Origin of the sequence: Bacteroides sp. BFG-606, from assembly GCF_024788145.1 — a bacterium.
GTDB lineage: Bacteria > Bacteroidota > Bacteroidia > Bacteroidales > Bacteroidaceae > Bacteroides > Bacteroides vicugnae.
Genome location: NZ_JANUIL010000001.1, coordinates 1846443 through 1904113, shown reverse-complemented (window position 1 = coordinate 1904113; position 57671 = coordinate 1846443). Strand labels below are relative to the sequence as shown.

Below are 57671 nucleotides of genomic sequence, written 5' to 3'. Positions count from 1 at the left end.
GCCAATACAGACTGGCAAGACGAGATTTTCCAAACTGCCTTCATTACCAACAACAACATCAGTATTACAGGAGCTTCCCCCAAACATAGTTTCTATCTGGGCGTAGGCTACTCTTACGAACAAGGAAACATCGAGCATGAGAAATTCAGCAAGGTGACCATCAATGCCAGTAATGATTATAAGATTACAGACTTTTTGAAAGTCGGATTCCAGTTTAACGGAGCACGTATGCTTCCTGCAGATTCCAAACAGGTATTGAACGCTCTTCGTTCGGCTCCTATCGCTCCGGTATATAACGAAGAATATGGATTATATACGGCTCTGCCCGAATTCCAGAAAGCGCAGATCAACAATCCGATGGTAGACGTCGAATTGAAAGCGAATACTACCAAAGCAGAGAACTACCGGGCATCCGGTAACATTTACGGTGAGGTAGACTTCCTGAAACATTTCACTTTCAAGGCTATGTTCTCCATGGACTATGCATCGAACAACGGGCGTACGTATACGCCGATTGTGAAAGTATATGATGCCACTGTCAACGGAGGTGTTTCTACTTTGGGAACAGGAAAGACCGAGGTCAGCCAGTTCAAAGAGAATGAAACGAAAGTGCAGAGTGACTACCTGCTGACATACACCAACAGCTTCGACAACGGCAACCATAACCTGACAGCGACCGCCGGTTTTACTACTTACTACAATTCGTTGAGCCGATTGGACGGAGCACGCAAACAGGGAGTAGGCTTGGTCATTCCGGGCGATCCGGACAAATGGTTTGTCAGCATCGGTGATGCGGCTACCGCAACCAATGGAAGTACCCAATGGGAACGCAGCACAGTATCTATGCTTGCACGTGTCATCTACAACTATAAAGGTAAATATCTATTCAACGGTTCTTTCCGCCGGGATGGTTCTTCCGCTTTCTCCTATACAGGCAATGAATGGCAGAACTTCTTCTCACTGGGTGGAGGTTGGCTGATGTCTGAAGAAGAATTCATGAAAGATATCAAATGGCTGGATATGTTGAAAATCAAAGCATCTTACGGTACATTAGGAAACCAGAATCTGGACAAGGCCTATCCTGCCGAACCGTTATTGACCAATGCTTATTCCGCCGTATTCGGCAAACCGTCCATCATTTATCCCGGATACCAGCTTGCTTATCTGCCTAATCCTAACCTCCGTTGGGAAAAAGTAGAAGCATGGGAAGCTGGATTTGAAACGAACTTGCTCCGCAACCGCTTACATTTCGAGGGTGTTTACTACAAGAAGAACACCAAAGATTTGTTAGCCGAGGTTCCCGGAATTTCCGGAACAATCCCCGGCATCGGCAACTTGGGAGAGATTCAGAATAAAGGAGTGGAGATGGCAGTAACCTGGCGCGATCAGATCGGTGATTGGGGATATTCCGTCAGTGCCAACCTGACTACCATCAAGAATGAGGTCAAAAGCCTTGTTCAGGAAGGATATTCCATCATTGCCGGAGATAAACAGCAAAGTTACACAATGGCAGGTTATCCTATCGGATATTTCTATGGTTATAAGGTGGCGGGCGTTTATCAGTCGCAAGCAGATATTGACGCATCACCTAAAAACACGTTGGCTACCGTGACACCCGGTGACTTAAAATTCGCTGATGTGAACGGTGACGGAGAAATCACCCCGGAGGACCGTACCATGATAGGTAACCCTACCCCAAAGGTGACTTATGGTTTTTCCCTCGGAGTAAACTACAAGAATTGGTCGTTAGGCATCGACATGATGGGACAAGGCGGGAACCAGATTTTCCGTACATGGGACAACTACAACTTCGCCCAATTCAACTATCTGGAACAACGCATGGATCGTTGGCACGGAGAAGGTACCTCCAACTCCCAACCGTTACTGAACACCAAACATTCCATCAACAACCTGAACTCTGAATATTACATTGAGGACGGCAAGTTCTTCCGTATCCGCAACGTACAGTTAGCATATGCATTTGACAAAAGCTTACTTGCCAAAATACGCCTGCAAGCTCTGAAAGTCTATGTCAACATACAGAACCTGAAGACGTGGAAACATAACACCGGATATACTCCCGAACTTGGAGGAACCGCCACCGCATTTGGAGTAGATGACGGCAGCTATCCCGTACCGGCAGTCTACACCTTCGGTATCAACCTGACTTTTTAACGGCAGAGTGTCACGGGCAAGTTTTCTCATGCGGAATATAACTTTAATCTTTAAAACTATAATTGTATGAAACTAGATAAATATATATACTCAATTTTTATCGCTGCAGCCACACTATCGCTAGGCAGTTGTAGCGACTTTCTGGATCGCAGTCCACAAGGACAGTTCACGGAAGATGATAATCCGAACGCACTGGTCAACGGTAAGATTTATAATGTCTATACGATGATGCGTAACTATAATGTCACTGCCGGACCTCCCGCTTTTGCCATCCACTGTTTCCGTTCGGAAGATTCGGAAAAGGGAAGTATCGCCAGCGATGGTTCTGATGTAGCCGAGATGTATGACGATTTCGTGTATACGCCGACCAACGGTCTGCTAGGAGCTTATTGGGGGCAGAATTATGCCATCATCTACCAATGTAATGACATTCTTGACGCCATTGCAGAAAAAGAAACAGCCGGACAGACAGAAGCTGAAGATATTATCAATAAGGGAGAGGCTTCTTTCTTCCGTGCTTATTGCTACTTCAACTTGGTAAGAGCTTTCGGTGAAGTCCCCTTGGTGACTTATAAAATCAACGATGCATCGGAAGCCAATATCCCGAAGACAACCACTGATAAAATCTATGAGCTGATTGACAAGGACCTGAAAACAGCAGAAGAATCATTGCCGGAAACTTGGAGTACCGAATACACCGGACGACTGACTTGGGGAGCTGCCCGTTCCTTACACGCACGTACTTATATGATGCGCAACGATTGGGACAATATGTACACAGCCTCCACCGATGTCATCAGCAAGGGACTCTATAACCTGAAAACTCCGTATAACGAGATTTTCACGGATGACGGTGAAAACAACGGCGGTTCTATATTCGAACTTCAATGTACAGCCACTGCCGCCCTTCCTCAAAGTACCGTTATCGGTAGCCAGTTTTGTGAAGTGCAGGGTGTGCGCGGAGCAGGTCAATGGGACTTGGGCTGGGGATGGCACATGGCAACAGAAAATATGGCACAAGCTTACGAGCAGGGTGACCCACGTAAAAACGCGACCCTACTCTACTTCCGCCACTCGGACAGCGATCCTATCACTCCGGAAAACACCAATGAGCCTTATGGCGAATCTCCGGTTTCCCCGGCAATAGGGGCTTACTTCAATAAGAAAGCATATACCGATCCGGCTTTGCGTAAAGAATATACCAACAAGGGATTCTGGGTAAACATTCGTTTGATCCGCTACGCAGATGTATTATTGATGGGAGCTGAAGCGGCCAACGAAAAAGGAATCCCGGGTGAAGCAATCGACTATTTGGAACAGGTCCGCGCACGTGCCAGAGGTTCCAATACCAATATATTGCCTAAAGTGACGACCACCGACCAGGGAGAATTGCGTGATGCCATCCGCCACGAACGCCGCGTGGAACTGGGAATGGAATTCGACCGTTTCTACGATCTTGTTCGCTGGGGTATTGCAAAGGAAGTGTTGCACGCAGCCGGTAAAACAAATTATCAGGACAAAAACGCATTACTGCCATTGCCTCAAACAGAGATTGACAAGTCTAAAGGAGTACTGGTACAGAACCCCGACTATCAATAAAAAAGTTTCTCGGTGCCGAACGGTTGTTTCCTCGGTGCCGAAACTATAGTTTCCCGGTGCCGAACGATGTCCTCCTCGGTGCCGGACATTCAACATATAGGGAGGACTTTATATGAATGGATATAAAAGTAGAAATAATAGCATGATATACAAAAAGTTAAGTCTATCCGTCCTGTTGTTTGCCGCAGGTTTTCTGACCGCATCGGCACAGAAGTCGCCACAGGATATGGATCGCTTCATCGACGTATTGATGAACAAAATGACTTTGGAAGAAAAGATCGGACAGTTGAACCTCCCCGTCACCGGAGAGATTACTACGGGACAAGCCAAAAGCAGCGATATTGCCGCTAAAATCAAGAAAGGCGAAGTGGGAGGGTTGTTCAACCTGAAAGGAGTGGAGAAAATACGTGAAGTACAGAAGCAGGCTGTGGAACAATCCCGTTTAGGAATTCCATTGCTGTTCGGTATGGACGTCATTCACGGATACGAAACGATGTTCCCTATCCCACTCGGCCTGTCTTGCACTTGGGACATGACAGCCATTGAGGAATCGGCCCGCATTGCAGCCGTAGAAGCCAGTGCCGACGGCATTTCATGGACTTTCAGCCCGATGGTGGATATTTCACGCGACCCTCGTTGGGGACGTGTGTCCGAAGGCAGCGGCGAAGACCCGTTTCTCGGAGCTATGATTGCCGAAGCGATGGTGCGCGGCTATCAGGGGAAGAACATGGAACGGAATGATGAAATCATGGCCTGTGTAAAGCATTTTGCACTATATGGTGCGGGAGAAGCAGGACGTGACTATAACACCGTAGATATGAGCCGGCAGCGGATGTTCAATGATTATATGCTGCCGTATGAAGCAGCCGTTGAAGCAGGTGTAGGTAGCGTGATGGCTTCTTTTAATGAAGTGGATGGTATTCCGGCCACTGCCAACAAATGGCTGATGACAGACATTCTCCGCGGACAGTGGGGATTCAACGGTTTTGTGGTAACCGATTATACGGGTATTTCAGAAATGATCGACCATGGTATCGGTGATCTTCAAACGGTATCTGCCCGTGCCATCAATGCCGGAGTGGATATGGATATGGTAAGCGAAGGCTTTGTGGGGACATTGAAGAAATCCGTTCAGGAAGGAAAAGTCTCTATGGAAACGCTGAATACGGCTTGCCGCCGTATTCTGGAAGCCAAATATAAACTGGGATTGTTTGATAATCCTTATAAATATTGCGATCCGAAACGTCCGGCACGCGATATCTTTACCAAAGCGCATCGCGATGCAGCCCGCAGTATTGCAGCAGAAAGTTTCGTTCTTCTGAAAAACGACAGTCCCGACGGCAATCCGAACGGAAATCCGTTACTGCCTTTCAATCCGAAAGGAAATATTGCAGTGATCGGTCCGTTGGCAAACAGCCGGAGTAATATGCCGGGTACATGGAGCGTAGCAGCCGTGCTCGACCGCTGCCCTTCTCTCGTGGAAGGACTGAAAGAGATGACTGCCGGAAAAGCGAATATCATGTACGCCAAAGGAAGTAATTTGATTAGTGATGCTAGTTACGAAGAACGGGCAACGATGTTCGGCCGTTCCCTGAACCGCGATAACCGCACCGACCAACAATTGTTGGATGAAGCGTTGAACGTAGCCCGCCGGTCGGACATTATCATCGCTGCCTTAGGCGAATCTTCCGAAATGAGCGGTGAAAGTAGCAGCCGCACGGATTTAAACATTCCCGATGTACAGCAAAATCTGTTGAAAGAGCTTTTAAAGACAGGCAAACCGGTAGTACTGGTATTATTTACAGGTCGTCCGCTTACGCTGACTTGGGAACAGGAACACGTGCCCGCCATTCTGAATGTATGGTTTGGAGGTAGTGAAGCAGCTTACGCCATTGGCGACGCCCTCTTCGGTTATGTCAATCCGGGTGGTAAACTGACTATGACTTTCCCGAAGAACGTAGGCCAGATACCTCTTTATTATGCGCACAAGAATACCGGACGTCCTTTGAAAGAAGGTAAATGGTTTGAGAAATTCCGCAGTAACTATCTCGACGTGGATAATGATCCGCTTTATCCGTTCGGTTACGGTCTTTCTTATACCACTTTCTCTTACAGTGATATCGACTTGAGCCATTCCAGCATGGACATGACCGGATCATTGACCGCAGCAGTGGAAGTTACCAATACCGGCACATGGCCCGGCACGGAAGTGGTGCAGCTTTATATCCGTGACGTTGTAGGCAGCAGCACCCGTCCCGTCAAAGAACTGAAAGGCTTCCAGAAAATATTCCTGGAACCGGGAGAGATGAAGATTGTCCGTTTCAAGATTGCACCGGAAATGCTACGGTATTATAATTATGACCTGCAACTGGTTGCCGAACCGGGCGACTTTGAAGTGATGATCGGCACGAACAGCCGGGATGTGAAAACTGCGAAATTTACATTGAACTAAACTTTTAGGCACGGATTACACGGATTACGCTGTTGTTTTATGTAACCACAATTCCTAAAACCGTGAAATCCGTGTAATCCGTGCCTAATCCTATAAATTATGACCTTGATTATGAACGATAAATATAAAAGAATCGCAGTGATGAGCGCACTTCCGCTCATGTTACTGTTTCTATCCGCCATCGCCCTGACTTTCCAAAGCTGTAAAGGGAAAAGCAAGAATGACAACCTTACTGCCGCCACCGACTCCCTGTCGGACGACGCCCTGATGGACACCGTTCAGCGACGGACTTTCCTCTATTTCTGGGAAGGTGCCGAACCGAATAGCGGTCTGGCTCCCGAACGGTATCATGTGGACGGCGTATATCCTGAAAACGATGCCAATGTAGTCACTTCCGGCGGCAGCGGTTTCGGCATCATGGCTATCCTTGCGGGAATCGACCGCGGCTACGTCACCCGCGAAGAGGGACGGGCACGGATGGAACGCATCGTTTCTTTCCTCGAAAAAGCAGACCGTTTCCACGGAGCCTACCCCCACTGGTGGTATGGTGATACCGGAAAGGTGAAACCGTTCGGTCAGAAAGACAATGGAGGCGATCTGGTAGAGACAGCTTTCCTCATACAAGGTCTGCTTGCCGTGCACCAATATTACGTCAACGGAAATGAGAAAGAGAAAGCACTCGCTCAACGTATCGACCGGATTTGGCGGGATGTCGACTGGAACTGGTATCGGAAAGGCGGGCAAAATGTCCTCTACTGGCATTGGAGTCCGACGTATGGCTGGGAAATGGATTTCCCCGTACACGGTTACAACGAATGTATGATTATGTATATTCTTGCTGCCGCTTCTCCCACACATGGAGTACCTGCAGCCGTTTATCATGACGGTTGGGCACAGAACGGAGCCATCGTCTCTCCACACAAAGTAGAAGGAATCGAATTGCATCTCCGCTATCAGGGCACGGAAGCCGGACCGCTTTTCTGGGCTCAATATTCTTTCCTCGGACTTGATCCGGTGGGATTGAAAGATGAATACTGCCCCAGCTACTTCCACGAGATGCGCAACCTGACATTAGTCAACCGTGCTTACTGCATCCGCAACCCCAAACATTACAAAGGTTTCGGACCGGATTGCTGGGGACTGACCGCCAGTTACTCCGTCGATGGATATGCAGCTCATTCACCCAACGAGCAGGACGACAAAGGAGTCATCTCCCCTACCGCCGCACTTTCATCGATTGTCTATACACCGGAGTATTCCATGCAGGTAATGCGCCATTTGTATGGTATGGGAGATAAAGTGTTCGGTCCTTTCGGATTCTATGATGCTTTCAGCGAAACGGATAATTGGTATCCGCAACGGTATCTGGCTATCGACCAAGGACCTATCGCTGTAATGATCGAAAATTACCGGACAGGGTTGTTATGGAACCTTTTCATGAGCCATCCTGACGTACAAGCCGGATTGACCAAACTTGGTTTTAACACCAACAAGCAAGACGTGAGACAGAAATAAATGGGAACTACGGTGCGTGGAAGTGGTCTACTGACCACCTCCGCCACCCGTGTTTCCACCTTCTCCGCCACCTTTCACATCATCATTGTCGATGCTGCGCGCAGCTTTCTTCACACTGGCTTTCAACTCTCCAAGCCGATAGCTGACACTAAAGCCGAAATACCGGCTCGGATATTTACTCGAACTTTTCGAGATAAAGTTAACTCCTTCCGTGTGATTATTGTAAGTTCTGTATTTCTCTACGATATTGCTACAATAAATATTCAAAGAAAGACGTTCTTCTTTCAGGAAAGAACGGCTCAATCCCAAGCTATAATAATTATATCCCGAACCTCTTCCCTGCAAACTGATACGCGGTGTACTTCCCCCTCCGTTCAAGCTCAAACGGACTTTTCCCGGTAAGGTTTGCTGAATACCTCCATACGCAGAGGCATTCCATCCATAATTATGCAACTCTTGGGCAGGACTCCGCAAATCACTATAATTTCCACGCCCATTGATGTAAATCCTCGTTTTGGGAGAAGCATTCCAGTTCAGATAAAAGTTCAATCCAGTTTCCCGGCTTTTGCCAATATTATCATACGTGCTATACAAAGCCCCATAAGGAGCTTTATGACCACCTTCAAATATTTCTCCGTCTTTATCGGTAATCAGGCGGCTGACTCTTTCGATTCCATTGTTATTGAAAGAATGGCGCAAAGAGAGATTGATGTTGAACTTGGCGGTGAAACTGCTGTAAGACAAATCAAACGAATGGCTCTTTTCACTCTTCAGGTTCGGATTTCCCTGATTGATAAACATCGGATTCTGATTATCAAAATAAGGATTCAAGTTCCAAATGCCCGGTCGCCAGATACGCATATTATATCCGCCGCGAAGGTTCTGCGTCTTACCTAGTTTTATTCCCAAGGAGACGGAAGGAACCAGATCGCTAAAGTTCGAGTTAAAGTTTTCCCCTGCACCGACCAGATACTTCACTTCCTGTATGGTTTGCTCATAACGAAGTCCCGGTTTGAAAGTAAAATCCTTGTATTTCAGCGTATATCCGGCATAAGCGGAAAGGATATGATTCAGATGGCGGTACTCGCTGCTACGTTTCTCATTATATGCATAGTTTTCACTTTCCCCTTCGGTGTCATAAAACCGATTATCACTGGAGTTGCGCCGGAAAATATATTTAGCACCGGTTTCAAGCGTATGCAACTTTCCAATCGGAGTGGTATAGTCCACCTGGAAAGTTTGTTCCATTGTGTTCGTCTTTCCGTCCGAATGGAAATTCTTCAATGACAGTTCTTTGATGATCTCCAGTTTATTCTCATCAGGCTCGATGTCCAGATAAGTATTATAGGAATCATTCGTTTGAGGTTGGGAGTTGATTTTATAAGAAAGGGTAATCATCCGTTCTTTGTTCTTCCGGGAAGTACGTTGATAGTCTATATTACCGTTGATGGAATACCATGATCCTTTTCCATGATTGTCCGTTCTATAACGATATGCAAAATCCTGACGATCAGCTCCGTGCATAATCGTAGTTCCGCCACTGTTGCTTTTGTCATTGCTACCATACATTCCGAAAGCCACAGTCAGCAGCCTCAACGTATCAATCTCGTAACTGGCTTCTAAATTGCCATACTGGAAATTACCTTTCGATTTGGAACTGCTTTCCGATTCCAGGAACTTCTCATTCTCCTTATCAGGTTCATAATTCTCCCGGTAACTGTCGGAATAGCTGCGCGGACTATTATTATAATTATAGTTGTAGTTGGCAGAAACCGTCAGTTTGCCCTGCTTCACCATTGCATAAGTGCCGGCGCCTACTCCGTTGTTGCTGGCATTTCCTCTGAAAGTAGCCGTATATCCTTCAAATCCGGTACCCACTGTGACGATATTCAAAATACCTCCGATACCTTCCGCATCATATTTGGCTCCCGGTGAAGTAATCACCTCAATATATTTAATTGTATTTGCCGGCATACTTTTCAGTACTTCCTTCGGATTATTACTCATCATATTATTGGGCTTTCCATTCACATGGATCTTGAAGCTGCTACTGCCGTTCACTTGCACATTGTCTTCTCCATCCACCGTGACCAGAGGGACTTTCCGAAGCATCTCCAATATACTGTTCGATTTTGAATCCGGATCATCTTCAATATTATATTCGATCTTATCCACATCTACCTTCACCAAAGGTTTCTGTGCAACAACCTCCACTCCTTTCAGCACATTATTGGCTTCTGAAGAAATCATCGTTCCCAAATCAATCTCCCTGACCGAAGGTTTTAAAGTGAACTCTTTTACTATAGGCGACTTGCCAATGGAAGAAATCGTGATTATATAACTGCCAGCAGCGACATTCAGTTTCTCCTGAAATTTACCATTCGCCCCTGTGACCGCCATCTTTACAGCTTTATCCGGAGCATTTTTGGGAGTAATCTTAATCGTGGCATACGGTTCTCCTTCTTGTGTTAAAGAATCAAGAAGCACTCCTTTGATAGTATAAGAAGGAGCCGTGGATTTTTGTGCCCACCCAGCCACAGACGTGGCGAACACGAATAGCAATAGTAGTAACAGTCTGTGTTTCATGACTAGAAATATTTAGTTTATGTTTATTAGACGCAGAATATTCAAAAATGCTGCGAAATCAGGAGCCAAAAGTAATTGGTTTATCAACGCTTACGAATTTTTCGGAGTTAAGAATATAAAACGAATGGATAAAAAATCTTATGACAGTATATTTCTAGTATTTTTAAACATTTCTGTTCAGGGGTGTCTTTAAATAAATGAGATGGATAATATTTACCGTCGTATCAACCGTATCAGCCGCCTTAAGTTAGCGCAGATTCTTCCAATCCAACAGAAACTAAAGTTTTCTTCATATTCCGTGAACACTTTTTCGCAGTCCCGGAGTCGGCTGTTTTGCCTTTTTATAACAGTTTGTATTTCTTTCATCCGGGCGATTTGCTCCCTTTGATTCAGAAGTTCCTTGTCTTGATAACCGATGATTTCAGCATATAAAAGACAAATCTTTGTCTTTCCAATACACAGCTCTTCCAATGTGTCGATATACTCGGCTGTAATTCGATCCTTATTCTGATGCAGGAATCCTTCAAGACTTTCTTCATCAACAGCAGTGATAGCTCCCTCATATGACATAGGGAATCTTTTCATCTCCGCCCAAAGCCAGATTACCTCTTTGTTAATTCCATACTTGACCGCCGCTTCTTCTACGCTAATCCATTTCGACATAATACATTTGTTTTAATGTGTTCCACAATAAAGATTGAATATTATTTTGTTTATGTGGAGCAACGGGCATTCACGTTTTCTGTATTTCGGGCGGACGGGGAATTGTTTAGGTTAGACTTTTTGGGGTAATCATAACCGACCGGACACAAGAAAGACGTGAATGCTGTTGCACCATTATCTACCTCTAAGGCTAGCAATACCCTCGTAAAAGACAATGATAACAACAGACACCCACGTCAATCGTTTATATATAACACATCTTTTACGGATATGTTGATATACAGCCGTTCACGTGGAGTATCTGTCGAATCATCTCTCTTTACTTAAACTTGCTATTTTTAGAGGTGAGAGATAATACACATATACTCAATTTAGTAATATATACTGCTTCCCGCTAGTTTCATCACGCTGATGAGCAGAAAGCACATGACAAAGATATACATATTTTTTTAAATGTGGTGGAAATAGGGAAATAAATGCTGGAAGTTATGTATATCCATCAAACTCTCTCATACATAAAAATGAAAATCCTCTTTCAACCTATCACCGGCATCACCAAACCCTTTATTCATCGTACTTTCAGAACGGTGACAGGTTGTCATTAACCTATCACCACATCTATCACCTATCACCGCTTGATTTTTGAAAAAAGCCTATAGCAAACAGTCATTTTAATAAGGAGTAATCTTTGTTTCATACTTAGATACTCTTGTTTCCAAGGCTTGAAACACTTAGTTCCAAAGGCTAGAAACTTTAGTTTCAAAGCCTAGAAACTTTAGTTTCCTGCTGATGGAACCAAAGTTTCCCCATGGTGAAACTTTAGTTTCAAGCCGGGAAAACAAGAGTTTCAAGCCTTGAAACCAAGTGTTTTGAGGCATGAAACATTTTTTATCCCGTAATGAACTACATTCTTCATTTTAGTATATTCATGCGATAAGCTCTCTTCACAATAGAATTTTGCGACCACATAAAAGAACAGAATCCACCTCATAAAATAAACAATAAATAAGTACGATATAGCTTGGCAAACCGGATAATAAAGCCTATCTTTATGAGCCTTTAATAAAGAGGCATAACAATAAACACTTTTAACATGAAACTTACTTTGATGCGGGACAACAACGGAACATCAACCATGCGGACGTTGGACATAAACCTACAAATAGAAGCGATGAAGCATGAAACGAAAGCCCGCCCGATAAGTAATCTACGGACAAGCATACGTTATGCCTCACCGGACAGCAAACTGGAAGCTGCTCAAAAACTACCCAAAGTCATCCCTGCGGCTAACTTCCGCAAAACAACAAATGGCGCACAAATGACCGGATATAACGGCATTGTGCAAATAGAAGTAAACCATCTGGCAAACCGGACGGAAGTAAACCGTATCAAACAGGAAGCAGCAGAACTTACACAGACTTTTGCCGCCTTTATGGGTTCCAGCGGTCATTCCGTAAAAATATGGCTACGCTTCACCCGCCCGGACAAATCACTTCCTAAAGACCGGGAAGAAGCAGAAATATTCCAAGCCCACGCCTACAGAAAAGCCGTCAGCCTTTATCAACCGGCACTCTCCTACTCCATCGAACTGAAAAATCCGACATTGGAGCAATTCTGCCGGCAAACGTGTGATCCGGAACTTTACTATAATCCCGACTCCACCGTCATTTATATGCGTCAGCCATTGGAAATGCCATCGGACACAACCTACAAAGAATCCGTACAAGCAGAAACATCTCCTTTCAAACGGCTGATTCCCGGTTATGACAGCTTTGACACTTTGTCCGCACTCTTCGAAGCAGCCCTGAACAAGGCTTACCATTCATTAAGCGAACTTCACCCCAACATACACCTACATTCCGACGAAGATCTCAAGCCATTATTGGTCCACTTGGGGGAAAACTGTTTTCAGGCAGGCATACCGGAAGAAGAAACAGCCCGTTGGGCAATCGCTCATTTCTACACCAAAAAGAAAGAATTTCTCATCCGGCAAACCATACAGAACGTATATACAGGAGCTAAAGGATTCGGACAAAAATCACCTTTATCAACCGAACAGGAACTGGAATTTCGAACGGAAGAGTTTATGCAACGCCGATACGAATTTCGTTACAACACAATGACGACTGTTACGGAATTTCGCGAACGGAACACCTTTTGTTTTTGTTTCCGCCCCATCACCAACCGTATACGCAACAGTATCGCCATGAACGCACGTCTGGAGGGCCTCAACCTATGGGACCGGGACGTGATCCGTTACCTCGATTCCGACCGCATCCCGATATTCAGCCCTATTGAGGATTTTCTTTTCGGAGTGGATGTCCGTTGGGACGGACGCGATCGGATTCGTGAACTGGCTTCCCGTGTTCCCTGCAACAACGCTCACTGGCCGGATCTGTTTTACCGCTGGTTTCTAAATATGGTGGAACACTGGCGTCACACCGATCGAAAGTATGCCAATTGTACAGTACCGCTACTTGTCGGACCGCAAGCTTATCGAAAATCGACTTTCTGCCGGAGTTTGTTGCCACCGGAATTACAGATATATTACACCGACCGCATTGATTTCAGTAATAAAAGGGATGCCGAGCTGGCTCTAAACCGTTTTGCGCTCATCAACATGGACGAGTTCGATCAGAATAGAGTGAATCAACAGGCTTTCCTGAAACATATCCTGCAAAAGCCCGTGGTTAATATCCGTCGTCCTCACGGCACAGCCACACAAGAGATGCGCCGTTACGCTTCATTTATAGGAACAAGCAACCACAAGGATTTACTGACTGACACTTCCGGAAGCCGACGCTACATTGTTATCAATGTGACCGGTCCGATTGACTGTTCTCCAATTGATTACGAACAACTTTATGCGCAAGCAATGCACGATATTTACAGGGGAGAACGTTACTGGTTCGACACTGAAGATGAAAAGGTGATGACCGAAGCCAATCAGGAATTTCAAGTAATTCCCATTGCGGAGCAGTTGTTCCACCAATTTTTCCGGGCTGCTAAAGAAGAGGACAAAGAATATGAGTTACTTCTTGCTATTGAGATACTGGAACAGGTGCAACACGACAGTAGAATTCATATATCCGATTGCAATATTATTCAATTCGGGAGAATATTGCAAAAGAATCAAGTGCCTTCTATACACACCAAGCGCGGGAATGTTTATAAAGTGGTTCGAATCAAGCCAAAAAGAGCATAAATATACACCTCTTCGTTCAGGTGATAGGTGAAAGATACGGTGATAGGTTAGGGATGACCTATCACCGCTCTGTAAACACGATGAATAAAGTGTTTCAGGATGATGGTGATAGGTTGAAAGAGGAATTGACGAAATCAACAGGGAGAGAAAGAATCATACTTCCTCTACGATTTTCCAATCACCAATGCTTCTTGTCGCAGTATCGAAGTTAACTCCTATTTTTACCACTTTCCGATGATCGGACTGATAAGGAATAGCATATCCTTTATTGTTTATCTGTTCCAGAGCTTCCTCCGGAGTTCCATCTACCTTAAATTCAAAGACATAAATGGTATCTTGCATCTTTACTACTACGTCCGCCCGTCCGATTGCGCTCTTTACCTCTGCATCTACATACTGCCCCATCAAACGGAACAGCAAATAGAAGATTGTCTGATAATGTTTTTCCTGCTTATTTTCCAAATCATTGGGAATCGAAGCAAAGAAAGATCTTATTCGTTCCAGACATTCGGTCAGTTTTCCGGCACGCAAATCCTTGATAAAAGAGACTACATAGAATGTATTTTCACGGGCAGGTAAATGCACATAAGCGGGCATCAGAGATTCTATAAACCCTTTCCGCACTTCTTTGTTAGGATAAGCTAATGTGTAGAGTTGAAACTCCGGATCATACCCCTTGATGGTAAGATAACCACTTTGATAAAGTACAGGAAGAGGATCGGTAATAACACTCGTTGGTGCATCAAACTGCTCTGCAGTAGCCGTTGCGCCATCCAACTCGCGAATGTCGAAATTACTCTGCTGCAATATATTTATCAGGAAAGTAGGCGTCCCGGTAGAAAACCAGAAATTCTCATAGCTCTTTTGAGCAAATGCATTGAACAGACTGAATGGATTGTAAATATCTTCACAGTTTTTACTAAAATGATATCCGTCATATTGTTGTTTTAGATGCGTACAAGCCTCCTCGTAGGTTTCATTATTAGCCTGCGCCATCATTTCAATATCAGTTTTCAATTGTGTACGTAACTCCCGTTCGGTTATACCACAGATAGCACTATAATCGTCTCTCATACTGATATTCTGCAAATTATTCAATTCACTGAAAATACTCATTTGACTGAATTTACTGATACCTGTCAGGAAAAGGAAACGAAGATATTCTCCTTGCGCTTTCAAGGGACTGAAGAATTTCCGCATTTCTTCACGAAGTTCATTTTGCAGTTCCGGCAAATGGTTACTGTCTAATAAGGGAGCATCGTATTCGTCGATAAGCACTACTACCTGTAAACCAGTCTGCTGATATGCCCTTTTTATTATTCCGGAAAAACGAGCCGCATAACCTTCTTCTTCCGGATCATTACCATAAATTCGTTCCCATTCACGAAGTTGAAGATTTAAACGTTCTTCCAAATCAGACATAGCTGTGTACTTCGTCATGCTGAAATCAAGATGCAACACCGGATAGACATTCCACTCTTTCTCCAAACGCTCCATTGCCAGACCTTGAAACAACTCCTTCTTCCCCCGAAAATAAGCATCAAGAGTGGACACCAGCAAACTTTTTCCGAAACGACGGGGACGACTCAAGAAATAAACCTTATTGGTATTAGCCAAACGATAAATCAACTCCGTCTTATCGACATAGACGTTGTTATTATTGCGTAAGTCTTCAAAATTCTGTATCCCTATCGGGTATATTCTGAAAGTAGTATCCATAATGCCTATCCTTATAAAATTGAAATGTAGACAAATATAGGGATTAAAATATAGACTTCAAACAGTACGTACTGTTTTCTACACTTCATTCAGTTAAAAGCGACTATACTCATACTTTCCTTTTTCTAAAAGCAATGAAGTACCCGGAAATTTATTACCTTTGTGTAATTGATTTATAAAACCGGAGTATATGAGCACTAAAATTTATCCCATTGGCATACAGAATTTCGAAAAGATTCGTAATGACGGTTATTTCTATATTGATAAAACGGCATTGATGTATCAAATGGTAAAAACCGGTAGTTACTATTTCTTAAGTCGCCCACGCCGCTTCGGGAAGAGTCTGCTTATTTCTACTCTGGAAGCCTATTTTCAAGGTAAAAAGGAACTGTTTGCAGGATTGGCAGTAGAAAAGCTGGAAAAGGAATGGACCAAATATCCGATATTGCATCTGGATCTTAATATCGAAAAATACGACACACCGGAAAGTCTGGGTAATATACTCGATAAATCGTTGACTGCGTGGGAAAAGCTCTATGGTTCCGAACCGTCCGAGCGCTCATTTTCCCTGCGTTTTGCCGGCATCATAGAACGCGCCTGCAAACAGGCAGGGCAGCGTGTAGTTATTTTGGTAGATGAATACGACAAACCCATGTTGCAAGCCATCGGCAACGAAGAATTGCAAAAGCAATTCCGGGATACCTTAAAACCTTTCTACGGGGCACTCAAAACAATGGATGGGTGCATAAAGTTCGCGTTCTTGACCGGTGTTACTAAATTCGGCAAAGTTAGTGTATTTAGCGACTTAAATAACTTGGACGACATATCGATGCGGAAAGATTATGTTGAAATCTGCGGTATCAGCGACCAGGAGCTTCATGAAAATTTGGATATCGAACTTCATGAATTTGCAGAGACGCAAGGTTTGTCATATGACAAACTCTGTTCCAAACTAAAGGAATTTTATGACGGCTATCATTTTACACACAATTCTATCGGCATATACAATCCGTTTAGTCTGCTTAATGCTTTCAAATATAAAGAATTCGGTAGTTATTGGTTTGAAACAGGCACACCTACCTATCTGGTGAAATTACTGAAAAAGCATCATTATGATCTGGAACGGATGGCACACGAAGAAACCGATGCACAAGTATTAAACAGCATCGACTCCGAATCAACCAACCCGATTCCGGTGATTTACCAAAGCGGATATCTCACGATCAAAGGATATGACGAACGTTTTGGTATATACCGTTTAGGTTTCCCCAACCGTGAAGTAGAAGAAGGGTTCATTCGTTTTCTGCTTCCTTTTTATGCAAATGTAAATAAGGTAGAATCCCCGTTTGAAATTCAGAAATTTGTCAATGAAGTAGAAACAGGTGATTATAATTCGTTCTTCCGCCGCCTGCAAAGCTTCTTCGCCGATACGACTTACGAAATAATCAGGGAACAGGAATTACATTATGAGAACGTGCTTTTCATTGTTTTCAAACTGGTTGGTTTCTATACTAAGGTAGAATACCACACCAATGAAGGGCGTATAGATCTTGTCCTGCAGACAGACAAATTCATTTATATTATGGAATTTAAGCTGAATGGCACGGCAGAAGAGGCTTTACAGCAGATTAACGACAAACGCTATGCGCTACCTTTCGAAGCGGATGGGCGGAAACTATTCAAGATAGGGATTAACTTCAGTGAGAAGACCCGTAATATTGAAAAATGGGTGGTAGAAGTCTGAAGTATACCCTGCCTTGAAAAGAAAGTGTTACTATTAACGTGGCAATCTTATTCCAATCCCGGCCATGCTTTTGTTGAATATGTAGCCTCAAGCGCATTTTCCAAATTGTCATTCAAGTTCGGGAAAAAATCGATTCCTGTCTTTTCTTCCAGTTCATCTATGGATAATGCATAGTCAACAAGTTTTGTTGATTTCGGAGTGTCAGTATGCTCCATCCAAAAAGCGATCGCTTTGAATGAATCTCCTTTTTTAAACAACAAAGCCATATAATAATATTTAGGAATAGGTTTGCTAAGGTCGTTACTAATATATCCTCTGATCTGATCTTCCTTATCAATCGTTCCTCCTTTTACCACATATAAGGTATCTGAAGATGTGCAGCTACGTCCCCATGATTGCACCTGTCCCTCCAAAGTCAACCATATACCTGTATTAAATTTATTTCGTTGAGGACTCATATTCGTATAATAGAAGGTCTGTTCATTCACCTCACGCGAATAAAGTCTGTCGGCAGAAGCACAAAGATGCCCTCTATCATAACCTTGTTTTCCAAAATCGGCTTGCACACGTTGGTATTGTGAGCCGATAGCAGGATCTGCATCAAAAGGCTCATCACTACGTGACACATTTTGTTGCTTTGTTTGATTATCAAACCGAAAGGCAATCCAACGGGAATGTTTCTTACTCTTATCGTATTCCATACTGAAAGAGGTTACTTTCTGCCCGTTGAAAGTAGTAGAGTGGGTTATGAATACATCGTTTGCACCATTGCGGAGAGCAGGGAGTTCTACAATGCCGGTGGCAAAATTATTGGAGTCGTTATTTTCATCCTTGCTACAAGAATAAAAACTTATACACAACAGACTCAATAAAAGACATTTTTCTAAATATTTCATATTTCAATTCTTATGATAACCTACGATGCATATTCCTATTTCCTGCGAATAAGAGGAAAAAAAAAAAATATCTCAAAGAGAAGAAGAGAACCCCTCATTCTCCCTTTGAGATATTTCTGCTATATTAACCTTATACTATTATTTCACTTTAACCCCGAAGACAGCTCCACGCTCTTTGTCTGTCGAAAACTTAATCTTAGAATTTGCCGTAGTACCAGTTAAAGTATATTCATGATAGTCTGTATCAACAACGGGAACAATTGAATAAGAACTTCCTGAGCCTGAGAAACCTGTATTTGCAGTCAAACTTATTGTCTTTGAAACTTCGCCACCTTCAAAAGTCCCTCCACCTACAATTTCTACAGTTAAACTTGTATCATTCTTGCCTGTCCAAGCAACAGAATAGAAAGACAATTTTGTCTTTGCAGCTCCAAGAACTTCAGATGTCCATGTTCCAGCAAAACCACTTTTGCCCAATTTTAAACTAGCGAAATTATTTATGGTACAATTATAATAGAAATCTACTTTAGAGTCAGCAGTAGTAGGCATGGTTATATTACTTTCATATGGATCTAACTCCGGATCTGGTTCCGGATCTACTCCTCCACCACCTACAATTCCACCATCTGTTGTTTTTAAACTAGCATCATCAACCAACAAATTACCTCCCGGTTTCTTCGAATTCATTACAAGTAAGCACACCTTTTGTTGTTCTGATAAAGTAAATGTATAACTTTTAAATACCCAATCAGTATTAGCCAAATCATTAACATAATCATCATATTTGTAATCACTCCCACCAATCGTTCCATCTTCACCAATTGGCACATAGCCTAAAGCTGCACTTGCTTTACTATCCGCTGTAGCTGCTTTAAAATAAGCAGAGAACACATAAGTTCCAGCTTTCAATGTCATTTCTGTACTACCAAGACGCTTATTACCTGACGGATCCCCCTTTACTAAAACAGAATATGTACCACTTCGTTTATCAGTAGACTGTTCAAGAGTTGCACTACTTGCCGTAGACACAGACTTCCAACCTGTTGGGTACCCGTCTGCCCAAATTTCAAATCCTCCATTAGTCAATAGTTCTGTTCCTTCTCCCGGAGTTTCTCCACCACCCTCACCAGCAGCAACCTTCAAATTATAAATATACCATGTATTATTAGTTCCTCCTGCAAGATTTTTATACACAAAAGCAATTTGTGCTTTCTTTGCAGCAAAAGCTGTAAGATCCACAGTAGTAGTTACATGATTATCACGACCATTAGAGTAGTTAGAAATAACTAAATCAGTCCAAGAGGTCGCATTTTCCTCTCTAACTTTTAGCATTAACTCTTCAGGTTTACCTTCACTATAAGAAGAGTGTTCAAATGTCAATGTTGCTTTACTAATAGCTGTCATATCTAAAACCGGAGAAAGGAACCATCCTTCTGCTGGAACATTTGTAGATCCATTGTATGAACTGGCAGTAGCAGCAGTATATTTCTTACTGTAATACCAAACATCCCCAGTCAAGCCCTCACTTACTTTATTTTCAACTGCAAATCCTGCAAGGTCTGAAGCAAACGATACAGAATAAGGTTGATTTTCTGTAATCGTGGTACTACCACCCGGAGTTTCTCCACCTTGTTCTTCACCAATCTCTTTATTATTAAATACTGCAGCTGTCGTATTAATCAATGCTGCCTTACCGAAACCAGCACTCAACTCCCCTTGAATCAATAAGACTCCTCCCTTATTTTCAGGATGGTCTTTCAAATTTAAAGCATTGGCTAGATCACTACCATTTTTTATTTTAACCGGTAAGCATTTACTTTCATTGGTTTCATCTGGACTTTCAGCAATCAGTACATTAGATGTTATATTAAAAGGAGCTGTAAAGCTAGCCTTATTGCCTGCAAATTCCCCTTTATCATCATATACATTTTCTATAGCACCCACAATATATCCTTGCACCCAAGCTATGGAACCGTCTTGTTTCTGTTGTGCGGCTTCTATATTATATGGATTCTCTTTCGTACCATCACCCGTCAACCCTGGAACATCACCTTCTCCCAATATATCATAAGGAGCCGGTACATCACTACATGAACTAAATGTGAACACCGCAAGCAGTGTCATGAATAAAGCATTTAGAATCTTTTTCATAATTATATGTGTTAATTGAATTAATTATTTCGTTTGATATCGCTTAAAGTACGGACAACAACCTCCCATTGGTTATTGTAACGCAATAAAATACCTGTAATATTTACACTGCCCTGTGGCATTACTTCCATTGAGAAATTTGCATAAGCACTGGTATAAAGGAATAGATTACTTCCACTCTGCGTACCGTCAGCATAAGTAAAATAACGCTTTACCGAACCTTCATCTCCTGGAGCGTAAGTAGCTGTTCCATCTGCTTCAGAAAGTTTTACATCTTTGAAAGTAACCAGTACAGGAGCTTCCTTCAAATCTATAGCAGCAAGATCAGCAGGAGTAGTAATTTCAATCGGCGTCAATTCCGAATAGTACAACTTAGGTTCGTTTATCAAACGTACATGTTGTTTCCAAACATACTCTGGCATACGTCCTACAGAATTATTATAAACAGTTCCGATCTGTGCCTGTTTACGATAGCTACCTATCTGCAAACCCTTACAGTCAATCACTACTTTCTGACCTACCGGGCAGAATGCATACAATCCGGTTGCATTAACACCAATAACGATCGCTCCTGTTTCATCTGCCACCACGAGCTTCTTATACAAGTTTCCACTTTCATCATCACAGGTTATTACTCCTTCAATACGTGTCTCACCTTCGATAGTCGTATAAGTGTCTTTGCTTGTATCGATGAAATCATTATATTTCTCTTTCAATGCCGCTATTGAAATCGTACGTCCTTCCGGGATCGAATTATTGCCATAAGCATTTCCCGTCACCGGATCATCATAGTTCTCACAGGAAGTGAGACCTGCGCCACATAGCAGCAATCCGGTACATAATATAGATAGTAATTTCTTCATAATTGTTTCTTCCTTTCTTTTTGTTTTGGATTGATAACTACACATTCTTAAAATCTATAACCAATGTTCAAGAAAGCATTGAACGGGAATGCGTAGAAATACTTAGAATTCTTGGAAAACTTGTAAACACGTGCATCACCGTCTTTGTAATTATCATCACGGTTTTGCTCGAAACCACCTGTACGCAAATCTGTATTATTCAAGATATTAGTCAAACTCAAATTAAGACTAATGCTCTTTCCATTGCGCAAACGGATATATTTTCCAATAGAAGCATCCAACATAAATCCGCCATCCAGTTTCTCCTGACCCGGTACATTGAGAACCGGATTTCCGTTAGCATCTACACCGGCACCATTCTTATCCAATACACTGCCAAGACGACGATAACTTGAGAAATCGATATATACACGGTCATAATAATTTCCTGTCAAATTGAAGAACCAACCTTTTACGTTATAATCCAAAGCTAGACTATAAGCAGAAAGCGGAGTGCCATTAGCACGCATACCTTTAGCATAAACACGGTCGAGGTTTGACTCATTCTCACTTTCATACGTCAACACAGCATCCGGATTATTGGTATACTTAGCTTCGCTCCAAGTACCGATAGCAGTTAATGACAGTTCACTTGTCAATTTAAAAGTAGCTGCTGCTTCTATTCCCCAATGTTCCTTTTCAATACCGTTCATAGAAAGATAAGTGAAACGTGCTTCGCTATCATTATAGAAAGCATCCATCTCTACTTGATTCTGGAAACGAGTGTAATAACCCGTCAAACGTCCCATCACCCAAGGAGTATTGAAGTTGTAAGTCAAATCACCACCAATGATACGCTCTGTTTTCAAATCTCTCACAAAGTCGTTCTTGATACGCGGAGCGATGAAAGAGTTGTAAGCCAGCGGTGCACGTTCTTCATATCCGGCATTCAACGTGAAGGAATGATTACCATTGATAGCCCAATTCAGACCAGCTTTTATACCGCCTTCCAGAAATTTCGCCGTACCGCTACTACCAAGTGATTTCAATGGCGCACGTCCGTTTCTCATCAATCCGTCACGGAACATTTGTGTAGATCCTATTTTACCGGAAGCAAAATAATTTAATGATCCGCCATTATTACCCTGATAACGTACCCATGCGCTCTGCTTATTCACATAGATGTTATAGTCATAACCAAATTTATCACCTTCACCAATACGACGGTTAGGATTATCGAGGTCATTCTGCACCATGCTGGAACTAGCGCCATGGTCACGTACTGCGAACTTGTCGACATCCGTATAAAGCTGTCCGCCCAGCAAGTCTTTCATTTTCTTATAATGCATACCTTTGGTTGTATTCACTGCAATTCCAGCAACGTAGCTATTGTGCTCATTCCATTGATGATTGAATACAGAACTCAAGTTGAAAGCCAACTGGTCGTCGTGACGTTCTTCCACATAATAAAGCGCCTCTTTACCTAATGCATTCGCTTGTTTATTGGCAAAATAAAGAGCATCCCAATCCAACTGACGATAAGCTTTATTATTCTTCCAATTATCAGTAACCTCATTAAACTGCTGCAGTTCATCAGCAGTAGGAACGGATTCCCACACGTCGAAGATAGAGCTAGGCAATTTTTTATAATAATCCGGGCGTGGATCGGCTGCATTACCATTCCAGCCCAAAGCACTTTTGCCATAATTGGAATATTTGAATCCGGCACTCGTCACCAGTTTCTTATTATCATCAATGGTGAAATTCCATGAAGCGATAGCTGATGGCTCGAACTGGCGTACAATACGCGCATTTCGTTTTTCTCCATTCTGATATCCCCAGTTCGGATTATAATAATGACTGTTTGCTAAATAATAGGCTTCTTCAGTTGCCGCCATTTGCTGTCCTCTCTCCGTAGGTGTTCCCCAAGTTGCCAAAGAGAGACTATGGCGATCATTGAACACTTTCTCAGCACCGAGGAAGTAAGAAAAAGAGTTGTACTTGATTCCTTCAATATTTCCCTCGTTACCCCAACGATATCCCAATGAACCGGTAAAGGCCCATCCATTATTCATCAGACCTGTAGAATAAGTATACATTCCACGCAAGATATAGTTGCGGTTACTACCTGATAAGGTTAGTTTTGAACCGGCCGCATATTGGCTGGCACGTAAATTAATATTGGAAGCTCCCCCTATGGCTCCGAAAGTAAAGTTGTTAATTTCAAAAGGACCGATCCCCTCCTTATTACGGGTAGCATCGTTTAATCCTCCTATTAGTCCGTAACTGAAACGTCCTGTTTCTGCATCATTAAACTGTACCCCATTGATATACATGTCACTATACTGGGAATCATATCCCCTCACACGAAATCTCATTGGGCTAAACAGATAACCTACATTTGACAGATAAACATCATTGTTAGAAGTGACCAATGCAGATGTGCTCTGTGCTGCATCATCATCCTCATTCAATTGTGATTCTGTAAACATGAAAGAAGCATTGTCCTCACGGGCGTTTTGCTTTGCCTTTTGCTGTGCAAAAAGTGCTGGCATTAAGCAAAATAGCACGATCGCTAACCCTAGTCGTTGTTTCATAATTTAATTTATATTAATGTTAATTGGTCTTTCGTTTTGCAATACAAATGAAATAAGTTGTTACGCAAAATAACAAAGAATTTTATGAATAACAATGTTTTTTACAAAAAAAGTAACTAGTAAGGGTGGTTTTTCCGTTTTCTTTTTAGATATTTGTCATACGAATGACAAATTACCCACTTTTAAAATCAATTTTAAAGATGAAAAAAAGCTTAATTACTTTAGGTGTACTCACTCTTTTCGTCCTCATGGCCTACGGACAGGAAAAGAAATTTGCCCTCTACAGTGTAGCGTTCTACAATATGGAGAATTTGTTTGATACCATTCACGATGAAGGTAAGAATGACTACGAGTATCTTCCTAACGGTACTAATCAGTGGAATACGATGAAGTATAAGGCTAAGCTGAAAAACATGTCGGAAATATTAAGTCTGTTAAGTACTGACAAGTTACCAATGGGCCCCGCCATTATCGGCGTTTCTGAAATCGAAAACTACAGAGTATTGGAAGACATACTGAAACAACCTGCTTTAGCGGACAGAGGTTACCAGTATGTTCACTACGAAGGAGAAGACCAACGTGGTGTAGACTGTGCTTTTTTCTATAATCCCAAACTGTTTGAGCTAACGAATAGCAAGCTCGTACCTTATGTATATATCAATGACACAATACATAAGACGCGCGGTTTCCTGATTGCCAGCGGTAATATTGCAGGAGAAAAGATGCACTTTATCGTCAATCACTGGCCTTCAAGAGCAGCGGCTTCTCCAGCGCGTGAACGTGCAGGAGAACAGGTAAGAGCTATCAAAGACTCACTGTTAAGGGAAGACTCCGCAGCCAAAATTGTTATCATGGGGGATATGAACGATGACCCGATGGATAAAAGTATGGCTGTAGCACTTGGAGCTAAGCGGAAACCTGCTGATGTAGGTCCTACAGACTTGTACAATCCGTGGTGGGATACTTTGAAGAAAGGATACGGAACTCTGATGTACAAAGGTAAATGGAATTTGTTCGATCAAATCGTATTTACCGGAAATCTATTAGGTACTGACCGCAGTACACTGAAATTCTATAAACATGAAATTTTCCGCCGTGATTTTATGTTCCAAAAAGAAGGGAAATACAAAGGATATCCTAAACGGACACAAGCAGGTGGTGTATGGCTAAACGGATATAGCGATCACTTGCCTACTATTATTTATTTAATCAAAGAGATAAAATGACAAAAGCATTATTTAAACTATTCATCCTGTTCATAACCTGTAGCACAGCAATCTCATGTAGTGAACAGGATTCTCCCGAACTCCCTGATAATCCGGGCAACACGAATCAAGGAATCGCCTCTATTGACCAAACGCAAATCAATGGAAACGGAGGCGGATTTATCATTCGTGTAAAAGTTGACGGCACATGGCAGGCTTCAAGTAGTGAGACTTGGTGCACATTGAGTAGAACATCCGGCAACGGAAACGGCTCAATCAGCGGATATATGAAAGCAAATACCGGAGCTGAACGAAGTGTCGTTATTACAATCATAGCAGGGAAAGAGGCGGCTAAATTCACACTCAAACAATTAGCAGGCGATGGTTCAAATCCGGATCCAGATCCGGACCCTAATCCATCAGGGTATGCAGGAAGAATCGAAATTCCTAAACTGAAAGGTGGAAGCATGAACATTTTTCATACCTGGACAACTACAGAGAATGGAAAAAAGACTGTCACTTACAGTTATGAATACGATTGTACGAAAAAACATGTACGTTGGGTAGCATTGACTTTTGACAATGTGACTTCTCAAAAGAATGTGGATCGTAAAGACGATTATAAACCAGATACTAATATTCCGGCACAATACAGGACTGACAAACAAGACTACTATTCACCGTATAATAGAGGACACATGGTAGCTTCAAGTGACAGATTATATAGCCGTGAAGCAAATAGTCAGACATTCTATTATTCTAATATCAGTCCGCAACTAATAACCGGATTCAACCAAGGTGGAAGTACTTGGGATGCGATAGAGAACAAAGTACAGGAGTGGGCAAAGGTGTCAAATCCTCAAGATACAACTTACATTGTGAAAGGAACATCCATAGATTATGCAATACTGGAAACAGGTACGTATGGTGTCAAGATACCTAAATATTACTTCAGTACAATCTTATCTTATAAGAATGGACAGTACAAAGCTATTGGATTTTATATAGAGCACAAAAGCGACAAATCAAAAAATATTAAAGCATGTGCAAAATCTATCGATGAGTTAGAATCCATAACCGGACTTGATTTCTATCATAATCTACCTGATGAGATCGAGACAGCAGTAGAGGCAAATTACAAAGAGAGCGACTGGTCTTGGTAAAGGCTCTTTCTACAAATATCCCTATCTATTAATATCAAGTAAAAATAGATAGGGATATTTTTATGGAATTATATACATGAGCATTTTATTCTAAAATAAATCTAAGAATCTATCTCGTCCATACAAATAACAGTTGTTTTATACCTAAAAGCCCCTTTAAATATAAAAGAACAGCAACAACACAAGATTACAAGCAATCACCACACCGAACCCTCCCAGAATCCAAGGACGAAGTTTACTTCCTTTCCCGGCAAAGAATAAAGCATAGAACATATTTACCATTATATTACTGATGATAGCCTGCATACTACAAGCAGTAATTATCAATGCAGCAACACTACCCGTATTTTGCAACAAGTTTAATATGAAAGGAGTGATATCACTAAAACCAGATACAAAAGACAGGAGATTCAATCCGCCTGTACCTGCATAAACGAGTGTATAATGAGTTAAGAAAGTAAATACGACAAAGAGTACGGCAAAAATCAAAGCAACTTTAAATTCCAACGGATTGCTGCTATCATCCTCTTCCGCTTCGACAGGCTGGTCGTTGGAACGCTTTTGACGGGAATGAATAAACCAGGCCACAATAGCTGCCACCACTGCCATAGTCAACAGATACGGATAAATAGACAAGAAGATTTCCCGACTGAAAATAAGTATCAATATCATAAAGCGCAGAAACATCATACTGATAGCCAATAACATGGCAGCAACATAATCAGTAGCTTCCTGCTCCGAAGCTTTCCGGCTTTTACGGGCAAGTACCGAGATAGTAGCCGTACTGCTATATAATCCGCCGATAATACCGGAGACTAATGTTCCGGATTCATGAAATACATATCGCTTTAATAAATAAGAGAGATAAGAAATGCCGGATACCACTACCGTTGCCAGCCAAATAGAGTAAGGAGTGAGATTTACATCCGGAAGCAGATTTTTATGAGGAAGCATCGGCAATATAATACCACTGATAGCCAGGAACTTTGCCAACGTAATCATTTCATCATTCTTCATTCGTTGCGCAAATTCCGTAAAAGTATGTTTGAGTTCGGTCAGCAGAAGCACTGTCACAACCACCATGACATAAAACCAGGAAGGTTGGGTAGCTACGATAGGAGCCATACAATAAGTAATCAGGGCTATAATAATGGTAGTCACGCCAAAGACATGAAATTGTGATTGCTTTACATAATAGTTTAATCCCAATAGCAATCCCAGCACCGCTCCGCCCCCCATAAATAAGCGCATATCCGTAGGATCAAGTATATAAAGCAGGTAGCCCAGTATACCGATAAAGGTAAAAGTTCGGTCGGTTCCGAAAAGAGTAGTCTCACCTTCACGCTTCAAACTGATCCGACGCTGCGAAAGTCCGATTAGCAATGAAAACAAAGTAACTAAAACAAAAGTAACCAATTCACGCGGCACATAACCGTACAACTGTTCCATATCCATACACTGCTCTCTTTTTTTATATAAGAACAAATATACGGTTTATTTGTTAACGTTCACCACGTTTTATACGGTTTTTTCATTAACTGTGAGTTATAGTAGCGTATATCTCCGGTAACCTCTTGACCAATAAAACCGGGTTTCACAAAGGCCTCATCTTCTGATTCCAGTTCTACTTCCGCCACAATAAGTCCTTCATTCTCACCATAAAATTCATCGACTTCAAATGTATGTTTGCCACTGCGCACCAAATAACGGGTCTTGTCAATGATCCCCGGTTCGCAAAGTTTCATCAATTCTTCCGCTTCTGATAAAGGCAATTCCTTTTCCCACTCATAACGGCTGGTACCGGAAGCATTAGAAGCCCCCTTTATCGTCAAATACCCCTTATCATCCCGAATACGAACCCGGACAGTACGCCCACGAGCACTACTGATATACCCTTGTACAATGCGACTCTGCGCAAAAGCCAAAGATTTGAATTCACCGGTAACCAAAAATTTACGTTCTATTTCTTGTGCCATGACACAAAGATAAATTAAAAATTGAAAATTGAGAATCAAAACGCTGTAGTTTTCTGATACACGATGCAAGGTATCAAACTATCATTTCTTAATTCTCAATTTTCAATTCTCAATTTACATCAGAATCTCGTCATGAATTCAATCACGATCTTATCCCGTTCCGATTCTTTGGGGATGCCGGAGTTCTTATAGAAATATTTTTCGAAATTCAGCCGGAGGTCGGCAATGAAGGCTTTGGAAAGACTTAATGTGATTCCACCTGTCACACGGTGGCGGGCATAATCATTTATAATCAGGGCTTTTGTCGTTTCGTCCATTTTGCCATCACTATGGTCGGTCATCATATCATAGCGGGCCAAGAAAGAGATCTTATTGAATACTTTTTTCAGTGGTAAATCGTAATTGATAAAGCTATTCACTGCATGAACATCTTTGAATGCTTCATGCCCGTACATCTTATATAAATATTCCGCCTCAATATGAAAACGATCATTCTGATAATAAATACCGGCATCATACATATTAATGCGCACATTTTCCGGTTTTATCATTTGGGTACTAAGTGTCAGGTTCCAGTTCTTATTAGGTAATAGCTGTGCTTTTATGGAATAATTCAGCGTTTTGTGCCATTCCTTTTGATTGGTCAAACCGGAGCCGTTGAATAATCCTCCTTCAAGGATAAAAGGGAAACCGCCTTTATTCGTATAGCCGGCCGTGAAACCGACGTCACGCACATTTCCTACTTGTTTAGCTATGAATGAGCGATTTGCAAAATACTGTTGATGTGGTGAACGGTGAGCGTCTATCGTGAAAGGAACGCGCATCTGACCAATCGTAAAATTCAGGTCTTTCACCGGAAAAACACGTGCATACGCATCGAGCATCTTGATAGAACCTTCATCAGAAAGGTCGATTTCCGCTTTATAGGCAACTATCGGATGCACATTTCCCGAAACACTGAAGCGTGCATTACGTACTTCAAAACGGCTTTCACTTGTTTCTGTCTGGTATTCGTACTTTCCCCGGATAGTTCCGTGAATCTCCGGCAGATAATCCTTAAACTCCATGGTCTGCTTATCCAGCTTCTTACCATCCCCTGCATCTTCTTTTGCCTGTCCAAAGGCCATTGTCGCCAGCAAAAGCATAACGACGGTTGTTGTGATTCTACTCATTTCAGTTGTCTGCTACTAAATTCACGGCAAAAGTACAACTGTGAGGATACACGGAGATGACAAATTAACTACGGGAAAATGACAGAAAAGTTACATTTATATTACAGAGAACACAAATGCATTACAAAACAAAGAGTTCACCACAAATTACGCTGATTAACACACATCGGATTTGATATTCATCCTATCAATAACCAAACAATCTGGGTTAACCGTATAATTTGTGGCGAACTATCAGCCGAAAAAGGAAAATGCGATCAGCATAATCAATGCCAAAATAATTAATGAGACGAACACTATTTTGACAACCTTCTGGGCTTGTTCTTCTTCTTTTTTACTAATTGCTACTTTTTTCTTCACCTTACCCATAATAGTTAGCTTTAAAGTTCAACGCTAACAAAGTAAGTACAAATCTATTAACTTTCCAAAAATAACTCTTGCTAATTTTATTTTTTATGATTCCTGTGAAGAAAACTCCATCAAATAAGCTTTGATAAAACCATCTATTTTACCATCCATCACGCCGTTCACATCCGAGGTCTGATAGTTGGTACGGTGGTCTTTCACACGACGGTCATCGAATACGTAGCTTCGGATTTGAGAACCCCATTCGATCTTCTTCTTACCGGCTTCCACCTTTGCCTGTTCTGCCATACGGTGCTGCAATTCCTTATCATATAAGATGGAGCGTAACTGACGCATTGCATTCTCACGGTTCTTCGGTTGGTCACGGGTTTCGGTATTCTCGATCAGGATTTCTTCTTCCTCACCGGTATAAGGGTCTTTGTACTGATAACGCAAACGGACACCGGACTCCACCTTATTCACATTCTGTCCACCGGCGCCACCGCTTCGGAACGTATCCCAAGAGATATTGGCAGGCAAAATATTAACTTCAATACTGTCATCTACCAACGGAGTAACAAACACAGAAGCAAAAGAGGTCATACGTTTACCCTGCGCATTGTAGGGAGAAACACGGACCAAACGGTGCACACCGTTCTCTCCTTTCAAATAACCATAAGCAAAGTCACCTTCGATATTGATAGTACAGGTCTTGATTCCGGCTTCATCCCCTTCCTGAAGGTTGGCAATGGTAGCTTTATAACCATTCGTCTCGGCATAACGCAGATACATACGCATCAGCATAGAAGCCCAGTCCTGACTTTCCGTTCCACCGGCACCTGAATTGATTTTCAGCACACAATCCATCTGGTCGGCTTCATCACGAAGCATATTTTTGAGTTCGAGCGCCTCTACCGCCTCACTGGCTTTTGCATAAGCAGCATCTACATCTTCCTCGGTCACCAGTTCTTCTTTATAGAAATCAAATGCCAGTTCGAGTTCATCTGCCAGCGTCTTGAGTTCGTTGTAACCCTCAATCCACTTTTGCAGGTCTTTCACCAGTTTCATTTGAGCTTCGGCTCTCTTCTGGTCATCCCAGAATCCCGGAGCTTGTGTTCTTAATTGCTCTTCTTCGACTTGAATTTTCTTCCCGTCGATGTCAAAGATACCTCCTCAGCGCATCAGTGCGCTCTTTCACGTCTTTAAGTTGTTCAATAGTAATCATTTGATTTACAATTTTATTATTTACAAATTTCAGATATCGGGGACAAAGATAAGCAAAATTCTGCTACCTTTGTTTTTGTTATTAAAATGTTGTCATATTATGAACAAACGATTGAAACTTTCTTGCTTGTCACTCTTCCTGGCATTAGTGATTTGCAGCTGTAGCTCACAAAAGAAGTATAGCTACGAAACAGTGCCCGATGACCCGCTAAAGGCCCGCATTTACACACTGGACAACGGACTAAAGGTTTACCTCACCGTAAACAAGGAAACTCCGCGCATACAAACTTTTATCGCAGTAAGAGTGGGCGGGAAGAATGACCCGGCAGAAACGACGGGACTTGCTCATTATTTCGAACACCTGATGTTTAAAGGCACTGACAAGTTTGGCACACAAGACTACGCGACCGAAAAGCCTCTGCTGGATGCAATCGAACAACAGTTCGAGATTTATCGTAAGACTACGGATGAAGCGGAACGTAAGGCGATTTACCACACCATCGACAGCCTTTCTTACGAAGCTTCCAAGTATGCTATCCCTAATGAATATGACAAATTAATGGCAGCTATCGGATCTACCGGCAGCAATGCTTATACTTGGTATGACCAGACGGTCTATCAGGAAGACATTCCTTCCAACCAGATAGAAAACTGGGCGAAGATTCAGGCAGATCGTTTTGAAAACAATGTGATTCGTGGTTTCCATACTGAATTGGAAGCTGTATATGAAGAGAAGAACATGTCGCTCACCCGTGACAATAGCAAAGTGCAGGAAGCTATTTTTTCTTCTCTTTTCCCCAACCATCCTTATGGAACACAGACTGTGTTAGGTACGCAGGAAAACCTGAAGAATCCTTCTATCACGAATATCAAGAACTACTATAAACAATGGTATGTGCCTAACAATATGGCAATCTGTATGTCCGGCGATTTAGACCCGGATGCAACGATTGTGTTGATCGACAAATATTTCGGCGGATTGAAACCCAATCCGGAACTTCCGAAACTGGACCTGCCGAAAGAGACGCCAATCACGCAACCTGTTGTAAAAGAGGTGTTAGGTCCGGATGCCGAAAGCGTTGCACTGGCTTGGAGATTCCCCGGTGTGTCCGACAAGGACTTTGAAATCCTGCAAGTCGTTTCGCAAGTATTATACAATGGAAAGGCAGGACTTATCGACCTTGACCTGAACCAGCAGCAGAAAGTGTTGAATAGCTACGGTTACCCGATGGGACTGGCAGATTACTCTGCATTGCTGTTAGGAGGACTTCCTAAACAAGGACAAACACTGGAAGAAGTAAAAGACTTGCTACTCAGCGAAATCAAGAAGCTCCGTGCCGGAGAGTTCGACGAGAAAATGCTGGAAGCGAACATCAACAACTTCAAGCTCGGTGAACTGCAAAACATGGAAAGCAACGAAGGACGTGCCGATATGTTTGTCAACTCATTTATCAACGGCACAGACTGGAAAAATGAAGTTACTGCCATCGACCGCATGGCCAAACTGACCAAAGAAGACATCGTAGCGTTCGCCAACAAATACCTGAAAGAAGATAATTATGCCGTTATCTACAAAAAGCAAGGAAAAGACCCGAACGAAAAGAAGATGACGAAACCGGAGATTACTCCCATCATAACCAATCGTGATGTAGCCAGTCCGTTCCTTGTGGAGGTACAGGAAAGCGCAGTTAAACCGATTGAACCTGTGTTCCTCGACTATCAAAAGGATATGAGCCAGTTAAAAGCAAAATCGGATATTCCGGTTCTTTACAAGCAGAATGTAGCCAATGACCTGTTCCAATTGATTTATGTCTTTGATATGGGAAACAACCATGACAAAGCTTTGGGAACAGCATTCGATTATCTCGAATATCTGGGTACTTCGGACATGACACCGGAAGAACTGAAAAGTGAATTCTATCGCCTGGCTTGTACTTTCTATGTTTCTCCGGGTAACGAACGCACGTATGTCGTACTTTCCGGACTGAATGAGAACATGCCTGCTGCCGTACAATTATTCGAAAAGCTGCTGGCAGATGCGCAGGTTAATAAGGAAGCCTATACTAATATGACCGGCGATATACTGAAAGCCCGTTCGGATGCCAAACTGAATCAGGGACAGAACTTCTCCCGTTTGATGAGCTTTGCCATGTACGGTCCCAAATCCCCTGCCACCAATCTACTGACGGAAGCGGAACTGACAAATATGAATCCACAGGAACTGGTAGACCGGATTCACAATCAGAACAGCTACAAACACCGTATTTTATACTACGGTCCAAGCAGCAGCAAAAATTTACTGGCTACCATCAACCAATATCATCAGGTTCCGGCAACTCTGAAAGAGATTCCTGCCGGAAACGAGTATTCTTATCTCGAGACTCCCGTCACTAAAGTTCTAATAGCTCCTTATGACGCCAAGCAAATATACATGGCACAGATATCCAATCTCGACAAGAAGCATGATCCGGCTATTGAACCTATCCGCGCATTATATGATGAATACTTCGGAGGGGGCATGAACTCCATCGTCTTCCAGGAAATGCGTGAAACACGTGGATTGGCTTATTCCGCCTGGGCTAGCATAATGCCGCCGAGTTACTTGAAGTATCCCTATGTACTACGTACACAGATTGCCACGCAAAACGACAAAATGATTGATGCCGTCACTACATTTAATGACATCATCAACAATATGCCGGAATCCGAAGCTGCTTTCAAACTGGCTAAAGACGGATTAACCAACCGTCTGCGCACCGAACGTATCATCAAGGGTGACATTATCTGGAGTTATATCAATGCACAGGATTTAGGGCAAAACGTAGACCCGCGCATCAAACTCTACAACGATATACAGAACATGACGCTGAAAGATATTGTCGATTTCCAAAAGCAATGGGTAAAAGGACGTACGTATGTTTATTGTATTCTGGGAGATAAGAAAGATTTGGAGCTGGATAAATTGAAAGCTGTAGGTCCTATTGAAGAATTGACTCAGGAACAAATCTTCGGATATTAAAAGAAATGATCCGGCCATAAATAATAAAAAGAAGGTGTCAAAGCACCCCTAAATACAAAGTTTACCCCTGTTACAGTTCAATCTGTAACAGGGGTAATACTTTAAAGAGAGCTCCAATACACTCTTTATTGTTTGCGTATTTACGGTTTACCGTTTCATTTTTAACGATAAACCGCCTATCGCTTATTTCTCATTTTCTTCGTACATCTTCTCTATCTGCTCACTATAATTCTTGGCAACTACTGCCCGTTTCAGTTTCAGTGTATTAGTCAACTCTCCACGTTCCATACTGAATGGTTCAGGCAGTAAGGTGAAACGTTTAATTTGTTCATAGTGTGCAAACTGCTGCTGAAGTGTATCGATTCGTGCACGGAACAGTCCTACAATCTTCGGATGCTGCAACAGTTCCGCCATATCCTTGTATTCAATACCCTTTTCTTTGGCATACTCTTTTACGAATCCATATACAGGAACAATCAGAGCCGAGACAAACTTACGCTGATCGGCAATAATGGCAATCTGGTCGATATAACGGTCAATGACCAACTTCGTTTCCAAAGCTTGTGGAGCGACGTATTTGCCGTTCGATGTTTTAAACAAGTCTTTAATACGTTCCGTCAGGAAAAGCTGACCATTTTTAAAATAACCGGCATCACCTGTATGGAACCAGCCATCCGGCTCAATAGCGGCAGCTGTGGCTTCCGCTTTTTTGTAATAGCCTTTTGTGATCGTCTTACCCCGAAGCAGGATTTCATTGTCTTCACCAATCTTCACTTCAAGTCCCGGCAATACGACGCCTACCGAACCGATGTCATAGCCAACCGGCAGCGTACAAGATACAGTAGCCGTAGATTCCGTCAGCCCATATCCTACCACCATATTGATTCCTACCGAATGAACGAATTCATTGATTTCATCGGGAACGGCAGCACCGGCAGTCGGGAAAAAGTTACCATTCTCAATACCGATTGTTTTTTTCAGTAGAGAATAGATAGTCTTTTCGTAAAACTTATATTTCAGTTGATTCATCACCGGAGGAGTCTTTCCCTGACGCAGATAATCCAGATTATGGATTCTACCTACCCGGATAGCATCCAGCATCAGTGCTTTCTTCAACCCTGTTGTTTCGTTTATTTTTTCCTGTACCCCTGCATACACCTTCTCCCAAAAACGGGGAACACTGCACATCAGTGTCGGGCGAATTTCCTTAATGGTTGTCTGTATATCTGCCGGACGGAGATTGATACAAATCTGCACTCCTTTATGAATACAGAGATAACACCATGCTTTCTCAAACACGTGTGTTAATGGAAGAAAGTTCATCGATACATCCTTATCCGACATCGTCGTCAGACGGTCATCGTGTGTATGAAACTGTTCCAGATAGCAGGAATGGTGAAGCATAACTCCTTTCGGTTCCCCCGTTGTGCCGGAAGTATAGAGGATATTTGCCAGGTCATCATAAGAAGCCCGCTCCGTACGTTCTTCTACCGTATCATTATGAGGCAATCCCTCTCCCATCGCCATAAAGTCATCAAAATAGATAGATGAAACGTCACGAGGGTCTTTTACCACCGAACGGTCAAAGATGATCAGTTGTTGCAAAGAAGAGCAGAAACCAAAAATGCTGAAAGCGGCATCATACTGATATTGCTCACCGACAAAAAGAAAACGAATCTGCGCATCATTAATGATATATTGCGCCTGCGCAGGTGAACTGGTTGCATAAAACGGAATGGTAACCACCCGGTTGGCAAATGCACCAAAGTCTACATAGAACCATTCGGGTTTATTCTGTGAAAATATACCGATATTCTCTTGTTCTTCCACTCCCAATGCCACGAAAGCATTAGCTGCTTGCCGTACTGTTCCGGAGAACTGCTTCCATGAAATAGGAATCCATTGAGCTGTCTCATAGTCGCGGTATTTTAAGGCTACCTTGTCGCCATATTTTTCGGCCTGACGATGGACCAGGACAGATAAATGATGATAAGTCATACTCTTTGTATTAGTAAATATGGTACAAAGGTATTAGTTTTATTTGAAACTATTGCTCAAAACGACTATCTTTGTGCAAAGATTAAGATATAGATAAAAGATTTGCACTATGAAATATGATATTCCGTATATGTCGACAGAGGCTGTAAGCCTACTTAAATCGCTGATTAGTATCCCTTCAATCAGCCGGGAAGAAACCCAGGCTGCGGATTTCCTGCAAAATTATATTGAAATGGCAGGTATGCAGACCGGACGTAAAGGAAATAATGTGTGGTGCTTTAGCCCTATGTTTGATTTGAAGAAGCCTACTATTTTACTTAACTCGCACATAGACACAGTGAAACCTGTTAATGGTTGGCGGAAAGATCCGTTCACTCCACGTGAAGAGAATGGTAAATTATATGGGTTAGGAAGTAACGACGCCGGTGCCAGTGTTGTTTCTCTATTACAGGTGTTCCTGCAACTATGTCGTACTTCACAAAAATACAATCTGATTTATCTTGCTTCCTGTGAAGAAGAAGTTTCTGGAAAAGACGGAATTGAGAGCGTATTATCGGGACTTCCTCCTGTTTCATTTGCCATAGTGGGCGAACCGACGGAGATGCAACCTGCCATTGCCGAAAAGGGATTAATGGTATTGGATGTTACTGCCACAGGTAAGGCGGGACACGCCGCACGCAACGAAGGAGACAATGCTATTTACAAGGTATTGGACGACATTGCCTGGTTCCGTGATTATCGTTTCGAGAAAGAATCACCGTTATTGGGACCTGTGAAGATGAGTGTCACTGTCATCAATGCCGGCACACAACACAATGTCGTTCCCGACAAATGTACGTTCGTTGTCGATGTTCGAAGCAACGAGCTTTACTCGAATGAAGAACTGTTTGCGGAAATCAAGAAACATATTTCCTGCGAAGCACAAGCCCGTTCATTCCGCCTCAACTCTTCACGAATCGACGAGAAACATCCGTTTGTCCAAAAAGCTGTGAAGCAGGGACGTGTGCCTTTCGGTTCTCCAACCTTGTCCGATCAGGCATTAATGTCCTTTCCATCGGTTAAAATAGGTCCAGGACGCTCGTCACGTTCACACACGGCAGAGGAATATATTATGCTGAAAGAGATAGAAGAGGCTATCGGGCTGTATTTAGAACTATTGGATGGGCTTCTTATTTAATAAAAATCATTGGTGAATTGATAGTTGAAAGCTATTAGTATGATAACAACTATCAATTCACCCATCCAATAAAAACAAAGCAATGATTATTCAAACAACTTCGATAAAGCTTCCTCCAGCTTTTCCCCCTTAAATTTCTGTCTATAACAATCCCCGTAGGATCTACAAGAAAAGTTCTGGGTATAGCATAAATGCCGTATACGTCACCAGCATCCACATCCAATAATTGTGTCCAGTTCATTCCAAGTTCTTCAATAGCCGCCCTCCAAGGTTTCAGTTTCCGATCTGTAGATATGCTAATCACCTCAAATCCCTTAGAAGCATATTTTTCATAGGCAGCTTTCACATTAGGCATTTCATGCCGACAAGGTCCGCACCATGAAGCCCAGAAGTCAATCAAGACATATTTTCCCTTACCTACATAATCAGACAAGAGCTTCATGTTGCCAGTATTGTCTTTCACTTTAGCATCCGGGAAACGTTCCCCAATCTTTATCTTAGCGTCCATCTCCTTCCGTTTCTTTTGTTCTTCACGCTGCTCTGGAGTCATTTTCTTTTCAACTTCCGCCTTCATACGCAACTGTGCCTGGTTCTTCTTTTCCACAATGTTTCTCACTAGATTATTTTGTGAGAACATAGGCGAAGCTTCTTTCATCAAAATCTCCATGTCCTCGAAAGGCATCATCATACCTCCAATGGAGAAAAGGTATATACCCACTATACTATTCTTATAATCCCTTATACAATGCGATACAGAATCCATTTGTGCAAGAAATTTCTTCTCTATCTTATCATATTTTGCTCTAAATGCAGTATCATTCACCATCTTATCAGCAAATTCCTCAGGCTTCATTCCAGTCATTAACTTATAAATATCCTCTGATGTTTTTACCATATTATCCATTATAAGCTGCATACGATTTAAAGCTATATTCAATGAATCATTTAAGGGTGTTCCCCCTCTCTCGTTCGTAGTAGTATTCACAGATATTTTTCCTTTTTCGAGAATCAACGGATAGGTTTCTCCATCCATATCCTTGATGATTGCAATATCCGGCATCTGATATACACCGGAAAAAGAGAACTTACCTTTTTCCACTGTTGTACTGTCCAAAACAACTTCTTTAGCATTCTTTTCATCTCCCTCTCCCATCAAGCATAAATACAACAATTGATTATTCAATTCCTCATTAGCAATACCTTTGATTGAGTATTTCTCTTGGGCAGAAGAAAATATAGCAATGGCACAAAACGTGCATAGAATCATAATTCGATTTCTCATATAGAATAAATTTATATCAAAAACAGTAAACGCTCATGTTCATATACCTACTATTATCATTTCAAATTCTGATCATCATTTAAACTAATAATAGATCTTCTTATTTTTCTTACCGAAAGCAACCTGATAATCTTTCACCTTTATATTAAAATATGATTTAGACCTTCCATCGTCATTAGAAGGCAACTGTTCTTTATCCTTTTCATGCGGCAACTCAAGAATATCTATTTCTTTCACACTCTTCTTCAGTTTCGGGAATAGAAGGCTGATATAAATATATTTATGATTAAATCCTTTGACAGCCAACAGCCTACCCATCGGAGCTCCACCATCATATCCTCGTACATTATATTCATCGCCACTTTTCTTATCAACAATCTTAAATCCCGGACTATAATACAACCATTGCCAATCCCAATAAATAGGTTGTATGAATGTCACCTTAGTATCATTCTTTCTCCTTTCAATCGAATATAAAGAAGGACTTGTAGACCTCCCATTCTCATACGCTTTCTCATACACTTCTTCAGGAACTACAACTATACTATCACTAGGAAGCATATAAGCTTGTGCATATAACTCTTTATCACGCTTCTTCTTTTGCTCATATTCCTTCAGCCGTTGTTCATCTCTTTTTACTCGTTCACTTCTCTCCGGCATTACTTCTTTGAACATCTCTGTCTGGAGTTGCTGCACTAACAACGGCATTGCCTCACGCATAACAATCAACGAAGCCTCTTTATATTTTTCACCTACCGGAGATTCATAAAATGCAGCAACAGCTTTCAATTCTTCCAATGTTAAATGCTTCTCATAAATAGGCATATACATTTCAAATATCTTCTTTTCCATCTTCTGTTTCCAATTTTTAGCAAACTCATTCCAATAAGCCTCATTTTCTTTCGGCACATTTAATTTCATTATAGAAGATAATTTCTGGAAAAAGTCATCCGTAGTGGTCGAAGTACCAGAAAAGTCCATAATCTTCTTCAATGTTTCTTTGTACTCAGTCGCATTTGTTTTTTGTGCAGAAGCAGGTAAAATTAAAGTAAACAGCGCAATTATACACATCATTACTTTGGGAAGGAAAATGTTTTTCATAATTATCTAATTTTATTTATGGGATTTATATTGATTCCATGTTTCATCCCGCATTTCTTACAAATATACACATTAAACCAACATCATTCAATAGTATATTACAATCCATAAGGTTACCATTCACGCTCTCTGTAAGGTACAGACAAACAGAACATCCCCCTATTCATCTATAATTATAACATTCAGACACCTATTTTATCAGGATTACTTTGAACAATTCATTTCATCTTTTGAAACGATATTATTATCTTTTACATCTAAAACCGCCTCTAATAATTTTATGAAATAGGCACCCGTTACCGGTCTTCCCCACGATGTGACTCTTGTTTTCTGATTCACCACATTATAAGTGTCTGCCATTGGTACACGCCATTTGTTTTCATTCATATAATTATAAAGCGGAAGAATAAACTCACGAAACATAAGCCGGTCATTTTGCAATGCAGCCGCCCATACAGTCCAATCAGCTTTCGCATAATCAGTTTTACTATGCAACGGACAACCGTAAGTATTCGATTTAGTCCTATAAAAAACAGTCTCCAATTCTACGACTCTATCCGGAAAAACATGAAGGTCAAGAAGTTTATCCCAAATCAAGTTATATTTTTGCCCCCAACTATCCGTCTGATCAAAAGCCAAACGATAATGATCTCCATCTGATGCCAGTTTCTCCCATTCTTCAGCCATTCTTTTTGCTGCTGCCAAATATTTTTCCGCATCTTCCTGCTTACCTAGCATTTTTGCCAGAAGAGCATACGATGCAATACCTAAAATTCCTTTGGCAGACAAATTAGCATTATGAGAATAGCGGCCGGCAAAGCTATCGGTATCAATCTGTTTACCGGTATCAACCCCGTTCTCCACCAAATACCCCGCCCATTTGGAGAGAGTCTCCCAATGAACCTTTGCGTATGATGCATCTTTTTCCGCTTTAGCCATAGCAGCCACCATAATCAGCATATTTCCGGCATGTTCAACCGGTAAATCTCCCCCTTTCGCTTGTCCGTTTACAAACGGATAACCGCCCAAATCATGAGCCGGAAAAGGCTTATTCCATTTACCACTCTCACTATAATAAAAGAAAGGATTCAACATTGCTTTCAGCAGATCGGGATTATAACAAAGAAATAGCGGTGAAGCAGCATAATAAATATCCAGTGAACCCACCAACGTAGTAAAATAGAGCAACTCATCACTCGAATCCTTAGACATCTGGAAAGACGAAACGGCCTGACGATATGCCGAAGCACATAGTTCTGCGTACTCTTTACCACCGACACGGCAAGCATTTTCCATCAATTGCCTGTCAAAAGCATAACACCTTGCCATTGTTTCTTTATATACTTTTTCCGCGTCTTCATATAATCCTTCTATCGTTCTATCTCCGTCCTTATTCCAATAAGGTCGTAGGTCCTCACCGAAATAAGCCATTGTATACAATCCATCGAAAGCCACAATCAGATGTTGAGGAAACTCACTATTCATTTCCAGCTTCTGTGCTATAGCCGCATAACGTTTTTCATTCGACCGACGCATTTCTTTCAAATCACCTTCTTTCATAAAGTGTGCCCGCATCTCTGCCGCGTCCCCTTGTGCACAAGTAGCATTCTCTTTCGCTCCTAAATAGAAATACCCCCAGGCCGGAGCATCTTTCAGCTTATCTACCCATAACTTCTGATTCTCCCGACCGGTCTTCATCATCACCCAACCGTCTTTTTCATACATCTCCGTAGACTGCCCGGCACGAAAGGCTTTATGAGGATCCATTTCAAAATAAATAGCGACATCATGCTCCTTACCGTCCAAGGCTTTAGCCTGATAAGAAATATAATTGACCGGGCGACTTAACAGTTCCAAATCATCCAATAAATAAGGAGCCGTAAACGTCAGTTTCAATTCCACATCTCCACAAGCAAAAATATAATGTGTTTGGGTAGCCTGCACATCCACTGATTTTTGCCCGGCTTCCTTTAGCTCACCATACAACCCGAAATCTGCAAAGGAAGTACCTCCCCAATTCACACAACGGGCAGCAAACAAGGCTTTTCCATCTTTCATTGTTTCCAAGATAGAATCCGGGATCTGCACTTTCACATCGTTGCGTGCCTTCGTTCCTGTACGAACAAGCTCCTTTCCATTAATAAGCAGCTGCATACCGTCATTATACGAATAACGCACAAAAAGTTGTCTGTTTTTCACTAAAGAAGGATCGAATGAGACTTCCCTCCTAATCCATAGCCTATTGGTATTCCAGGGAGTACCAACACTCGGTCCGCCTTCCGTGCCAAAAGCAGCGCTTCCTTGTGCCCATGTGCTATCATTGAAAGCAGCCATTTCCCAACCCTCTTCCGGTTGTTCCGTTGTATATTTCCCAATCCATTCCTTCTCATTAGAAACAGGAGCTATGCCTTCTACCAATATTCCCAGCTCCTCTGCAAATAAGCCGAAATCAATCAATGCACTACCTGTTTTATTCTCACAATGAGCTGCAATAAGGGCTTTCCCTTCCTTCATTGTATTCAAGATAGAATCCGGCAACTCGACTTTTAAATTTGCCGCTGCGCGGTCCGCACTTACGACTAGTTTTCCGTTAATATATAATTGAACTATATCATCATACGAATAACGCAAATATATTTTCTTGTTCTCAAGCAAATATGGATCAATATCCACGATTTCCCTCCGCACCCATATATCAGTTGAAAGCCACTGCGTTCTCGTTTCACGTCTGTCGCGTGTACCGAATGCACCTTCATTTACCTGCCAATATTGATCATTAAAATCCGGTTGCTCCCAGCCTTCATCCGGTCTAAGAGAGGTGTACTTTCCTTCCCAGCTTTCATAATCGTATGCCATTGTTGCAATGGCTTGCATAGGTAGTTCACGTCTACCCATAAAGCGATACATCGTTCCGTCCACCCGCAGGAAACCGACAAAAGGAAGATTTTTCCCATTAGTAAAAATCATATTCTTCTCTGTCAGCTGATCTGTTGTCGACCATAAACGCAGATGCGGGTGGAGCATTAATAGCGGATAAGCAGGTACACGCAGGTCATTTTTAATGGTTTCGTCAGAATAAGGAACACTTTTTGAACAGGCTGCCAACAGGATAGCTAACGAATAAAGGATATACTTTCTCATAATTGTTTTTTGTTACAAATAATATATTGTCAGGCACTTAGTCCTAACTAACTTTCAATTTACAGTTTTGCAGTTAATAATGACTGCTATGGATACAGAGAGATACATATCTGCTCAATTCTTCTCATTCTTGATAGAAAATATCTCGACATATAGTAACTAAAGCACCTTAAACGAACCATAAGGAGAACTATTATAACCAAACAGAGCCTATGTTGGAATCACAAAATAAGCTAAGGTAAGAAGCGTTATAGATATAACATATCCTATCCTTTCTATTTTACTATGCCGAAATAAATAATTAAATACAAACAAAGCAATTACCCAACCAAACACTATTTTAATTAAATCATAATGTTTCTCCAAAGGATTCCAAATATAAAGGTATACATTAAGGAAAAACATTATGAATGTCGCATAATTACATACTATATTCATAATATTAAAAGTTCACACTCCTTTTTGAGTTGATATTTTATCCGTTTGATTAACATTGAATTTACTTTTGCAGGCTTTTCCAGAAGTATCTTTGCCAATTCCGAAGCCTTCTCTGTATTACCTATGCATTTATACAGTTCATACAATTGATAAAGAGGCAAAAAACGACTAGGGCACATATACGAAGCACTCATATAGTATTCTTCAGCCTGTTTATAATCCTTTTTCTCTCTATAAATATCTCCTAATAATAATTCAAGATCATAATCTGCCCAATACTTGCGACACTCCAACGCTACCTTCAAAGCCTTCTCGTATTCTTTGGCTTCCGTGAAAACAGCAGCATAATTATACAGGAAATAAGGATTATCTTCGAATCGGTGTTTCAGACTCACATAGTACGGAAGCGCCTCATCATACGAATGACAAAGAGCTAACTCCGAAGCCTCCTGCCAACTGCGTTCCGACTGTGTACGTGCGCCCAGCCTAACCTGTCCCCAAAAGAAGCCCATCAACGCTGCGGAATATATTATATTCCTGCCCCATGTACCTATCTTTATCCGCTTCAAATAATCAGCAGTCAACATGAGAACGGCAAGAAATGTCACCATCCACGTAAAAGGATACGTAAACGGATAGGAAAAGAAAGAGAATATGCCTATTGATAGCAAAGCATAAAGAGTTATTTTCTTTTCCTGTGTAGGATTTTGCCTATAACAATACACAAGTGCCCCCACAATACCCAAAAGCAAAGCCAATCCGACAATACCGAAATTAATCAGAACTCCCAAATATTCATTAAAAGGCTGCTTTACATTATCCGCTAACATTGCATAGCGATTTTGCGAACCATATTCTTTGAAGTAATCCGCCTGATAGTCCATATATTTAGCCTCGAAACTTCCGACGCCATGCCCCGTCCAAGGAGCATCTTTCACCATTTCCAAGCCACACCGCCAAATCAACAACCGACCATCTGCCGAATCTTTTTTCAACCAATAGGAGCCGATTATTAACAATCCTATCATAGATACCGATAATAAATATCTCCACAATCTCCCATGAACGAATCTTCCACACAAATACATGACACATACCGCAATGACACTTACCATGCCGGATCGCGAATGAGATAAAAATACTGCCAATACCATCACTCCCCCTGCCAGCCATCCGGCATATCGAATATACTTATTTCTATGTATGATCAAAAAAACGACAAAAGGCAATCCGGCACAAAGACAAGCTGCAAATCCTGCCGGATTATCAAAACTACCGGTCACACGGAAGGTTGCATGAGAAGGAAACAAACCTACATATTGCAATATTCCATAAACAGCCTGCAACCAACAACTGGAAACAATGATACTCCCCCATATCGCCATATCCACCACTATGGATTTACGCTGCAATGCCAAAAATGCAGCACACACCAGCATCCATAACAGCACAAACAAAACGCAGCACCATTTAGGCACAATATATGCGTCTGTAAATTGGTGGGAATATACAAACATACTGCCTATACATGCTGCGGCAAACAAAAGATGAAAGAGTCTTATCATTTTTATCTTAGTATTAAATTAAGTTCTCATCCTCCAATACCTTTCAACATTCTATTCATTTTCCGTAGTTGATAATGAATGATTAGGAACAACCTCAATAAAACGAGGCCTTTTAGCATCCAGACTGTCTTTCAAGGCCCTGGCCTTTGCCATATGTTCTTGCAACTCGGTTCTATACTCCCGCCAAGCTAAAAGAATATCGCGTTCTACCTCAGGCATTAAATCGACAACATGCAAGAATCGCGATAAAATAGCCTCATCTCCCGCAGTTTGATTAATAGGGTCTATATACATAGCCAACCAAGATCGGATAACATCGGGATATTGGGCATATTTTTCTCCAAAAAGCAAACAACCTTCTGTGGAACGTATATACGCATCTCGAAACAACGCATTTAAACGTGCATCACTTTTCATCGCTTCCTCTTCCTGCTTGGTTCTCATCAAATAGAGCATCTTGTCTACTTGCTTTTTACATTCGATAATGTACGCATTATAATCATTATTAATAGGAGCACCGGAAACATTCCCCTCACTTCCCCAATCAACAATGCGAAGTTGAATATCCCCCGGTTCTATAACGAAAGAGGTATTATAACGAAACTGTCTACCTTTACTGCAAGAGAGAGAAACCAAAAAAGGTTTCCGCTTGAGCGTTCCTTCGTAATGGAATGTATTACCAACTACCAATATGGTATCTTTAAATGCTTGCTTCATACGTTCAGGTTCTTCAACAAGAGCTGAATGTTCATATAGAAACACATACTCACCATCCAAAGAACGATCTGGAAACTCACCGCTGATTGTGTATCTTTCTTGCCCGTAAAATAGCTGGGCAACAGAAGCAAATACAATAATTAATAATGTCCGTGTATATTTCATTTTCGCATATATTAAATTTATATCTTTTATCATCTTGTTTCTATCTACCTCAACATATTTGCAATGGACGTAACCAGCACCATCGAAATTATAATTATGCACCCAAAATCTTTCTTTTTATTTATAAGTACATCTACAATTTCCCACAATAAAAGAAAAAACCAGGTTGAAAGATAAACGATATGCAGTGTTATATCTCCTATTGGATATTTCCTGTTTATCATTGATAACAATATATATAAGTGTTATTCTTGGTCGACAGCATCTTTTTAATTGACGTCTTATCTTCCCAGATCATAAGATATATTGGTTTTTAGTTACTTACTCAAGATTTCATTGTTTCTCCATTCATCAAGGTACAGATTCTATATACAATTCCGTTTTATCCTTTCCTGTCATAAAATCAATATTCACGCAATAACATAAATAACGCCAAAAGAAGAAAGTGAAAAACATCTGAACATCCCTATCCGTTTCAAAAGCATCTAAACATTGATGTTTGTTGGATTGGATCTTTCCCCAAACGACAGTAAAAGGTAAACTGCCGGTTGCTTCATACGCATTGCATATTTCTTTAAATAAAGGAGATGTAGCCTGTGACAGTTCCTTCTGATAATAAGTTTCTCCATTCAGTTGTTTTTTGAATTCATAGCCACAAATAATATGATAAGGATCGTACCGTTTCCAATTCGTATGAAGTGAATCAATCGGATGCTCATTAGTCTCTACAAAATAGCTACCAAACATATCCGGATAAAGTTTGCCATTAATAACTTTCAAAGCCTCCTTGTCCACATCAATAATATAATGGAATTTATAATGCAGAAAAGCATCCATCATCAACTTTACTGCTTTTCCGTCAGAACTGCCGTAGTTACGTTGCAATGTAGAACGGAAAAAATTAATCATTTCTGTCTCTATAGCAGACACATCGTTTATTGTAGATGCTTTTGTCTGATAAACAAACAACATTATTCCCAGAAGGAATAAAAAAATACTTCTTTTCATATTCTCCTTATTCACATTTTATTGCTTCACTTGTTTTATTGACTCCTACATAAGGTATCCAATCCTCCTACATAAATACTATCACCGAAAAAGCAATTGCTATGCACCATGACGACTGCCACGTCAGGTGACGTGACAACCACAGGTGACTGATCATTAATAGCTATTTCATATCCTATCATATTTTTCCGTTATTGATGATGAAGAATCGGAACAACCTCAATATGCTTTTTGGCATCTCGTTTGTATTTCCTGTTTATGAAATCAATATGGCTTTGTGGTATATTGGCTCCAAAAATATTCCCCCACTTCACAATTGCTTGCGTTTTAGCATTCACAAACATATAATAATGGTAAGTCGTATCCCACAATTTAAACACAACCTCCCATACTTCATAGCCTATTTTAACCTCCCTCATCATCTTACTGACAATGTCTTCATCTATTGTTTGAAAAGGATCTTGTTCAATTGTAAAACGCCAAGTAGAGAATTCACCAATATCAGAATTTCCTCCTTGACTTCCAGCTACTCCCCAATTGGGAACATATGGCGGAAAATTTCTCTTCACATAGCTTTTTATTTGCTTCTTGTTTTTAATCGTTTCCACATAGTGATAATATAGCAGTTTTATTTCATTAGCATTATCTACATAAATGGGAAAATTCCGAAACAGATTTCTAAAATTCATCTCACTTGTTCCAATAGACGGACTTCCATAAGTAAACAAATCCATTTGCGCAGATGGAAGAGTATCACAACGGTTGAATACTTCGTTAGCAGTTGCTGTACCAACTATATTAAAAACGATACTAACTAGAAATAAAACGGTTCGCATAATATACATATTAAATTAGTCTAACGCATTTGCAGAAAAGCCCTCACCACCAACAGCACCAGAATCTTCTCCATACATAGTAAAACTTGAGCCATTCATTGAAATTGTAATTTCTTTTGTACCAACCCCAACTGCATAATTATAAGAGAATGTTCCATTTTTACCATATTCAACCTCCGCTTGTATTTGACCTACCGCATAAAATCCAGGTTTCGAATCATGAGGTGCCTCATATTGAGCATAATCTATTGATTTTGTTCCATCAGGATATCGAGTTCCCGAAACCTGAACATAGTAATATGCAATTGCTCCTACAGTATGATTGGATGCATAACAAACATAAGTAGAGGACATTTTATCATACGAGATTGGATATTTGTCATATCCTGGATCACCACCACGTGTTTTAACAATTTTTCTTGAGAAAGTTTTATTATTGGCCGGTACTTCTATTGTTATATACCGAATATTCGACAATATATCATCATAAACCATCTGTTCATCTGTCACCAAGCACTTAGTTTCAAAATATTCATTCTTATTATACCTCCATTTAATTTTTACTATCTTTAATTGCTCATTAAGATACTCTCTCAAAATATCCATCTTTTTCGTCATATACAAAGATTTTGCATTTACATTGAACATTGAATTAAGTTCCAAAAACGACCATAATTTAAACCTATTAACATTTATAGAATCTCCGTAAATCGGAATAAACATACTATCTGCAATTATTTCTTTGATAGCTTGATGCCCTAATATCGTACTATCTTTTAACAAAGAATACTCTATCATCTCCAAACTACTACATTGTAAAGAGTCCTTTCCTGCACCATTAAACGAATAATTTAAATCATCTTCCCAATTTGTTTGCTCTTTTCCACAACTTAACAGGGTATGCTGATTACCCAATTGCAAGCTTTTAAATTCAGGCTCTTTTTCATATTCCTGACTACATGAAACAAATAACAACAGTACAATTAAATTAAAAATAGCTCTCATTGTTCTCAACTTTTTAATTATTATATCAACAAAAAACATTTTTCAAAAATATATTTACAACATTATTTTTTACCTCAACATATTTGCAATGGACGTAACCAGCGCCATCAAAATTAGAACTATGCACCCAAAATCTTTCTTTTTATTTATAAGTACATCTACTACTTCCCACAATAAAAGGAAAGACCAGGTTGAAAGATAAACGACATTCAGTGTTATATCTCCTATTGGATATTTCCTGTTTATCATTGATAACAATATATATAAGATACACAGTCCTATATAAATGTTATTCTTGGTCAACAGCATCTTTTTAGTTGACGTTTTATCTCCCGGATCATATTCTTTATTAATTCAATTTATTATTAGCAACTTCACGCATCTTCTCAAACACAGCAATAGACGCATCTTTACTTAATTTCAACTTATCAATAATCCTGAATATTTTAGAACATGCTGCCACATATTCCGCAAACTCTTTCGTTTGTTCCACATCTTCGCCCTCACGCATAGCATTCTTCTTTGTCCGATACTTTTTGTATGAATCAAGAAATACAGCATATTCATCCAATGCTACAATAGAATCGACCAATGCACGCTCTCTCTCACTGACGTTAAGATAATCCCATATTCTTGAATCACTCTTCATTTCATCATAATTCTTTGCTAATTTAGCAGAAGAGCCACAACTTGACATAAATAATACACATGCCAATGCCACTCCTGTACAAATATTCTTTTTACTCATAATAAAATATTAAATTGTTAAATATATTACATCCAATCATAAAAACTCTTCATTTCCACACCTGCTTTCCACCCTCATACACAAAAATCCGTTCCTGATTCCCTCGTGTATGATTCTGCAACAACAGCAACGCCCCTTTAGGAACCCTCTTGTAAACCAGCGAATCCAACATCGCCGTTTGCTGTCCTAACGTCCTCCACCCTCTCTTTGTACAATAAGACAACTCATAGTCATCCAACGAACGAACATAATTATCCCGGTTGGCAGGCGTATAGATTATCTTATCTATCACCTTCGACGTGCCTAGGTCTAACCCTGTCCAGCCGCCATAGGGTTCCGTATAATCAAAAGACGTTTCAGTATTACCGTCGAACGCATTCGTATATTCGTGCGAGCCATCCTGTTGATAGCAACCGGGAGTACCAATAATTCTACCGCTTAATGGCAACAGTCCACCCGCTTCATAAAACTCTATTTCCGCCACATTACAGTGCCCCTTTTCCGGTCCTATATATCGGACATACCGACAAGGCGTCAAGGAACGGGAATACGCCATTGTCCGTAACCGTTCGGGTTGCTTTTCTATCAGGAAAAGCACCTCTTTCTGACGAAAATCCGGATCATTGCTTCCTTCAAAAACACCTCCTATCATACGTTTCTGATACTTCTCATCTTGCCACAAAGGATATTTAGCAAACAGCGTTACATCCTGAACACTATCTGACGGAGTAAAAACATGAAATTCACCGGAAACAGTCATTTCAAAAGGGTCAGTCCAAAAACGAAGTCTTCCTCGTTCGTAAGTTGCTATCCGCATGACGGGTTCTATCTGGACATCGCTGAAAGCAAGATGTTCACCATCAAATTCCGCCCATGCCACAGACTCCCAATCCATGCGGCTACTGCCACAAAGATAAGCGATACGCGAACGGGGCTTTCCCGAATAAAGCATAGATGCAGGAATCTCCAGTTTCTTTTTGTATGTCTTTGCATAATCGGCTGTCACATCAACGATATGCGGATCTCGGAAGAAAGGCACAACAGCCGTATCTAAACGTTGCATTTCTGCCTGCATAATACGATTAAGACTGAACGTATTCCGATAAACCTTTATTTTCGAAGCTCCACACATCTTATCCTTACGGACTTCTTTTATCTTATCCGGATACTCCTGAAAATAAAGCGTACCATATTTATCTGTGAACGACACCCACTGATGCCCATCATTTCCACCTCCATGAAGAGGCATAAAATCTATGGCACAAGGAATTCCCAACGCACGACAAACATAAACGACATAATCGGAAAGTTCACGACAACTGCCCGAAACGCTTTGGGCAATCTCCGGCCCTACATGAGGAAGTCCTTGCGGAACCGTAGTTGTAAAAAAGCGGCTACGTTTACGAAGAGAATCGCACAAACAGCGGGCGGCAACAAGCGGATCTTCTATATCAAGAACCGTGGAAGCACGCAATGAATCAAGCAAAGGATTATACTTTCGATAAATATCCTCACGCCAATAGCTTAATGTTTCATCACCAATACGATAAGGAAGAATATACTCGCAAAAATCAGCAAAAGATACATTCTTCCCCCAAGGCTGTTCCTGCCAAACTTTAAATGCCCAGTCGATGTTATTACATAAATAAGCAGAATCGACTGTCACAACGTCTTTGCAATATTGCAAAGAATCTAAAGAGAATGGTCCATACATCCTTCTGATAGAATCTATCATTGCTTGTGGATATACCTTTTTACTTCGTGCTTCTTGCAAGAGAGTAAAAAAGGTGAGGTATTGTTCCAGCAGCTTACCTTTATAATAGGTATAAGATGGCATATTCTCTATCAGGAAACGAGCTGCCTTATATTTCAAGCTATCCGATGGATTGGATTGATAACGATGTAATACTTTCTCAAGTTCAACACGATTTTCTCCAGCCTGTGACAAAGCTGCCTCCAACGGAAGTACAATAGCAGTCTCCTTTTTCTTCTCTTGTGAACAAGAATATAAAAGAGAACCGCCTATAATAACAAAAAGGCAAATAATAGGAATCAGCTTTGTCATTGCTTTCATAATATTATTTTTACACAAAGATACGAGCATAACAAATGCCATTCAAGAGAGCGTTACACTCCTATCCCTGTCATATAGGCATTTATCGGGCATATAGAGCCCTAAAAAAGTCATTTTATATCTAAATTGTAACATTAATATATGAGTTATTATAGTCATCAAACAACTATTTGAGCAAATTATTTCATTTTTTGAACAAAACATTCCATCTAATTGCTGTAAAATCCCTTTCTTTGTTTTTCCTAATTTAAATTATAAACAAGACATGAAAAGCAAGAACAAAAAACAGAGTAGTATATACATAATTACACTGTTTGGAATATTATTGACCACATTCCTTATTTATAGTTGTAGCACCGATGAATACAACTATACAAATGAGACAGCAACAGAAGTAAACTCAATTGCTAAAACACGCAGCTTGGTCTCTCAAACTTGGAATACAGGAAATGTATTGATAGATTCCGTTGCCAATTCAGACGAGTTTTATGAATTTGAAAGATGTAGTGAGCAATTAGCGGACAAGTTCAGTGCTTATACTTCAAAACTAAGTGACGAAGAATATGACAAACTCATGGAAAGTCTGAATGATGATGAGTATATGGAAGATTTCATCAAAAAAGCGAATCTGGAAGAAGAACTCCGACAAATGGATGAAGCTAAAAAAGGCTTGCTTGAGCATACAGTATTCTTAAGATTGAGTGAAGAGGAACGGTTGTCATTATTCAGGCAATATGCCAAAAGTCGTGGGCTAGCAAAAAGAAAGATATTAAAAACACGCAAAGAAGGAAATGGAAACAGTAAATGTGAAGAATTGAGACAAGCAGCATACGAACAAGCTGAAACAGATTATAATAATGCCATAGCCAAATGCAAAGCTGAATCTCCAACTACTTATTGTTATACACAAGCATTAGCCAACTACAGAAGAAATCAAAGAGCAGCTGATAAAGAATACGAAGAATGTATAAAAGAATAATTATATATATATTTCTATATAATGTAATGTGGATTGCCAGTATTGCAATGTGTTATTTAGATCGCTTTATTGACAACATAAACTATACATTTCAAGATTTTCTAATTATTTTCTTTGAGCTCCTTGCACGAACAACATTTGTGGCAGGAGCTATCAGCCTATTTCCACAAGAACCATATTCTAATAAACGAGTATGGTTTTACTATATGATCATGGGTGGGAGTTTGACGATTATTGACACGTTTATACGATTGGTCGGTACCCTACAAAAATTATTATTTTAATTCGTTCTGCAAAAAATTTTCCAAATCCTCCTCTCCAATCCCCAAACGCTTTCGAACACGGGACTTCATTGTACGATAAGTGCCATCACTAATGCAAAATATAGATAAAATTTCCCCTTTCGTTTTACACATTCGAATAAGCACACATAATACAATATCTCGCGGTGTGAGTTGACAACCTTGCCTTCTCAACCAAGCAAATAAATCAGGATCAATCAGATGGCACCCCTCTACTAATAAAAGATAATCTTTAACAGATAATTGAGCGATAGAGCGATTCTCAATAAGTATACGAAGAAAAGAAACGCCTTTCTGTTCTGTTGGAGGATCATCCATTAATTGTTGTATTTTTTGAGCTTGAAGAATGGTTTGTCGACGTTCGTCAGCCAATTTTTGATACAATGCAATGGAGACTTTAATCGTGCCGGCTACCATTACACCAACGACAACCAATACAGGAATAGTATATCCCGACAATACAGGCGCTATATCCAAATGAATTTCTTTCGGCATGATGATATAAATCTGATCTGCCGTAATCAAAACAAAAGCGGCTATAAACTGCCAGTCTATTACTTCAGAAATACCGATACGTTCTCCTTTTACACGGAATGTCCATAGTAATGCCCCCACAAAGAGTGTCAGCCACATCAATAGATGTATAGAAGATGAAAACGCATCAACATACATTTCAGGGAAAAACGCCTGAAATATATAAGCAGCCAACAGAATCGCGCAACAAAGCAAGCCTCCCGACAGTAATTGTTTAAAAGAATAAATAGACTGTTTCATCATTCTCTTTATCTTGTGCTCTTGAATCACAAATATAAGAAAAAAGTATATTTACATCATTAATCGACCTCTATATTTTCACTGAAAAACAAAAAAGCCCTATATTATCATACGAAATGACTACATCCTTCACCGCTTTCACCTTCTTCCTGAAACCTCTATTCTAAGCAGGAATGCGGGTGAAAGCGACCATGCAAAAGCCCTTCTATCACGCTTTCACCACTTTCACCGACACACTTCAAATCGACGCTTACTCAAATCGTTTCCATCTACCGCCGGAGCACATCCCGAGATACCCCGTAATAACCCGCTGCAGCCACATAAATCGGCTGCATACGTTTGCCGATATTTTTCAATTTACCTTCTTCCAGTAATCGCCGGAGATGACGGTTCGCCGTAGTCCGTGTCATGCAGCATACTTCCTGAAAATCATAACGAAGCATTACGTCATGATCGGCGAAATATTCCTTCAGCCGCATATCTATCTCCACTGCCGACAAGGATTCCGAATGGCGTGCATACTTGCTTCGGCTACCCTTAACACCTACCAGTTCCCCCCGCAAACGAGCATCGGGACGAAAACCAATTGTTTTCAACTCCATTTTCGACCATTTGTTCTTAGTGCTGCGAGTCACTTTTTGTGTACTCCGCAAGATTGGAACAAAATAGCCAAGTCCCTCAATATGCACCTCACGTCCCTCGCGCAGTTCTTCACCACAAATTTGGGCAAGCATCTCGAACGCATTTTTTACATCACCTACGGAAAGCGAACTGCGCCCGTGAATCATCCGGCACAGTTTATCCGTTCCCACCTTACCATTCAAAAAAATGCGGGGATGCAAACCTTTCTCTTCCGAATCGTCGGACTCACCGGGATTCTCATACCAATCGTAAAGTATAGCCATTAGTCGTCAACGTTTTGATAGTGAATATATTTCATGTAAAAACTTTAAGTTTATCATCAAACCACTACCGTGGTTCATTTAAATCACAGCTGTTATCCAATTAGATCACTTTTGTCATTTGATTGAACCACGAAAGTGAATCATCAATAACTCTTCGTCAAAGATACGATAAAAAATAGAGAAAAGGACGATAAGAAGCCGACTTCTTCAGGTATGTAGAAATTAATATTTTTTCCGGAGAAATACTTGCAAACCGGTATCATCCTATAGTACATTCGCAGTATCAGCGCTGAACAACAAACCGATTTTAATCACTTAAAAATAGAAAAAATAATGAATACAATAACATTGATATGGAGACAGGTATTGAAGGAACTAAAATTGTTTCAAATGAAGGAAAACAAAGAAGATGCAGTTGAGAAAACAGACAAAGAGCTACAGAAAACGCTAAAATGTCATGAAGATAAATATACCGTTCCCCTGCCGGACACTGCACTGCCTACTGGAAGAGAGAAGGAGACAGAACGAAAACAACCGGTCCGATTAACCCAAGAGGTACGTACATTCCTGCAAAAACAGTATGATTTTCGTTACAACCTATTGACGGAAGAAACAGAATATCGTCCTGCCAACAAGCGTGCCGTTCCTTTCGAACCTGTAGGTAAGCGGGAACTGAACACTTTCTGCATGGAAGCACACGACCAAGGTATATCCTGCTGGGATAAAGACTTGAGCCGTTACATTTATTCCACTTGTATTCCTGAATACCATCCTTTCCGGCTTTACATGGAAGAACTGCCCGGCTGGGATGGGACAGACAGACTGGAGGCTTTGGCGCAGCGTGTCTCTGACAATCAGCTCTGGATAAAAAGCTTCCATACCTGGATGCTGGGACTCACCGCTCAATGGTTAGGCATGACGGGAATACATGCCAACAGTGTAGCCCCCATACTTGTCAGCAGCGAACAGGGGCGACAAAAATCCACATTTTGCAAGGCACTAATGCCGCCAGCATTGTCACGTTATTACATGGACAACCTGAAACTGTCTGCACAAGGAAAACCGGAAAGGTTACTTGCCGAAATGGGACTTCTGAACATGGATGAATTTGACAAGTACGGAACGCAGCAAATGCCATTATTGAAGAATCTGATGCAAATGGCAAACCTGAATATCTGCAAAGCATATCAAAAGAATTTCCGCAACCTACCGCGCATTGCTTCTTTCATCGGTACAAGCAACCGCTTTGACTTACTCACCGATCCCACCGGTAGCCGGCGATTCATCTGCATTGAAGCAGAACATCTGATTGATTGCGCAGACATAAAGCACGATCAAATCTATGCCCAATTGAAAGCTGAACTGCTCTCCGGCATCCGCTATTGGTTCACAAAAGAAGAGGAACGGGAGCTGCAACGCCACAACGCTGCTTTTTATCATCCGTGTCCGGCAGAAGAAGTCTTTCATGCCTGCTTCCGGATAGCTAAAGACGATGAAGAGGGAAGCGAACGTCTCTCGGCTTCGGACATATTTAGAAGACTGAAAAAGTATAACCCCGCCGCCATGCGAGGAAGTAATCCGGCTACGTTCGCGCAAGTTTTGCTTGCGGCAGGTGTCACCCGCAAACATACCAAATATGGAAATGTGTATTTGGTGAAACCGCTGAAAGCGGCATAAAGCTCCAAACAGAGAGAGGGTTCACCCGTAAGAAGTTGGATAGTAATGGTTTATAATAGAAGTGAAAGAGATGAAAAGAGAAAGAGGGCATTAAGAGAGAAATAAGCTGTAAATAGTAAGAATCTGAATAGAAAATCAGGAAAGACATGATTATCTATTCAGATTCTTACTATTTCCGGATATTTATCCTACTATCCATTTACTGCCTGGTATAAACGAAATAATCTTTGTCGTTACAAAGCAACAGATAAATGTAACCACTGCAATACATGGGATAGCGGAAACGGTGGGTAATCCCAATGTGTCCTTGAATACAGATACCCACAGTCCGAGCCAGAATATGTGCATAAGATACATACCATAGCTAAGTTTCGAAGTTTCTGTCACCAACTTGGGAGCTTGCGGACGTTTGATACATGTAAACATGAGGAATGTGCCCGTTGTGAGAAGCACACAGTTAATAGTACAGAAAGCCCATCCTATTTCTATTACAGGGGTGGAATGGAGTTCGCCGGGTATAGCCTGAACATAGAATGAATAAATAGTCCATACAGCACCGATCACCATTAAAATAGTTCCTATAATAAAACGTTTGGAACGGTTCCATGTAAGGTGTACACGAATGTAGTGTGCCAGAACGAGATAGCCCAGATAACCGGAGAAGTACCACAACATATGGTATTCATTCCAGAAACATTGTCCCCACACTTCACCGCACCAACGATTGAGATACGGCATACACGTTGACAATACGAATAGCCCAATGAAGAAACGTTCTTCTTTTGCCGTGGCTTTACGCAGCCATGGAGATATAATAGGGATAAACAGGTAAAGACTTATCAGGGGGGTACATGAACCACAAGTGTCCGGCCAGTGTCGGAAAGTTCAGCAATATTCGCGACAAGTCTTTCACGGATGTTTCTCCGTCTATCTGTCCCCACAACATTGGCAGGGTGCTGTATAATATCATGAATATGAAAAACGGTGGCAGGATGCGAAGACAGCGCTGGCGATAGAATTGCCACATCGTCTGTTCCTCTTTCATCGGTGCAAGCAGGAAGGCAGAGACTATCATGAACAGGGGTACCGCCATACGTGAAAAACCGTCGTATACTGATACCCATAGCCGGTCTGCTTCATTCGCTAGAAAAGACTGCGGTCCTGCCATATCGGTGGATCCGGGAGCACCGTAGAAATTTTCACTAGCATGAACTAGGATGACGAGAAAACATGCAAACACACGGATGTAATCTAAAAAAACTATACGTTTCATTTATTCTAAGTTTTCTAGTTATTAATTTATTCTCTTGTATTCGGGAACGCAGATATTCTCAACCGTGCCGCACCCATGGGGATCAATGTTATTTCTTCTTTATCACCTTTCACTGCATCTTCTTCCGGCAATACGCCACACAATCCGGTTTCGTCTATCTTCCATTCAGTAACCAGGCGGCCGGTAGCTTTTACCTCTAAAGGTACACTGGCTACTGTGAAAGGATAATTATCGGCAGGCCAAGATTTACGGATTACC

General features: G+C 41.2%; 38 protein-coding genes and 1 pseudogene (2 of these 39 cut by a window edge). 12 read left to right on the top strand and 27 right to left on the bottom strand.

Annotated elements, in window-relative coordinates:
• The 4 genes from NXV01_RS06735 to NXV01_RS06720 form a co-directional block, all read left to right on the top strand.
• On the top strand, window positions 1–2175 hold the 3' portion of the coding sequence (locus tag NXV01_RS06735; RefSeq protein ID WP_259022039.1) for a TonB-dependent receptor. The gene continues 891 nt to the left of window position 1, outside the view; 2175 of the gene's 3066 nt are visible here — the last part of the coding sequence; the start codon falls outside the window, past its left edge; the stop codon is at window positions 2173–2175.
• Window positions 2176–2241: 66 nt separating this feature from the next.
• Window positions 2242–3774, top strand: a complete 1533-nt coding sequence (locus NXV01_RS06730; RefSeq protein WP_234132597.1) for a RagB/SusD family nutrient uptake outer membrane protein — start codon at window positions 2242–2244, stop codon at window positions 3772–3774.
• Between the two features lie 142 nt (window positions 3775–3916).
• Entirely contained in the window at window positions 3917–6226 is a 2310-nt protein-coding gene (gene bglX, locus NXV01_RS06725) for a beta-glucosidase BglX (RefSeq protein ID WP_148364070.1), read from the top strand.
• A gap of 111 nt (window positions 6227–6337) precedes the next feature.
• Window positions 6338–7741: a glucoamylase family protein gene (locus NXV01_RS06720; protein WP_148364071.1), complete on the top strand. Its 1404-nt coding sequence runs from the start codon at window positions 6338–6340 to the stop codon at window positions 7739–7741.
• 27 nt (window positions 7742–7768) lie between these two features.
• On the opposite strand, the gene NXV01_RS06715 is transcribed toward NXV01_RS06720, so the two are convergent.
• Window positions 7769–10327, bottom strand: a complete 2559-nt coding sequence (locus NXV01_RS06715; RefSeq protein WP_148364072.1) for an outer membrane beta-barrel family protein — start codon at window positions 10325–10327, stop codon at window positions 7769–7771.
• Between the two features lie 213 nt (window positions 10328–10540).
• Entirely contained in the window at window positions 10541–10990 is a 450-nt protein-coding gene (locus NXV01_RS06710) for a hypothetical protein (RefSeq protein WP_148364073.1), read from the bottom strand.
• Between the two features lie 1093 nt (window positions 10991–12083).
• On the opposite strand from NXV01_RS06710, the gene NXV01_RS06705 reads away from it, so the two are divergent.
• Window positions 12084–14195 (top strand): BT4734/BF3469 family protein, encoded by a 2112-nt coding sequence (locus NXV01_RS06705; protein WP_259022038.1) that lies wholly within the window; start codon window positions 12084–12086, stop codon window positions 14193–14195.
• Between the two features lie 153 nt (window positions 14196–14348).
• Here the strand turns inward: NXV01_RS06705 and NXV01_RS06700 are convergent, their stop codons facing one another.
• On the bottom strand, window positions 14349–15914 hold the full coding sequence (locus NXV01_RS06700; RefSeq protein WP_234132602.1) for an ATP-binding protein: 1566 nt from the start codon (window positions 15912–15914) through the stop codon (window positions 14349–14351).
• 190 nt (window positions 15915–16104) lie between these two features.
• Between NXV01_RS06700 and NXV01_RS06695 the strand changes: the two genes are divergently transcribed.
• Entirely contained in the window at window positions 16105–17658 is a 1554-nt protein-coding gene (locus NXV01_RS06695; protein WP_148364075.1) for an ATP-binding protein, read from the top strand.
• 47 nt (window positions 17659–17705) lie between these two features.
• Here the strand turns inward: NXV01_RS06695 and NXV01_RS06690 are convergent, their stop codons facing one another.
• The 4 genes from NXV01_RS06690 to NXV01_RS06675 form a co-directional block, all read right to left on the bottom strand.
• Window positions 17706–18554 (bottom strand): DNA/RNA non-specific endonuclease, encoded by an 849-nt coding sequence (locus tag NXV01_RS06690; protein WP_234132605.1) that lies wholly within the window; start codon window positions 18552–18554, stop codon window positions 17706–17708.
• 138 nt (window positions 18555–18692) lie between these two features.
• Window positions 18693–20705, bottom strand: coding sequence for a DUF6359 domain-containing protein (locus NXV01_RS06685; RefSeq protein WP_234132607.1), 2013 nt, complete (start codon window positions 20703–20705; stop codon window positions 18693–18695).
• A gap of 20 nt (window positions 20706–20725) precedes the next feature.
• The gene (locus NXV01_RS06680) at window positions 20726–21568 is read right to left on the bottom strand and encodes a DUF5689 domain-containing protein (protein ID WP_258979274.1); all 843 of its coding nucleotides are present in this window, start codon (window positions 21566–21568) and stop codon (window positions 20726–20728) included.
• A 47-nt stretch (window positions 21569–21615) separates the two neighbouring features.
• Window positions 21616–24144, bottom strand: a complete 2529-nt coding sequence (locus tag NXV01_RS06675; protein ID WP_259022034.1) for a TonB-dependent receptor — start codon at window positions 24142–24144, stop codon at window positions 21616–21618.
• Window positions 24145–24344: 200 nt separating this feature from the next.
• Here NXV01_RS06675 and NXV01_RS06670 point away from each other — a divergent pair, with 200 nt between their 5' ends.
• Entirely contained in the window at window positions 24345–25370 is a 1026-nt protein-coding gene (locus NXV01_RS06670; RefSeq protein WP_258979273.1) for an endonuclease/exonuclease/phosphatase family protein, read from the top strand.
• Window positions 25367–26512 (top strand): DNA/RNA non-specific endonuclease, encoded by a 1146-nt coding sequence (locus NXV01_RS06665; protein ID WP_148364080.1) that lies wholly within the window; start codon window positions 25367–25369, stop codon window positions 26510–26512. The genes NXV01_RS06670 and NXV01_RS06665 overlap by 4 nt, the downstream gene beginning before the upstream one ends.
• A 156-nt stretch (window positions 26513–26668) precedes the next feature.
• On the opposite strand, the gene NXV01_RS06660 is transcribed toward NXV01_RS06665, so the two are convergent.
• The 5 genes from NXV01_RS06660 to prfB form a co-directional block, all read right to left on the bottom strand.
• Window positions 26669–27961 carry a DUF4010 domain-containing protein gene (locus tag NXV01_RS06660; RefSeq protein WP_195648964.1) on the bottom strand — a complete coding sequence of 431 codons (1293 nt, stop codon included), beginning with the start codon at window positions 27959–27961 and terminating at the stop codon, window positions 26669–26671.
• Between the two features lie 59 nt (window positions 27962–28020).
• Window positions 28021–28488 carry a CYTH domain-containing protein gene (locus NXV01_RS06655; RefSeq protein ID WP_259022032.1) on the bottom strand — a complete coding sequence of 156 codons (468 nt, stop codon included), beginning with the start codon at window positions 28486–28488 and terminating at the stop codon, window positions 28021–28023.
• 119 nt (window positions 28489–28607) lie between these two features.
• The gene (locus NXV01_RS06650; protein WP_259022031.1) at window positions 28608–29660 is read right to left on the bottom strand and encodes an OprO/OprP family phosphate-selective porin; all 1053 of its coding nucleotides are present in this window, start codon (window positions 29658–29660) and stop codon (window positions 28608–28610) included.
• Between the two features lie 234 nt (window positions 29661–29894).
• The gene (locus NXV01_RS06645; RefSeq protein ID WP_004299554.1) at window positions 29895–30029 is read right to left on the bottom strand and encodes a hypothetical protein; all 135 of its coding nucleotides are present in this window, start codon (window positions 30027–30029) and stop codon (window positions 29895–29897) included.
• An 84-nt stretch (window positions 30030–30113) separates the two neighbouring features.
• Window positions 30114–31230, bottom strand: a protein-coding gene (gene prfB, locus NXV01_RS06640) for a peptide chain release factor 2 (RefSeq protein ID WP_143256892.1) whose coding sequence is annotated in 2 segments (ribosomal slippage) — window positions 30114–31166 and window positions 31168–31230 — 1116 coding nt in all. Because the reading frame shifts where the segments join, the coding sequence is not laid out codon by codon here.
• A 99-nt stretch (window positions 31231–31329) separates the two neighbouring features.
• Between prfB and NXV01_RS06635 the strand changes: the two genes are divergently transcribed.
• A complete protein-coding gene (locus NXV01_RS06635) occupies window positions 31330–34248 on the top strand; it encodes a pitrilysin family protein (RefSeq protein WP_259022028.1) in 2919 nt (972 codons plus the stop codon).
• 183 nt (window positions 34249–34431) lie between these two features.
• Here NXV01_RS06635 and NXV01_RS06630 read toward each other — a convergent pair whose 3' ends face one another.
• Window positions 34432–36246, bottom strand: coding sequence for a long-chain fatty acid--CoA ligase (locus NXV01_RS06630; protein WP_259022027.1), 1815 nt, complete (start codon window positions 36244–36246; stop codon window positions 34432–34434).
• A 109-nt stretch (window positions 36247–36355) separates the two neighbouring features.
• Here NXV01_RS06630 and NXV01_RS06625 point away from each other — a divergent pair, with 109 nt between their 5' ends.
• Window positions 36356–37423, top strand: a complete 1068-nt coding sequence (locus NXV01_RS06625; protein WP_195648856.1) for a M20 family metallo-hydrolase — start codon at window positions 36356–36358, stop codon at window positions 37421–37423.
• Between the two features lie 52 nt (window positions 37424–37475).
• Here the strand turns inward: NXV01_RS06625 and NXV01_RS06620 are convergent, their stop codons facing one another.
• From NXV01_RS06620 to NXV01_RS06575, 10 genes are all read right to left on the bottom strand, one after another.
• Window positions 37476–38705, bottom strand: coding sequence for a TlpA disulfide reductase family protein (locus NXV01_RS06620; protein ID WP_259011321.1), 1230 nt, complete (start codon window positions 38703–38705; stop codon window positions 37476–37478).
• Window positions 38706–38789: 84 nt separating this feature from the next.
• A complete protein-coding gene (locus NXV01_RS06615; protein ID WP_148364086.1) occupies window positions 38790–39806 on the bottom strand; it encodes a DUF2059 domain-containing protein in 1017 nt (338 codons plus the stop codon).
• A gap of 204 nt (window positions 39807–40010) precedes the next feature.
• A complete protein-coding gene (locus NXV01_RS06610; RefSeq protein WP_259022025.1) occupies window positions 40011–42947 on the bottom strand; it encodes a glutaminase family protein in 2937 nt (978 codons plus the stop codon).
• A 434-nt stretch (window positions 42948–43381) separates the two neighbouring features.
• Window positions 43382–44950 carry an O-antigen ligase family protein gene (locus NXV01_RS06605; RefSeq protein WP_217721788.1) on the bottom strand — a complete coding sequence of 523 codons (1569 nt, stop codon included), beginning with the start codon at window positions 44948–44950 and terminating at the stop codon, window positions 43382–43384.
• Between the two features lie 51 nt (window positions 44951–45001).
• A complete protein-coding gene (locus NXV01_RS06600) occupies window positions 45002–45865 on the bottom strand; it encodes a DUF4369 domain-containing protein (protein ID WP_254883792.1) in 864 nt (287 codons plus the stop codon).
• Between the two features lie 318 nt (window positions 45866–46183).
• On the bottom strand, window positions 46184–46840 hold the full coding sequence (locus NXV01_RS06595; protein WP_254883791.1) for a hypothetical protein: 657 nt from the start codon (window positions 46838–46840) through the stop codon (window positions 46184–46186).
• A gap of 191 nt (window positions 46841–47031) precedes the next feature.
• The gene (locus NXV01_RS06590) at window positions 47032–47676 is read right to left on the bottom strand and encodes a hypothetical protein (RefSeq protein WP_217721787.1); all 645 of its coding nucleotides are present in this window, start codon (window positions 47674–47676) and stop codon (window positions 47032–47034) included.
• 15 nt (window positions 47677–47691) lie between these two features.
• Window positions 47692–48681: a hypothetical protein gene (locus NXV01_RS06585; RefSeq protein ID WP_217721786.1), complete on the bottom strand. Its 990-nt coding sequence runs from the start codon at window positions 48679–48681 to the stop codon at window positions 47692–47694.
• Between the two features lie 349 nt (window positions 48682–49030).
• Window positions 49031–49429 carry a hypothetical protein gene (locus tag NXV01_RS06580; protein ID WP_217723724.1) on the bottom strand — a complete coding sequence of 133 codons (399 nt, stop codon included), beginning with the start codon at window positions 49427–49429 and terminating at the stop codon, window positions 49031–49033.
• 49 nt (window positions 49430–49478) lie between these two features.
• A complete protein-coding gene (locus NXV01_RS06575; protein ID WP_217723722.1) occupies window positions 49479–51503 on the bottom strand; it encodes a discoidin domain-containing protein in 2025 nt (674 codons plus the stop codon).
• 265 nt (window positions 51504–51768) lie between these two features.
• On the opposite strand from NXV01_RS06575, the gene NXV01_RS06570 reads away from it, so the two are divergent.
• On the top strand, window positions 51769–52482 hold the full coding sequence (locus NXV01_RS06570) for a hypothetical protein (RefSeq protein WP_259022024.1): 714 nt from the start codon (window positions 51769–51771) through the stop codon (window positions 52480–52482).
• Window positions 52483–52757: 275 nt separating this feature from the next.
• Here NXV01_RS06570 and NXV01_RS06565 read toward each other — a convergent pair whose 3' ends face one another.
• Both NXV01_RS06565 and NXV01_RS06560 read right to left on the bottom strand, forming a co-directional pair.
• The gene (locus NXV01_RS06565; RefSeq protein ID WP_259022023.1) at window positions 52758–53561 is read right to left on the bottom strand and encodes a hypothetical protein; all 804 of its coding nucleotides are present in this window, start codon (window positions 53559–53561) and stop codon (window positions 52758–52760) included.
• A 266-nt stretch (window positions 53562–53827) separates the two neighbouring features.
• Window positions 53828–54463 carry an HU family DNA-binding protein gene (locus NXV01_RS06560; protein ID WP_217723718.1) on the bottom strand — a complete coding sequence of 212 codons (636 nt, stop codon included), beginning with the start codon at window positions 54461–54463 and terminating at the stop codon, window positions 53828–53830.
• 333 nt (window positions 54464–54796) lie between these two features.
• On the opposite strand from NXV01_RS06560, the gene NXV01_RS06555 reads away from it, so the two are divergent.
• Entirely contained in the window at window positions 54797–56140 is a 1344-nt protein-coding gene (locus NXV01_RS06555) for a VapE domain-containing protein (RefSeq protein ID WP_259022021.1), read from the top strand.
• A 183-nt stretch (window positions 56141–56323) separates the two neighbouring features.
• Here the strand turns inward: NXV01_RS06555 and NXV01_RS06550 are convergent.
• Together NXV01_RS06550 and NXV01_RS06545 are read right to left on the bottom strand one after the other, a co-directional pair.
• Window positions 56324–57413: pseudogene (locus NXV01_RS06550) on the bottom strand (acyltransferase).
• 26 nt (window positions 57414–57439) lie between these two features.
• On the bottom strand, window positions 57440–57671 hold the final stretch of the coding sequence (locus NXV01_RS06545) for a glycoside hydrolase family 127 protein (protein WP_258979254.1). It continues 1823 nt past the right edge of the window; the window shows 232 of its 2055 coding nt (coding positions 1824–2055); its start codon lies off the right edge, out of view; it ends in the stop codon at window positions 57440–57442.

Excerpts from the sequence above, each read along its gene's own strand:
- NXV01_RS06660 (WP_195648964.1), bottom strand. The coding sequence starts at position 27,961 with ATGGAACAGTTGTACGGTTATGTGCCGCGTGAATTGGTTACTTTTGTT.
- NXV01_RS06710 (WP_148364073.1), bottom strand. The coding sequence starts at position 10,990 with ATGTCGAAATGGATTAGCGTAGAAGAAGCGGCGGTCAAGTATGGAATT.
- NXV01_RS06665 (WP_148364080.1), top strand. The coding sequence starts at position 25,367 with ATGACAAAAGCATTATTTAAACTATTCATCCTGTTCATAACCTGTAGC.
- NXV01_RS06690 (WP_234132605.1), bottom strand. The coding sequence starts at position 18,554 with ATGAAATATTTAGAAAAATGTCTTTTATTGAGTCTGTTGTGTATAAGT.
- NXV01_RS06685 (WP_234132607.1), bottom strand. The coding sequence starts at position 20,705 with ATGAAAAAGATTCTAAATGCTTTATTCATGACACTGCTTGCGGTGTTC.
- NXV01_RS06615 (WP_148364086.1), bottom strand. The coding sequence starts at position 39,806 with ATGAAAAACATTTTCCTTCCCAAAGTAATGATGTGTATAATTGCGCTG.
- NXV01_RS06675 (WP_259022034.1), bottom strand. The coding sequence starts at position 24,144 with ATGAAACAACGACTAGGGTTAGCGATCGTGCTATTTTGCTTAATGCCA.
- NXV01_RS06620 (WP_259011321.1), bottom strand. The coding sequence starts at position 38,705 with ATGAGAAATCGAATTATGATTCTATGCACGTTTTGTGCCATTGCTATA.
- NXV01_RS06700 (WP_234132602.1), bottom strand. The coding sequence starts at position 15,914 with ATGGATACTACTTTCAGAATATACCCGATAGGGATACAGAATTTTGAA.
- NXV01_RS06655 (WP_259022032.1), bottom strand. The coding sequence starts at position 28,488 with ATGGCACAAGAAATAGAACGTAAATTTTTGGTTACCGGTGAATTCAAA.
- NXV01_RS06560 (WP_217723718.1), bottom strand. The coding sequence starts at position 54,463 with ATGGCTATACTTTACGATTGGTATGAGAATCCCGGTGAGTCCGACGAT.
- NXV01_RS06715 (WP_148364072.1), bottom strand. The coding sequence starts at position 10,327 with ATGAAACACAGACTGTTACTACTATTGCTATTCGTGTTCGCCACGTCT.
- NXV01_RS06625 (WP_195648856.1), top strand. The coding sequence starts at position 36,356 with ATGAAATATGATATTCCGTATATGTCGACAGAGGCTGTAAGCCTACTT.
- NXV01_RS06720 (WP_148364071.1), top strand. The coding sequence starts at position 6,338 with ATGAACGATAAATATAAAAGAATCGCAGTGATGAGCGCACTTCCGCTC.
- NXV01_RS06635 (WP_259022028.1), top strand. The coding sequence starts at position 31,330 with ATGAACAAACGATTGAAACTTTCTTGCTTGTCACTCTTCCTGGCATTA.
- bglX (WP_148364070.1), top strand. The coding sequence starts at position 3,917 with ATGATATACAAAAAGTTAAGTCTATCCGTCCTGTTGTTTGCCGCAGGT.
- NXV01_RS06645 (WP_004299554.1), bottom strand. The coding sequence starts at position 30,029 with ATGGGTAAGGTGAAGAAAAAAGTAGCAATTAGTAAAAAAGAAGAAGAA.
- NXV01_RS06590 (WP_217721787.1), bottom strand. The coding sequence starts at position 47,676 with ATGCGAACCGTTTTATTTCTAGTTAGTATCGTTTTTAATATAGTTGGT.
- NXV01_RS06630 (WP_259022027.1), bottom strand. The coding sequence starts at position 36,246 with ATGACTTATCATCATTTATCTGTCCTGGTCCATCGTCAGGCCGAAAAA.
- NXV01_RS06605 (WP_217721788.1), bottom strand. The coding sequence starts at position 44,950 with ATGATAAGACTCTTTCATCTTTTGTTTGCCGCAGCATGTATAGGCAGT.
- NXV01_RS06610 (WP_259022025.1), bottom strand. The coding sequence starts at position 42,947 with ATGAGAAAGTATATCCTTTATTCGTTAGCTATCCTGTTGGCAGCCTGT.
- NXV01_RS06580 (WP_217723724.1), bottom strand. The coding sequence starts at position 49,429 with ATGAGTAAAAAGAATATTTGTACAGGAGTGGCATTGGCATGTGTATTA.
- NXV01_RS06650 (WP_259022031.1), bottom strand. The coding sequence starts at position 29,660 with ATGAGTAGAATCACAACAACCGTCGTTATGCTTTTGCTGGCGACAATG.
- NXV01_RS06695 (WP_148364075.1), top strand. The coding sequence starts at position 16,105 with ATGAGCACTAAAATTTATCCCATTGGCATACAGAATTTCGAAAAGATT.
- NXV01_RS06585 (WP_217721786.1), bottom strand. The coding sequence starts at position 48,681 with ATGAGAGCTATTTTTAATTTAATTGTACTGTTGTTATTTGTTTCATGT.
- NXV01_RS06555 (WP_259022021.1), top strand. The coding sequence starts at position 54,797 with ATGAATACAATAACATTGATATGGAGACAGGTATTGAAGGAACTAAAA.
- NXV01_RS06680 (WP_258979274.1), bottom strand. The coding sequence starts at position 21,568 with ATGAAGAAATTACTATCTATATTATGTACCGGATTGCTGCTATGTGGC.
- NXV01_RS06705 (WP_259022038.1), top strand. The coding sequence starts at position 12,084 with ATGAAACTTACTTTGATGCGGGACAACAACGGAACATCAACCATGCGG.
- NXV01_RS06565 (WP_259022023.1), bottom strand. The coding sequence starts at position 53,561 with ATGATGAAACAGTCTATTTATTCTTTTAAACAATTACTGTCGGGAGGC.
- NXV01_RS06730 (WP_234132597.1), top strand. The coding sequence starts at position 2,242 with ATGAAACTAGATAAATATATATACTCAATTTTTATCGCTGCAGCCACA.
- NXV01_RS06595 (WP_254883791.1), bottom strand. The coding sequence starts at position 46,840 with ATGAAAAGAAGTATTTTTTTATTCCTTCTGGGAATAATGTTGTTTGTT.
- NXV01_RS06575 (WP_217723722.1), bottom strand. The coding sequence starts at position 51,503 with ATGAAAGCAATGACAAAGCTGATTCCTATTATTTGCCTTTTTGTTATT.
- NXV01_RS06670 (WP_258979273.1), top strand. The coding sequence starts at position 24,345 with ATGAAAAAAAGCTTAATTACTTTAGGTGTACTCACTCTTTTCGTCCTC.
- NXV01_RS06570 (WP_259022024.1), top strand. The coding sequence starts at position 51,769 with ATGAAAAGCAAGAACAAAAAACAGAGTAGTATATACATAATTACACTG.
- NXV01_RS06600 (WP_254883792.1), bottom strand. The coding sequence starts at position 45,865 with ATGATAAAAGATATAAATTTAATATATGCGAAAATGAAATATACACGG.